This window comes from Bartonella callosciuri (assembly GCF_014203215.1).
In the GTDB taxonomy this organism is placed as follows: Bacteria; Pseudomonadota; Alphaproteobacteria; order Rhizobiales; family Rhizobiaceae; genus Bartonella; species Bartonella callosciuri.
On the sequence record NZ_JACHIM010000003.1, the window covers coordinates 143,425 to 201,095 of the forward strand.

The 57,671-nt window shown below is 38.4% G+C and carries 39 protein-coding genes and 2 pseudogenes (2 of these 41 only partly in view); 16 read left to right on the plus strand and 25 right to left on the minus strand.

What is annotated here, in order from left to right:
- The 10 genes from HNQ69_RS04085 to gyrB all read right to left on the minus strand — a co-directional run.
- On the minus strand, positions 1–1,989 hold the 5' portion of the coding sequence (locus HNQ69_RS04085; protein WP_183228806.1) for an ATP-binding protein. Its footprint begins 483 nt before the window's first position; 1,989 of the gene's 2,472 nt are visible here — the first part of the coding sequence; its start codon is at positions 1,987–1,989; its stop codon lies off the left edge, out of view.
- A 39-nt stretch (positions 1,990–2,028) separates the two neighbouring features.
- The gene (gene ahcY / locus HNQ69_RS04090) at positions 2,029–3,426 is read right to left on the minus strand and encodes an adenosylhomocysteinase (protein ID WP_183228807.1); all 1,398 of its coding nucleotides are present in this window, start codon (positions 3,424–3,426) and stop codon (positions 2,029–2,031) included.
- 790 nt (positions 3,427–4,216) lie between these two features.
- Positions 4,217–5,215: a complex I NDUFA9 subunit family protein gene (locus tag HNQ69_RS04095; RefSeq protein WP_183228808.1), complete on the minus strand. Its 999-nt coding sequence runs from the start codon at positions 5,213–5,215 to the stop codon at positions 4,217–4,219.
- 43 nt (positions 5,216–5,258) lie between these two features.
- Positions 5,259–6,578 carry a bifunctional folylpolyglutamate synthase/dihydrofolate synthase gene (locus tag HNQ69_RS04100; RefSeq protein ID WP_183228809.1) on the minus strand — a complete coding sequence of 440 codons (1,320 nt, stop codon included), beginning with the start codon at positions 6,576–6,578 and terminating at the stop codon, positions 5,259–5,261.
- 4 nt (positions 6,579–6,582) lie between these two features.
- Positions 6,583–7,503: an acetyl-CoA carboxylase, carboxyltransferase subunit beta gene (accD, locus tag HNQ69_RS04105; RefSeq protein WP_183228810.1), complete on the minus strand. Its 921-nt coding sequence runs from the start codon at positions 7,501–7,503 to the stop codon at positions 6,583–6,585.
- Between the two features lie 571 nt (positions 7,504–8,074).
- Positions 8,075–8,794, minus strand: a complete 720-nt coding sequence (locus tag HNQ69_RS04110) for a sulfate transporter family protein (RefSeq protein ID WP_183228811.1) — start codon at positions 8,792–8,794, stop codon at positions 8,075–8,077.
- A 729-nt stretch (positions 8,795–9,523) separates the two neighbouring features.
- The gene (gene coaBC, locus HNQ69_RS04115) at positions 9,524–10,921 is read right to left on the minus strand and encodes a bifunctional phosphopantothenoylcysteine decarboxylase/phosphopantothenate--cysteine ligase CoaBC (RefSeq protein WP_183228812.1); all 1,398 of its coding nucleotides are present in this window, start codon (positions 10,919–10,921) and stop codon (positions 9,524–9,526) included.
- 70 nt (positions 10,922–10,991) lie between these two features.
- Positions 10,992–12,578 carry a 2-polyprenylphenol 6-hydroxylase gene (gene ubiB, locus HNQ69_RS04120; RefSeq protein WP_183228813.1) on the minus strand — a complete coding sequence of 529 codons (1,587 nt, stop codon included), beginning with the start codon at positions 12,576–12,578 and terminating at the stop codon, positions 10,992–10,994.
- A gap of 2 nt (positions 12,579–12,580) precedes the next feature.
- Positions 12,581–13,363 (minus strand): bifunctional demethylmenaquinone methyltransferase/2-methoxy-6-polyprenyl-1,4-benzoquinol methylase UbiE, encoded by a 783-nt coding sequence (gene ubiE, locus HNQ69_RS04125; protein WP_183228814.1) that lies wholly within the window; start codon positions 13,361–13,363, stop codon positions 12,581–12,583.
- Between the two features lie 118 nt (positions 13,364–13,481).
- Positions 13,482–15,914 carry a DNA topoisomerase (ATP-hydrolyzing) subunit B gene (gyrB, locus tag HNQ69_RS04130; protein WP_183228815.1) on the minus strand — a complete coding sequence of 811 codons (2,433 nt, stop codon included), beginning with the start codon at positions 15,912–15,914 and terminating at the stop codon, positions 13,482–13,484.
- Positions 15,915–16,800: 886 nt separating this feature from the next.
- Between gyrB and HNQ69_RS04135 the strand changes: the two genes are divergently transcribed.
- Complete coding sequence (locus HNQ69_RS04135) at positions 16,801–17,685, plus strand: transporter substrate-binding domain-containing protein (RefSeq protein ID WP_183228816.1); 885 nt, start codon at positions 16,801–16,803, stop codon at positions 17,683–17,685.
- A 12-nt stretch (positions 17,686–17,697) separates the two neighbouring features.
- On the opposite strand, the gene HNQ69_RS04140 is transcribed toward HNQ69_RS04135, so the two are convergent.
- Positions 17,698–19,230, minus strand: a complete 1,533-nt coding sequence (locus tag HNQ69_RS04140) for a YifB family Mg chelatase-like AAA ATPase (RefSeq protein ID WP_183228908.1) — start codon at positions 19,228–19,230, stop codon at positions 17,698–17,700.
- A 406-nt stretch (positions 19,231–19,636) separates the two neighbouring features.
- On the opposite strand from HNQ69_RS04140, the gene HNQ69_RS04145 reads away from it, so the two are divergent.
- Both HNQ69_RS04145 and HNQ69_RS04150 read left to right on the plus strand, forming a co-directional pair.
- Complete coding sequence (locus HNQ69_RS04145; RefSeq protein ID WP_183228817.1) at positions 19,637–21,595, plus strand: autotransporter assembly complex protein TamA; 1,959 nt, start codon at positions 19,637–19,639, stop codon at positions 21,593–21,595.
- Positions 21,595–26,241 (plus strand): translocation/assembly module TamB domain-containing protein, encoded by a 4,647-nt coding sequence (locus HNQ69_RS04150; protein ID WP_183228818.1) that lies wholly within the window; start codon positions 21,595–21,597, stop codon positions 26,239–26,241. The genes HNQ69_RS04145 and HNQ69_RS04150 overlap by 1 nt, the downstream gene beginning before the upstream one ends.
- Before the next feature lie 1,298 nt (positions 26,242–27,539).
- Here the strand turns inward: HNQ69_RS04150 and HNQ69_RS04155 are convergent.
- Together HNQ69_RS04155 and infC are read right to left on the minus strand one after the other, a co-directional pair.
- Complete coding sequence (locus HNQ69_RS04155; RefSeq protein ID WP_183228819.1) at positions 27,540–29,306, minus strand: ABC transporter ATP-binding protein; 1,767 nt, start codon at positions 29,304–29,306, stop codon at positions 27,540–27,542.
- Between the two features lie 218 nt (positions 29,307–29,524).
- On the minus strand, positions 29,525–30,043 hold the full coding sequence (gene infC, locus HNQ69_RS04160) for a translation initiation factor IF-3 (protein WP_183228820.1): 519 nt from the start codon (positions 30,041–30,043) through the stop codon (positions 29,525–29,527).
- A gap of 191 nt (positions 30,044–30,234) precedes the next feature.
- Between infC and HNQ69_RS04165 the strand changes: the two genes are divergently transcribed.
- From HNQ69_RS04165 to dapE, 3 genes are all read left to right on the plus strand, one after another.
- On the plus strand, positions 30,235–31,014 hold the full coding sequence (locus HNQ69_RS04165) for an alpha/beta hydrolase (protein WP_183228821.1): 780 nt from the start codon (positions 30,235–30,237) through the stop codon (positions 31,012–31,014).
- Between the two features lie 33 nt (positions 31,015–31,047).
- Positions 31,048–31,794, plus strand: a complete 747-nt coding sequence (locus HNQ69_RS04170) for a M48 family metallopeptidase (RefSeq protein WP_183228822.1) — start codon at positions 31,048–31,050, stop codon at positions 31,792–31,794.
- A gap of 217 nt (positions 31,795–32,011) precedes the next feature.
- Entirely contained in the window at positions 32,012–33,184 is a 1,173-nt protein-coding gene (gene dapE, locus HNQ69_RS04175; protein WP_183228823.1) for a succinyl-diaminopimelate desuccinylase, read from the plus strand.
- Positions 33,185–33,285: 101 nt separating this feature from the next.
- On the opposite strand, the gene hemW is transcribed toward dapE, so the two are convergent.
- Complete coding sequence (hemW, locus tag HNQ69_RS04180) at positions 33,286–34,485, minus strand: radical SAM family heme chaperone HemW (protein ID WP_183228824.1); 1,200 nt, start codon at positions 34,483–34,485, stop codon at positions 33,286–33,288.
- Positions 34,482–35,129: an RdgB/HAM1 family non-canonical purine NTP pyrophosphatase gene (rdgB, locus tag HNQ69_RS04185; protein ID WP_183228825.1), complete on the minus strand. Its 648-nt coding sequence runs from the start codon at positions 35,127–35,129 to the stop codon at positions 34,482–34,484. Before rdgB ends, hemW begins: the two co-directional genes overlap by 4 nt.
- Before the next feature lie 316 nt (positions 35,130–35,445).
- Between rdgB and hrcA the strand changes: the two genes are divergently transcribed.
- Positions 35,446–36,516 carry a heat-inducible transcriptional repressor HrcA gene (hrcA, locus tag HNQ69_RS04190; RefSeq protein ID WP_183228826.1) on the plus strand — a complete coding sequence of 357 codons (1,071 nt, stop codon included), beginning with the start codon at positions 35,446–35,448 and terminating at the stop codon, positions 36,514–36,516.
- A gap of 124 nt (positions 36,517–36,640) precedes the next feature.
- Positions 36,641–37,309, plus strand: coding sequence for a nucleotide exchange factor GrpE (grpE, locus tag HNQ69_RS04195; protein WP_183228827.1), 669 nt, complete (start codon positions 36,641–36,643; stop codon positions 37,307–37,309).
- 106 nt (positions 37,310–37,415) lie between these two features.
- On the opposite strand, the gene thpR is transcribed toward grpE, so the two are convergent.
- The 6 genes from thpR to HNQ69_RS04225 form a co-directional block, all read right to left on the minus strand.
- The gene (gene thpR, locus HNQ69_RS04200) at positions 37,416–37,955 is read right to left on the minus strand and encodes an RNA 2',3'-cyclic phosphodiesterase (RefSeq protein WP_183228828.1); all 540 of its coding nucleotides are present in this window, start codon (positions 37,953–37,955) and stop codon (positions 37,416–37,418) included.
- Positions 37,956–38,588: 633 nt separating this feature from the next.
- Positions 38,589–38,885: an HPr family phosphocarrier protein gene (locus HNQ69_RS04205; RefSeq protein WP_183228829.1), complete on the minus strand. Its 297-nt coding sequence runs from the start codon at positions 38,883–38,885 to the stop codon at positions 38,589–38,591.
- Positions 38,886–38,910: 25 nt separating this feature from the next.
- A complete protein-coding gene (locus HNQ69_RS04210; protein WP_183228830.1) occupies positions 38,911–39,300 on the minus strand; it encodes a PTS sugar transporter subunit IIA in 390 nt (129 codons plus the stop codon).
- A gap of 139 nt (positions 39,301–39,439) precedes the next feature.
- The gene (locus HNQ69_RS04215; protein ID WP_183228831.1) at positions 39,440–39,904 is read right to left on the minus strand and encodes an HPr kinase/phosphatase C-terminal domain-containing protein; all 465 of its coding nucleotides are present in this window, start codon (positions 39,902–39,904) and stop codon (positions 39,440–39,442) included.
- Between the two features lie 23 nt (positions 39,905–39,927).
- Entirely contained in the window at positions 39,928–41,712 is a 1,785-nt protein-coding gene (locus HNQ69_RS04220; RefSeq protein ID WP_183228832.1) for a sensor histidine kinase, read from the minus strand.
- A 39-nt stretch (positions 41,713–41,751) separates the two neighbouring features.
- Entirely contained in the window at positions 41,752–42,474 is a 723-nt protein-coding gene (locus HNQ69_RS04225; protein WP_183228833.1) for a response regulator transcription factor, read from the minus strand.
- A gap of 374 nt (positions 42,475–42,848) precedes the next feature.
- On the opposite strand from HNQ69_RS04225, the pseudogene lysM reads away from it, so the two are divergent.
- A pseudogene (gene lysM / locus HNQ69_RS04230) lies at positions 42,849–43,308 on the plus strand (peptidoglycan-binding protein LysM).
- A gap of 136 nt (positions 43,309–43,444) precedes the next feature.
- On the opposite strand, the gene HNQ69_RS04235 reads toward lysM, so the two are convergent.
- Positions 43,445–43,996: a copper chaperone PCu(A)C gene (locus tag HNQ69_RS04235; protein ID WP_183228834.1), complete on the minus strand. Its 552-nt coding sequence runs from the start codon at positions 43,994–43,996 to the stop codon at positions 43,445–43,447.
- Between the two features lie 862 nt (positions 43,997–44,858).
- On the opposite strand from HNQ69_RS04235, the gene dnaK reads away from it, so the two are divergent.
- The 5 genes from dnaK to lepA all read left to right on the plus strand — a co-directional run bounded on the left by dnaK (position 44,859) and on the right by lepA (position 54,169).
- On the plus strand, positions 44,859–46,751 hold the full coding sequence (gene dnaK / locus HNQ69_RS04240) for a molecular chaperone DnaK (RefSeq protein WP_183228835.1): 1,893 nt from the start codon (positions 44,859–44,861) through the stop codon (positions 46,749–46,751).
- 158 nt (positions 46,752–46,909) lie between these two features.
- The gene (dnaJ, locus tag HNQ69_RS04245; protein WP_183228909.1) at positions 46,910–48,055 is read left to right on the plus strand and encodes a molecular chaperone DnaJ; all 1,146 of its coding nucleotides are present in this window, start codon (positions 46,910–46,912) and stop codon (positions 48,053–48,055) included.
- A 1,918-nt stretch (positions 48,056–49,973) separates the two neighbouring features.
- Positions 49,974–50,879, plus strand: coding sequence for an acetylglutamate kinase (gene argB, locus HNQ69_RS04250; protein WP_183228836.1), 906 nt, complete (start codon positions 49,974–49,976; stop codon positions 50,877–50,879).
- Between the two features lie 33 nt (positions 50,880–50,912).
- Positions 50,913–51,809: a DMT family transporter gene (locus HNQ69_RS04255; RefSeq protein WP_183228837.1), complete on the plus strand. Its 897-nt coding sequence runs from the start codon at positions 50,913–50,915 to the stop codon at positions 51,807–51,809.
- A gap of 554 nt (positions 51,810–52,363) precedes the next feature.
- On the plus strand, positions 52,364–54,169 hold the full coding sequence (lepA, locus tag HNQ69_RS04260; protein ID WP_183228838.1) for a translation elongation factor 4: 1,806 nt from the start codon (positions 52,364–52,366) through the stop codon (positions 54,167–54,169).
- Between the two features lie 77 nt (positions 54,170–54,246).
- Here the strand turns inward: lepA and dapD are convergent, their stop codons facing one another.
- Positions 54,247–55,095, minus strand: coding sequence for a 2,3,4,5-tetrahydropyridine-2,6-dicarboxylate N-succinyltransferase (gene dapD / locus HNQ69_RS04265; RefSeq protein WP_183228839.1), 849 nt, complete (start codon positions 55,093–55,095; stop codon positions 54,247–54,249).
- A 111-nt stretch (positions 55,096–55,206) separates the two neighbouring features.
- Here dapD and HNQ69_RS04270 point away from each other — a divergent pair, with 111 nt between their 5' ends.
- Both HNQ69_RS04270 and HNQ69_RS04275 read left to right on the plus strand, forming a co-directional pair.
- Complete coding sequence (locus HNQ69_RS04270) at positions 55,207–56,070, plus strand: LOG family protein (protein WP_183228840.1); 864 nt, start codon at positions 55,207–55,209, stop codon at positions 56,068–56,070.
- A gap of 35 nt (positions 56,071–56,105) precedes the next feature.
- Positions 56,106–56,472 (plus strand): annotated as a pseudogene (locus HNQ69_RS04275) (LOG family protein); the annotation flags it as partial.
- 32 nt (positions 56,473–56,504) lie between these two features.
- Here HNQ69_RS04275 and truA read toward each other — a convergent pair.
- Together truA and fmt are read right to left on the minus strand one after the other, a co-directional pair.
- A complete protein-coding gene (gene truA / locus HNQ69_RS04280) occupies positions 56,505–57,248 on the minus strand; it encodes a tRNA pseudouridine(38-40) synthase TruA (RefSeq protein WP_183228841.1) in 744 nt (247 codons plus the stop codon).
- Between the two features lies 1 nt (position 57,249).
- Positions 57,250–57,671 carry the final stretch of a methionyl-tRNA formyltransferase gene (gene fmt, locus HNQ69_RS04285; RefSeq protein ID WP_183228842.1) on the minus strand. It continues 508 nt past the right edge of the window, so 422 of the gene's 930 nt are visible here — the last part of the coding sequence; the start codon falls outside the window, past its right edge; its stop codon occupies positions 57,250–57,252.

Below are 57,671 nucleotides of genomic sequence, written 5' to 3' on the forward strand. Positions count from 1 at the left end.
GATGCCGGCATCAAGGGTTGCAAGGTCAAGAATATCATTAACAATATTTAAGAGAGTGCCTGATTCTGAATGAATGTGTCCAAGATATTCTTTTTGGCGTTCATTGATAGAGCCAAAAATTTGATCACGTAAAATATCAGAAAATCCAATAATATTGGTGAGAGGTGTACGCAATTCATAGGAAACATGTTGGACAAATTCATTACGCAAACGATCAGCACTTTCTAAGGCTTCATTTTTTTCTTGAAGAGCACGGGCAACATGGACTGTATCCGTAACATTAACGAAAGTAAGCATCGTTTGCCCATTGGGAAGCGGGACCAATGTATAGTCAATAATCATTCCATTTTTAAGATCCATACGACCTGAATATGTGTCACGTTTTTCAGCAAAACCTGTAATAAATTTAGTAAATTGATCCCATTCTTGGCTTAAGGTTAAGGTTGAACAATGGCTTTGTAATTGTGTAATATGTGTACCTTCTACCAATAAATTAGAGGGAAGAGACCATAACTTCGATAAGGCTGGATTGGATAAACGAAGACGCCCATCAGTGCCAAAAACCACTACACCTTCTGAAAGTTTATCAAGGGTTTCGCCTTGTATTTTAATAAGTGTATTATAGCGTCGCTCAAGATCAATTTTTTCTGTAAGATTTTCATAAAGCCAAGTGACACCTCCTTGTGGATGAGGGCTGGAGATAACACGTACTGTGCGCCCATCTGGAAGATTCCAAATTTGTTGATTTGATTCCGTTTGTCGATAGGCTTTAAAAAGTTCTTCTTTCCATGTCCGCCAATCAGGGTGTTCAGCAATAAGTGCTTTTTCACGTAAACGTTCAAGCAGCAATGTATGGCTTGGTTCACTTTCTAAAAAAGAACTCTCCAATGGCCATAAAACTTTAAAAGCGTGGTTGCAGAATTTCAATTTTTGGTTGGTATCAAAAACGGCTACAGCTGTTGAGATTTGGTCAAGTATTTCACAATGGCTTTGAAGAACGCGTTTTAGTTCATTGGCAAGATTTTCATATGCGCTGTCATCACGGGCAAAAGCTGCCATTCCTTCTTCTGTTGTAATTCGTGTGAGATGGAAATGGTACCGTTCTCCATCAATGACTGTGTGAACATGCTCTTGAAAAACCGTTTCTGTTCCATCTGTTTTGCATTGGGTTGTTTCATTGAAAAGGTCATCTACTTCATTGCTTCCTTCTCGAAAATTTGTCATTTCTCTAAAGGCGCGATTAACAAAACAAATGTTTCCTTCACAATCTCGTATCCATACAGGTTCTTGAATACGGTTTAGAAGATTTCGCTGCATTCTTAGTTCGGTGAGGATTCGGGCAAGATCTTTCTGTAAACGCGCGTTTTCACTCTGCTGTGTCGAGGTGTCTTGAAAGCGGGCAATGGCTACTGTTCCGGCAATGACTCCTGTAACTTGTAACAGTATATTGCTTGTTGTGGTGATGGAAAGTTCAAAAGGGTGAGATTTATAACGCAATTGCGTTAATGCGTAGTCAAGTTCCCGCAGAGAACTTTTTTCAAGCCAAAGCTCAAAATGCTGAAAATCTTGCTGCTTCATTCCTGTTTTTTGTAAAGCTGGAATATTACCAACCACACGGGGTGAGTTCGTTGGATTTTCCCAAATAAGAAGAAATTGTCCTGTTTCTTCCAGAAGCCATTCATAATATTTAATTTTTTCAGAAAAATCTGCTTGAATTGTTACTGTTCGCAGAAGTTTCCACGAAGCTTTTTTCGCACGCATAATAACTACCATACAGGTGAGGAGTGAGGCGCAAGAAATTCCTCCACAGAGTGCTAAAAGGAGCCATGGACCATCTGGTAAAGTGAAGATAAATGGTAGATGCGTTTCCAACGACTGAGCAACAACGCATGTCGGAAAAAAAAAGAAAAGAAGGCAGAAAATATGCGTACAGATTCGGGGCATTTTTTGAGCTTTTTCTTTGGGGGCATAGTCACCAAAGCTGGACACAGCGTCTTTTCCTTTTTTCTTTTAACCCAGGGAAACGTTTTAATAACGATAATGATTTGGTTTATAAGGTCCTTGTGGTGTAACGCCAATATAGGCAGCTTGTTCTTCTGATAAAATACTTAATTTTATTCCTAACCGATCAAGGTGAAGGCGCGCGACTTTTTCATCAAGTTGTTTAGGCAAAACAGCTACTTCATTTTTGTAGTGTTCTGCACGGGTGAAAAGTTCAATTTGCGCCAACACTTGATTGGTAAATGAGGCTGACATAACAAAAGATGGGTGACCCTTAGCGTTACCAAGGTTAAGTAAACGCCCCTCAGAGAGCAAAATTATGCGTTTTCCGTTGGGAAAGGTAATCATATCGACTTGTGGTTTAATATTCGTCCATGGCAGATTTCTAAGAGCTGATACTTGGATTTCATTATCAAAGTGGCCAATATTTCCAAGAATACACATATCTTTAACTTGGCGCATATGGTCTAAGCAAACAATATCTTTGTTACCGGTTGTTGTTATAATAATGTCAGCACAGGAAGCTGCATCATCTAAAGTAACGACTTCATAGCCGTCCATAGCGGCTTGAAGGGCACAAATTGGATCAATTTCTGTCACTTTAACGCGAGCTCCAGCACCTGAAAGAGAGGCTGCTGAACCTTTACCCACATTCCCATAACCACAGACAATGGCTGTTTTACCAGCTATCATAACATCTGTTGCGCGTCGGATACCATCTACTAATGATTCTCTACATCCATATTTATTATCAAATTTTGATTTTGTGACACTATCGTTGACATTAATGGCAGGAAAAGGCAAAAGCCCCTCTTTTTGTAATTGATAAAGGCGGTGTACGCCTGTTGTAGTTTCTTCGCTCACACCTTTGATTGCGGCACGTTGGCGTGTGAAAAAACCTGGTGTAGCATACATACGCTTTTGGATTTGTTTGAAAAAGAATTCTTCTTCGTCTGTTTTGGGATAAGACAGTATATCTTTATTTGCTTCCGCACGGCATCCCATCAAAATATAGTTTGTAGCATCGGCACCATCATCTAAGATAAGATTTGAAGGATTGCCATCAGGCCATTGGAAAATGGCATCTATATAAGCCCAATATTCTTCAAGTGTTTCACCTTTGACCGCGAAGACAGGGGTACCAGTGGCTGCAATAGCTGCTGCTGCGTGGTCTTGTGTAGAAAAAATATTGCTAGAGCTCCACCGTACATCAGCACCGATCACTTTCAATGTTTCAATCAAAACAGCTGTTTGAATCGTCATGTGCAATGAGCCAGAAATACGTGCTCCGCGCAAAGGTTGGCTGGAGGAAAACTCTTTACGGCAAGCCATTAATCCAGGCATTTCTGTTTCGGCGATATCAAGTTCCTTACGCCCGTAAGCAGCAAGAGTGATATCTTTGACAACATAATCTAGAGTTGCCATTCTTTATTCCTTTAAATGCATTTTTCCTGGACGGTAGGAGAAATTAAAAAAAAATGCAAGAGAATAGAAAAACTTCTTTGTATGAAAATTCTTTTCAAGTCTCTATAAATATTTACAACAAATATGCATTTATATATTGGGTGGTAATATGACTGATAAGGTAAAGAGTCTTATGATGAGTTCTATTATGTTAACAAAGCTTACCTATATTTGCTGATTTTAAAACTGTGAGGAAGGCAAAATAACAAAGAGACTGTATGAGTTCTCTGTTTTGAAAAAAGAGTAAGACATAGTTTCATTAAAATATTTACTTTTCCTTTTAGAGAGTAGAAATGAATTTGATCCTCAAGTAATATGTGTTCCCGAAAAACAATACGCGACTGTGCTACGCATCTGTAAAGTTGCTTTAAAGAAACATTTTTCCTAATTCTATCTTTGGTACTGCTTTTGAAGAATATAACGCAAGATCAACGTGGCACACTATACCTTTACGCTTATTAAACAACAGGCAGTGGCGTTATAATATTTCCAGTTTGCGATATTGCTCTCTTTCTCCTGCATGAAGATGGTTCAGAAGAGGTACATTGGGTTCATTTTTAAACGATTTTTCTCCATATGCCAATCCGTCCCTGTCCTATGATGTGTGAGTAAATGGTTCTTTGATCCTGAATGCGGAGGTTTGAAATGAGAAGATATACTCTATTCGGTACTCTCATTCCAATATGCAAATATGGATAAAGAAACAAATTATTATAAATCAATATCTGTCTAAGACTTTATAGAATAGGCACTAGGCTGATAAATTTTTAGAAAATTGGCCTTGTGGACGAAACCGCCAGAGATAACTTGGCAAGAAAGCAGCCATTGCTCTGGGGGTAATGCCTACACCCTCAAAAGTATATTCATTTTTTATAGCTTCTTGAGAAACAATATTATCCACTTGCAGAAAGCGTATCTGATTAGTTGTTACCAGTGTTGGCACGAAAGGCAACTTACCAAGAGTTCCGAAAAAACTTCCACTCAAGAGTCCAATAGAAAGAGGCATAGAGAGAATTGTTTTTTTGCGTTGAATGATTTTTAAGACTTTTTCAAGGGTATTTTGGAATGTAATAATCTGGGGTCCACCAAGATCATAACTTTTTCCAGGGATAACTTGTCCTTCTAAAGCACGCAGAATAAATTCAGCGATGTCACCAACATAGACGGGCTGCAATTTGCTTTGTCCACCGCCAAAAAGAGGCATGATCGGTAAAAGACACGACAAGTTTGCTAATGTATTAAAGAAACAATCTTCTGGTCCAAAGATAACGGATGGACGCATAATAATTGCTTGAGGATGCTTGTTCTGAACAATTTGCTCACTCATATATTTAACACGTGCATAAAGAAATGAAGCATTTTGATTGGCTACAAGCGCTGACATATAGATAAGAGGAATACCAGCTTCAGCTGTTAATTCAGAGACATTTTTTACACCATCAATTTGTGACTTTTTAAAGTTTGATTGATTCGCCTGTGCTAGGCTACCAGGAAGAAAGACTGCACCATCTGCTCCAAGCAATGCACGTGCAACAGAGGCACGATGCTTGACATTGGTTTTAACCATTTGGGTTTGCCCTACTTCTCCTATTTGGAGCATGTAATAAGCTTTTTGTGGACAACGAACAGCAATACGAACGCGATAACCTCGTTTGGTTAAAGCTTCAACAACATGGCGACCCACAAAACCAGAGCCACCAAAAACAGAAATAAGTTTAGGATGTTGATAAAGGGCATAATCCAGTTTCATGATTAAAAGATCTATCTTTCAAAGCTCTATGAATAACGGATTTCTAACATGGTAGCGTTTTATTGTCACGTAAAATATCACCAGCAAGGTAAAGGGAACCACCAATAAGGACAATAGCATCTTTATGCTCTGCATTGATTCTATGTAAAGTATCTTGTAGATGCGCTTGCGGGATGGCAAAAAGCCCTGCTTTTCGAGCAGATTCAGCTAAAATCATTGGGCAAATACCAGCAGTGTGATCGGTTAATGGGATGGTGTAGACTTTGTCTACGAGGTTTGCTAGAGGACGAAAATAACCAACAGCATCTTTGGTATTTAGCATACCAGCGATCATAATAAGAGGACGGTTTGATTTTTTCTTCCACCTAGTAAGTTCTGCCGCAACAACTTTTCCAGCAGCAGGATTATGACCACCATCTAACCATAAATCAATACCGGGAGATAGTTGATCGATCAAATATCCATGGGTTAAATGTTGCATCCGTGCCGGCCAGTAAATATTTTGCAAAGCGTGACTTATTGCTTGTTCTGAAAGTTGAAAACCTGCTTGATAAACTGCTTCAAGAGCAGCTCCAGCATTAGCAATTTGATGCGCTCCAATCAGGTTAGGGAGTGGAAGATCCATGAGACCTTGACTGTTTTGAAACACCATACGTCCATGTTCTGTATAGCTTTGATAATCCTGATCAAACAAGGAATAAGATGTTTTATTTTTATCTGCAAGGGTTGTTAAAAGTGAAAGAGCTTCATCATGATCTTGCTTACCAATCACCACTGGAACTGTTGGTTTGATAATTCCCCCTTTTTCAAAAGCAATTTGTGCAATTGTGTTTCCAAGAAAGGTCTCATGATCATGGTCAATAGGCATAATAAGAGATACAGCTGGTTTTTTAATCACATTAGTAGCATCAAAACGTCCTCCTAACCCAACTTCTAAAATCACGACATCGGCTGGATGAGTACTAAACAACATAAAGGCAGCAGCTGTGAAAATTTCAAAAACCGTAATCGGTTCTTGACGATTTACTCTTATGATTTCATGAATTACTTCAGTCAATTGGCTTTCTGTGACAAATTTGCCACTTCCCTTTTGACCTAGACGACAACGTTCATTCCAGTTGACGAGATGAGGTGAGCTGTAAACATGCACGCGGTAGCCTGCACTTTCCAAAAGAGCACGACAAATCGCACAAGCAGATCCTTTACCATTTGTTCCAGCAATGTGAATAACGGGTGCGAGCTTTAAGTGTGGATTACCAAGATGCTCTAGAAGTCGAAGAATACGCTCTAAAGAGAGATCAAATTTTTTCGGATAACTCTTCAGTAAATCATCTACCATCCTTTGTACTTGGTTTTTTTTCATGAAGTTAAGCTGCTTTTGTTGTAGAAAGCGATGCTGGAGAATCGGTTGGCGATGGATTGGAAGGATTAACAGCTGCAGGATATTTCATCATCAAGCGAAGAAGTCGTGCAATGGTTGTTTTCATTTCTAAACGCGATACAACCATATCAATCATGCCATGTTCAAGCAGATATTCACTACTTTGAAAACCTTCTGGCAAAGTTTCACGTATAGTTTGTTGAATCACACGTGGTCCAGCAAAACCAATCATAGCGCCGGGTTCGGCAATGTGAATATCACCGAGCATGGCATAAGAAGCAGTAACCCCCCCGGTGGTTGGATTGGTAAGAACAACAATATAAGGGAGTTTTGCTTCTTTCAGCATTTCAATAGCGACCGTTGTACGGGGCATTTGCATTAATGAGAGTGTTCCCTCTTGCATGCGTGCACCACCAGAAGCGGAAAAAAGAACCAAAGGGCATTTTTCCGCAATGGCAGTGTCAAAAGCTTTGATGATAGCTTCTCCTGAAGCCATACCAAGCGATCCACCCATAAAGGCAAAATCTTGAACAGTGGCTATGATAGGTAAACCCTCAATAGTACCGCGTGCACTTAAAATATTGTCATCAACTCCAAGTTTAGAACGATAGTCTTTTAACCGGTCAATATAGCGTTTTTCATCGCGAAACTTTAAAGGATCTGTTACGACTTTTGGATTTTCAAGAGGCGTATAAACACCATCATCAAAAAAATACATGAGACGATTTTTGGCGCTGATACGCATGTGATAACCAGAATTAGGGATTACATATTGATTCATCTCCAGATCTTTATGGAAAACCATTTCACCGCTGGTGGGATCTTTTACCCATAGATTATCTGGAATTTTGCGGCGTCCTAATATAGAGTTAATTTTAGGCCGAACATAACTTGTAATCCAGTTCATCTTTATAGCCTCTCTTTGAAATATTATACACTTTTTGCACGATTTTGAAGAATATAGAGCTTAAGTGGTTAGATTCGTTTTATCGGTTGAATGACTAAACCATTTTAATACTTTCAACAGTATACGTATAGCTCTAATTCCATTGTCCTTTATTCTTATCTTTCCAATGTTACAACAGTCATCTCCCTTAAGAGTATTCCTGACAACAAATTTCTTAGTATCTTTAATAAATTACGTTATTTGTTTTTTTGCTTTGACATAAAAATCTGTTCTCTGTGCTGATTGGCAAACTCCTCATTTGCTGTTGATGCAAAATTCAGTGATTTATAACGACAACGATGTAAGTGTTAAGCACAAAAATTTCCTAAGTGTAAACATCAATAAGGCTGTAATAATCCATAAAAACAATGAATACAGTAATGTTATGTTAACGAGACGCTAGCACTAGAGCAAGATTTTTTTCAAGGAGACTGGCTGATGAAAGGAAGAAGAGCGGACCTTTAAAGGAGCGAATTTGTTTTCAGTTCTCTTTTATTTATACACTTTATAAATTTTGAATGAATGAGTATCATTATTTTTGGGTAATACGTGCGGTGGTTTTTTGGGAAAGCATCTTATGTAAGTAAGTCATAAAGGCAGCTGCAAAAAGCGGTGTTGCTAAATTAAGAAGGGGAATTGAAACAAAAAATGCTATCAACAATCCAGCGCCGAAAACTGTTGCGTAATGAACGCGTAAAAAATCATGCGCTTCTTTTTCAGATCGAAAACGATAGGCGGCAAAGACAAAATATTCACGACCAAGCAAGTAACCATTAACAATATAAAAGGCGATCAAATTAATGCCTGGCACGAAAAACAAAATAAAGGCGATTCCATTACCCAAAAGGCTTAAAACAACAAACTTTAAGGAAAGAATAAGAGAGCGCCCAAATGATAAAGCCTGCCCAATAGGTTCGTTTGGATAATCCTCTTTTTCAATAATTTCAGCAGCAGAATCAATGAAAAAACCACCAATCATAGCGGTGATTGGGGCAATTAAAAAAGCCATCAGCAAAGCTAAACCAAGATTAAAAATGATAAGCATGCCCAATCCTAACCATCCTGCCCAACTCGGTAAACCGGGAAGAAAATGAGCAATCCAAGGCCAAAAATAGGATATAAAAAGTTGGCGTACACATAACCATATAATGGCGAGCACAAAAAAAGTAATCCCCAATGCTTTCAATATCATAGTGCGATATTGCGGAGTGATAAGACGTTGTAAAGCTTGATAGGCAGCAGTAAAAATCATAATAACAGTAAATAAGAAGAAAACAGTGAAAACAAGAGAGAGATTGAAGAGTGCTTTAAGTATGTACTTATTTCATAGATCTTATAATTTTGTTTACTAAGGGTAGATGGCCAAGAGATGGTGTTCTTTACCTGGAATACCGTAAAATAGTTTATTTTAGCACAGTTATATAAAGCACTGTATATTGAAAAATACAATTCTGTCTATGTCTGATTTCAGTTTTTTGTATCAACCAAATGTAGAAGTATAAAATTGAACAAAATTATTGAGTCCAAGATTTATCCAGAGAGCTTAAAAATGAATCACATAAGTGTTCAGCAGGTAAAATCTACTCGAGAAAAATCAATATGATAAAAGCTTGGTGGGAGTTAAGAATCTTCGTCCTTTACTGTGGGGAGGAGGTTAAGCATCGTAGAAAATCATGATAGGATTTTTCTATAACGCTCATGAAATGAAAGTATGCAGAAGTAGCAATAAAAACCATCGATGCTAGGAAAATCACTAAGGCAGCTATTTTATAAGTAGACTCAAATACATAAGAATTTTCCTCTCTTTCAAGAGTAGGGGATTGCTTTTTGTACAAAGGTGATCATCTTCTCAATAAGAAATCATCGTAATAAATAATTTTACGTGATTTTGTGGGTGAATCTTATTTTTATCTTGTATTGTTTTGAATATTCTAATGTCTAAAAAGTTTTTATTCTTCATTCAAAATAAGGCATCTTTCGCTTATTGATGAGCAGGGGGATGAGACGCGAAAAATGACACAATAATCTTTGCTAGTTTTTGTGCTACTTGCTGTTTGCTCATGGCTGGCCATTGTTCAACATTTTCTTTACTGACAAGACAAACTTGGTTTGTATCAGAGCCCATAACGCTTGTCCCATCACCATGAAGAGAAATGTCATTCGCAAGAATGAAGTTTGCACCTTTTTCGACACATTTTTTTTGTGCATTTTCAATGAGATTAGAGCTTTCAGCAGCGAAGCCAATCACTAGTGGAGGGCGGTTTGGAGCATGTCCAATTGTTGCCAAAATGTCAGGGTTCTCAACCATATGCAAAGAAGGTGGTATTTGAAGAGCGCTTTTTTTGATTTTGTGTAAAGATTGTGTTTGGCTGCGCCAATCACAAACGGCGGCAACAAAAACAGCTCCATCGGCAGGCAATTCGGCTTGAACGGCTTGTAACATTTGACACGCTGTTTCAACATGAATAGTTTTCACTTCCTGTGGATCAGCAAGATCAACCGGGCCACAAATAAGCGTTACTTTTGCGCCCAAATGGGCGAGAGCTATTGCAATAGCATGACCTTGTTTGCCCGAAGAACGATTAGCAAGATAACGCACAGGATCAATTGGTTCATGGGTAGGACCAGAAGTAACAATAAAATGGCGTCCAAAAAGTGGTTTTTCTTGCACACCTAAAAGAGTTTCTACTGCCGCCACAATGGTTAAGGGCTCACTCATGCGTCCATAACCTGTCTCATCACGCTCAGCCATTTTACCGGCTTCTGGACCTATTATATGCACGCCATTTGCGCGCAGTTGTGCAACATTGCGAACAGTTGCTGGATGTGCCCACATGGCTGGATTCATGGCTGGTGCAATTAAGAGTGGGCAGCGTGCTGCTAAAAGCACACAATCAGCCAGATCATCTCCTATGCCGTTGGCTATTTTTGCAATGCGATTGGCTGTAGCGGGAGCTAAAATAATGAGGTCAGCACCCTGTGCCAATCGAATGTGTCCGATATCATGTTCTTCTTCACGTGAGAATAAATCACTATACACGGTATGACCACTGAGAGCTTCAGCTGCTAAAGGTGTAATAAATTTTTGCGCTGCTTTTGTCATGATAATATTTAAATGCGCTCCACGTTCTTGTAAACGGCGAATTAGATCAAGCGCTTTATAAGCAGCAATACTCCCACCAATAATAAGAAGAAGTGATTTTGATTGCAATGATTGCAATTCAAGAGCACTTGCTTGAGAGGGAGGTATAGAGGGAGTATTGGGATTGCTTAAAAGACGGCGTGCTTCTTCTTCCATAGAAATGCCATTTTTTGCGGCACGTATGCGTAAAGCTTCTTTAATTTCAGGAGAGAGATTGCGAATGGTAAGACTGGCCATAAGATACATCCAAAAAATGAAATGATTGCAATGATTTCATCATTGATGTTTTTTTAACATATTGAGCAAATTATAAAAGATGAAAAAGATAAAAAGTGAGGCAAATACAACAAAATGCAATGATAAACAGACTATAACGACCATAACGATTGGTGCGACTCTGTTCGACAGCAAGTTTTTTAATGGTTGCGGGAGAAAGATTAAATCCAGTTTCTCTCATTTGGTTAAGGTCTTCTTCCATACGTTGGAAATTTTGTATCAATTGTGGTGTTTTACGAGCCAGCGAAAGAAGTGCTTGCGCTCCTTCACTAAAGTCTTTTGCGATCCCCACGGGGCCTAAATTTTTGCTAATCCATTCTTTGACGACGGGTTCAGAAGCTTTCCACATATTAAAATGAGGGTCCAATGTGCGGGCTACACCTTCAACAACGACCATAGTTTTTTGTAACAATAAAAGTTCAGGTCGTGTTTGCATGTCAAACAATTCAGTGACTTCAAACAACAAGGTGAGCAACTTAGCCATGGAAATGTTTTGCGCTGATTGTCCGTGAATTGGTTCACCAATGGCACGATTGGCTTGGGCAAAACTCTCAATATTATGATATGCAGGCACATATCCAGCTTCGAAATGAGCCCGTGCTACCCGATGGTAATCACGAGTAATAAAACCGTAAAGGATTTCAGCAAGGAAATGCTTTTCTTTTTTGCCAAGGCGCCCTGTAATTCCTAAATCAACAGCAACAATACATCCTTGTTGATCTACAAATAAATTACCAGGATGCATATCGGCATGAAAGAAGCCATCCCGTAAAGTATGACGAAGAAAAGATTGGATAAGCGTGATTGCTAGAGCTTTTAAATCAAAACCAGCCTCTTTGAGCGCGGAAATTTCGGATATTCTTATACCATCGATCCATTCCATTGTTAAAACATTGCGTCCTGTTCGCTCCCAATCAACTTGGGGAACCCGAAAGCCTGTATCATTTTGAATATTTTCAGCTATTTCTGATATGGCAGCTGCTTCTAGTCGTAGATCCATTTCAATACGTGTGGTTTGTGCTAAAGTGTCAACCACACAGACAGGGCGCAGCCGTCGAGAAGCTGGTATATAACGTTCTTGTAAATGGGCAACGAGATAAAAACCTCTAAGATCTTTAGCAAAACGTGTTCTGATATTGGGACGGATGACTTTAACAGCACATTTTTTTTTATGACCGGTTCCATCATCGTATTCAGCTGGATGAACTTGGGCAATAGAAGCGGCAGCAATAGGTGGATAAAAGTTTACGAATAAATCATTGATAGATCGACCAAGCGAATTTTCAATCTGTGCAATAGCTGCAGAACAGGAAAATGTTTGGACACGATCTTGTAGCTGTACCAAATCTTTTGCAATATCACGTCCAACAATATCGGGTCTGGTAGCAAGAAATTGACCAAGTTTTATGTAAGAAGGGCCGAGCCTATTAATGGCATAAGAAATATTTTCAGATCGTCGCGTCTTTTTCGTTTTACGTCGTGCGAGTACACCTGCAATACGATGACACATTGCCGGAAACCCTTGAAGACCATCGTTAGGCAGAGCACTTAAAACGCCTTCACGTGCTAAAACCCATCCTGCACGGATCAATTGAAAGTAAGTGGAAATCTGCACCATTTTTAAATTTTCCAACCTGAATGCAGTGCCGCGATAGCGCCCGTAAGATTGCGGTAGGATACTCGCGAAAAACCTGCAAGATTGATCATATGGGCAAAATCATTTTGCTTAGGAAATTTGCGAATAGATTCAACTAAATAACGATAAGCATTGCCATCATTTGCGATGATTTTTCCAAGTTTAGGGATGACATGAAAAGACCAAAGGTCATAAAGTTTGTCAAGTAGAGGCATTTCGACATTTGAAAATTCTAAACACAAGAAGCGTCCCCCCGGTTTTAAAACACGAAAAGCTTCTCTCAGAGCTTTGTCGATATGAGGCACATTGCGGATTCCAAAGGCAATAGTGTAGGCGTCAAAGCTTTGATCTTTAAAGGGGAGATATTCTGCATTGGCTTCGACAAAATCGATCAGCGGAGCAAAATCATTTTTTTGTGCACGCTTTTTACCGATACTGAGCATTGAGCCGTTAATATCAAGCACCGTAACATGAGCTTTTTGGCGTGAAGCATTAAGAATGCGGAAAGCGATATCACCGGTACCACCAGCCACGTCAAGAGCCTTCCAATTGGAACGTGCTGGGGGAGAAAGCCATGCAACCATAGAATTTTTCCACACCCGGTGCAGCCCTAACGATAAAATATCATTCATCTTATCATAGTTTTCAGCGACAGAGTGAAACACACCATCAACCATGGATTGTTTTTGCGCTTCATCAACTTTTGTAAAGCCAAAAGAGTGCTCCATACCACCTTCGGCTCCTACGCGCTTTGCTTCAGCTGTCATGTGCACGACCTTCCTTATTTTTATTTTATCGTAAATGAAGTATCGAGGGAATGTTCAAATACGAAAAAACGACCTATAAAGCTGCGACGTTTATACAGCTAGAAACAAAAGAGTACCTTTAGATATCAAGATTAGCAACGCTTAAAGCATTGTCTTGAATAAAAATTCGTCGAGGTTCAACTTCATCACCCATTAAGCGAGAAAAGAGTGAATCTGCATCGGTCGCATCATTGATTTTAACTTGTAAAAGAGAGCGTGCATCAGGATCAAGAGTTGTTTCCCAAAGTTGTTCAGCATTCATTTCCCCAAGACCTTTATAACGTTGAAGAGTAATGCCTTTTTTACCATTGGCAAAAATATTTTCTAAGAGACTTATAGGTCCAAAAATACGCTCTGATTTATCCTTGCGGTGTAGGAGGGGAGAAGGATTATATATTTCTATGAAACTTTTAGAGACACGATCAATTTGGCGTGCGTCAGCCGAATTAATAAGTCCTGCATCTAAGGTAATAACATCTTTAACTCCGCGTAAGATACGTTCAAAACATAAACTCCCATCTGATGTGTACTGACCACTCCAACCACGCTCTATATCATCGGCAATTAAATCAAGACGATTTGCTACTTTATCCGCTATTTTTTGCGCTTTTTCTGGTGTTGAAAGAGCTTCAGAACTAAAAACACCGGCAATTGCTGCTTGCTCAACAACTGTGCGGTCATAGCGTGTATGAAGACCATTTAAAAGTTGGCGTAACATACGTGCATCTTCAGCAAGTTGACGTAGATCAGCATCTGAACGAATTTCACCTGTTGACAATTCTAATGTTGCTTCTTCAAGTCCACTCTCAATGAGAAATTCTTCGAATGCTGCCTCATTTTTCATATATTGGAAAGATTTCCCTCGTGATACTTTATAAAGGGGAGGTTGAGCAATATAAAGGTGTCCACGTTCAATCAATTCAGGCATTTGTCTAAAAAAGAATGTAAGGAGTAGGGTGCGAATATGCGCACCATCAACATCTGCATCTGTCATAATGATGATTTTATGATAACGCAATTTATCTGGTGAAAATTCATCTTTACCAATAGAGGTTCCAAGAGCAGTGATAAGTGTTCCAATCATGTCAGATGAGAGCATTCGGTCAAACCGAGCCCGTTCAACATTGAGGATTTTACCGCGTAGGGGCAAAATTGCTTGATTTTGGCGAGAACGCCCACTTTTTGCGGAGCCACCAGCCGAATCTCCCTCGACGATGAAGATTTCTGATTTTGCTGGATCACGTTCTTGGCAATCGGCAAGTTTTCCCGGAAGAGAAGTAATATCAAGAGCTCCTTTTCGCCTTGTGAGCTCACGTGCTTTGCGCGCGGCTTCACGCGCAGTTGCAGCTTCTACCACTTTACTAATAAGAAGCTTTGCTTCATTAGGATGCTCTTCCAGCCATGCTGAAAGACCTTCATTTACCAAACTTTCAACAATAGGACGCACTTCAGACGAGACTAATTTATCTTTTGTCTGTGAAGAAAATTTGGGGTCAGGAACTTTGACAGAAAGAATAGCTGTGAGTCCTTCACGGCAATCATCACCAGTTAAGTTAACTTTTTCTTTTTTTGCAATACCGGAAGATTCAGCATAACCATTAATTTGCCGTGTTAAAGCACTTCGGAAGCCTACCAAGTGCGTTCCGCCATCACGTTGAGGAATATTATTTGTAAAACACAAGACTTTCTCATGATAGGAATCATTCCACCACAGAGCAACATCTACACTCATTCCATCCTTTTCGCTGGTAATGTAAATAGGAGCATCAAGCAGTGCTTTTTTCGTTTTGTCAATATATTTTACAAATTCAATCAATCCTCCTTCATAATGTAATTCAACGGATTGAATGTCAGCATGACGTTCATCAACAAGAAGAATATGTATGCCAGAATTTAAAAAAGCGAGTTCCCGCAAACGACGTTCTAGAGTTTCAAAATCAAATTCCACCATAGTAAAGGTTTCAGGGCTTGGTAAAAATCTGATTTCTGTTCCACTTTCCATATCACAATCGTCAACAATTTTTAGCGGAGAATCAGCAATCCCGTGAGTAAATGACATTTCATGAGCTTTACCATTGCGTTTGATTTGCAATTTGAGCCAAACTGATAACGCATTCACAACAGAAACACCAACGCCGTGTAATCCACCTGAAACTTTATAAGAGTTTTGATCAAATTTTCCACCTGCATGAAGCTGTGTCATGATAACTTCAGCTGCTGAAACACCTTCTGTCGGATGGATATCTGTTGGAATTCCGCGTCCATTATCACGAACAGAGCAAGAACCATCAGCATGGAGTGTGACGTTTACAAGAGTAGCATAACCGGCTAAAGCTTCGTCAATAGCATTGTCTACGACCTCATAGACCATATGGTGCAAACCTGAGCCATCATCTGTATCGCCGATGTACATGCCAGGACGTTTGCGTACAGCATCAAGGCCTTTGAGGACTTTGATGGAAGCAGCATCATAGCCATCATTCTGTGTGGGTGAGGTTATTTCATCACTCATAAGTTAATCCATTTCTGTCTTCAATTTGTGATATTTCATCAACTTTTCGAAACTTAACGTTTTGGTCAATCATTTATGGAATAACCACATTAAACATTTACTGTATATCAGATCTATATTCAACATCTGTCGATACATAATAATAGGGAAACGATACCCGTATTACACAATTACAGAGAATGATTTTTACATAGATGCACAATCTTGTGCTGTTGCATTGCATTTTGGATATAGAAAAAACGAACAGTTGATTTGATTTAAGTTGCCCCGCGGGTTGTTAATGGTTAATGTTTTAGGGGGGTGTAGTTATTTGAAATTTGTAATGACACGAAGAGCAAGCTGTCGTTGCTTTTTTTATGAGCATTCCTTGTATAATACATAATCAGAAACTTCATAAAACGTATGCTATTTATTTTTATTTACTCTTCATAATGTCTAAAAACGGATGACATCATTTGTGGTTTGTGTAAAAAAACTGCCTAGCGTTGTAAACGTATTACGACCTATTACTCATGGAATAAAAATTATAATGCATTTTCTTAAGATCAGAATTTTGTTTTTATTTAAAAGGAAAACACAAGAAGTATTTTTGATTCAATGAAGATATTGAGGAAAAAATAAAGCTGGTGAAAGTAGAGAACTTTATTCACAATTTATATTTAAAGAAACCGATTTTCCCACAAACGATTTTTTAGAGAGTTTGTGTGAGGGAGCATCAACATTCTGATATTCTTGGTATATTTTCAGAATCCTATAGGAACTATTCGGTTTTTTGACAATTTTTAGAGATTTCATTTGTTAAAGCAGCAGATATTTCAGTTAAGTGCATTAGATATTATAACTGAGAGAAATTGCATTTCAGCATTGAAAAATGGGGGAAAAGATTGTGAAAATAAGGAAATCTATAAATGGGTTCAATGCTCTTATTGGGGTTTTATTTGTAGTATGGAGATTGTTGTTTTCCTCTTTTTCAGAGGCTGAAACGGTTAGAAAGCTCCCTTCTTTTTTTGGTTCTCATGAATATTTGGTGCAACCTGATACGGCAGATGTAATTCGTTTGCGTTTTGTAACAACTTTTGATTTTCCTCCTTTTAACTTTCTTGACCAAACAGGACGTCTTGCAGGCTATAATATCGAGTTATTGCGTGCTATTTGCTCAAAATTAGATTTAGAAAAAGTCTGTGAGGTGGAGGTTGTTCCTTGGGAAGAGCTGGTAGACCATGTTAAAGATGGCAATGCGGAAGTTATTATTGCAGGTTTAAAAGAAACAGTAAAAACGCAACAAAATCTTGTTTTTACAAGGTCTTATTTGCGTTTTCCAGCTCGGTTCGTTACGTCTCGATTCATGGCGTCTCAACTTATAAACTTCGATGAACAAGTAAGCGATAAACTTACATATTTAAGTAGTGGATTATTATTCAATAGTGTTCATGAAAAGCTCTTTCATAGTTATTTTCCTGAAGCTAAATGGCAAGGCTTTAAAAGCAGAGCAGAGCTTTATAAAGCGCTAAATGAGCATAAAATTGATCTTATTTTTGATGATGGATTTGCTTTATCTTTATGGCTCAATGATCCAAAATCTGTTGATTGCTGCTGCTTTGTTGGAGGGGCGTATATGGCGCCACAATTATTGGGGCAAGGAATGCGGCTTGCTGTTGCAAAAAAGAATGAAAAGTTAATTGATATCCTCAATTATGCTCTGAAATCTCTGGAAGATGATGGCAAGCTTGCAGAACTTTATCTGCGTTATTTCCCTATTAGTTTTTATTGATAAATACTTTTCTTAGGGAATAGCTGTTAATCTTTCAGTGCCTAGTCGATAGGAAATAGCTTCCGCAAGATGATGACGTGAAAGAAGTTCTGATTCCTCAAGATCAGCAATGGTGCGTGCAACTTTGAGAATACGATGATAGGCACGTGCGGAGAGGTGCATTTTTTCACTCACATCCCGTAAGAGTTTGGCAGCGTTTTTGTCAGGAACGGCAATTTGTTCGATGATTTTGGCAGGACAATCGCCATTGGTACGAATATGGTCAAGACCCAGTGTTTTAAAACGTTTAGCTTGAATGGCACGACATCGTTCAACACGTTTGGCAACGTTGCAGCTTTTTTCTGATTGTTCTGGTTGCATAAGATCCATAGCTGTTAAAGCAGGGACATCGATTCGTAAATCAATTCGGTCGAGTAGAGGACCAGAAATACGAGACTGATAATCGATTTGACAGCGTATTCCTTTTGCGCAAACATAGTCTTTTTCACCTGCTATACCACATCGACAAGGGTTCATAGCGGCAATAAGTTGGATGCGGGCAGGATAGCTGATATGATGGTTTGCGCGGGCGATAACACATTCTCCACTTTCTAAAGGTTGACGAAGAGAATCGAGGACCTGTGGAGAAAATTCAGGCAATTCATCAAGAAATAAAATACCATTATGGGCAAGTGAGACTTCACCCGGCCGTCCTTTAAGTCCACCACCAATCATTGCTGCCATGGAAGCAGAATGATGCGGAGCACGAAAGGGACAGTGCAGTGAAATGGTATTATGAACTATTGCTCCTGTGAGAGAAGCAATCAAAGAAACCTCTAAAAGTTCACGACTATCAAGGGGCGGTAAAATAGAAGGTAGTCGTTGGGCTAACATAGATTTTCCTGCACCAGGAGGACCTACAAATAAAAGGTTATGCCGTCCAGCTGCACAAACTTCTAATGCACGTTTAGCGGTTTTTTGTCCTTTAATTTCGCAAAGATCTGGAAGTTCAGTCTGGACATTGTATTGGCGCGGTTGTGGACGTTTTTGAATTTGGATTCCTTTAAAGTGATTGACCATGGTGAGAAGAGTCTCAGGGGCAAGAATATTCATCTCTGCATTGGCCCATGCTGCTTCAGGTCCGCATGAGTGAGGACAAATGAGTCCTTTATCGAGTGATAAAGCTGTCATTGCAGCTGGTAAAACACCATTGACAGCTGTAATAGAACCATCCAATGATAATTCGCCTAAAATAATGTAATCTTGTGCGACTTCGGGAGGAAGAATTCCCATAGAAAGCATTAAGCCTACAGCAATTGGCAAATCATAATGTGAACCTTCTTTAGGTAAATCAGCTGGTGCAAGGTTAATAGTCACACGTTTATTAGGCATAGAAAGCCCACAAGCGTGAAGGGCTGCTTGCACGCGTTCACGGCTTTCTGCGATTGCCTTATCGGCTAATCCCACAATAGCCATTCCTATTTTACCGGAGGAGATCATAACCTGTACGTCGACAGGTACCGCTTCTAGACCGCGAAAAGCAACAGTTATAACACGCGCGATCATCATTTATTTCCCCTCTTTAATTTCGAAGAAACAATCATATCTGCACATAAAAATCAAGAAGTGTCTCTATGGTTTTTTGCATCGAGAGATCTATATAGTTACGCAAGCTTTATAGTGCAGTCATGGGGAGTAATTTGCACAAATTTAACCATCATGATACGCGGTTAAATAAAACATTTATAATGTGCTAAATGACTATGATAGGAAAGAAGGAACTAGGCTATTTGTATTGCACGGTAGTACAGGATTTTGTGAATATAAGTGGAAGAGATGTTAGTATCACAAAAAAGATTGTTATTTGATATAATCAAACATGTGAAATATCCAGAGTAGGCATATTTATCTTTCTTTTTTGATGTTATTGATAATACAAAGTGATGTAAATGTAGTGAAGGTATCTGATTTAATGATATACCAGATGGGAGTTTTTTTAAAATCAGAAACCATGCGCAGTTTATTTATATGTCTATGCTTTGTCTGCACTTTTCCACAGCCGCTTGCAGCATTTGAGCTTTTCGGCATCCCTCTTTTTGGTAAGAAGAAAACAAATTCACATAATATTAACAGTACAGAGAGGTTTTATAAAGTTGATGTCGTTACACCGCCAGGTGCACCATCAGAGGGTATTAAAATAGTTAAGGCTGTATCTTCTCTTGTTACCGATAAAGATAAAGTATCATCTAGTTCTTCAGGTTTGTTAGCTAAAGCCCGTTCAGATTATCGGGCAATTCTTTCTGCTCTTTATGCTGATGGGCGTTATGGTGGTGTTATTAGTATCAAGATTAATGGTTTAGAAGTCGCTGATTTAAGTCCTGTGACTCAACTCCCAGCACAATCTAATATTGTTATTACGATTGATGCTGGCCCACAATATGCTTTTAGTGCTGCAGATATCAATAAAGTTGCTCCATTCATACAATATAAGACCCATAGAATGCCTACAATTGAAGAATTGGGTTATAAGATTGGAATTGTTGCCAAATCTGAAACTATTCTGAAAGCAGAAAGGTGGGCAATTGAAGGATGGCGTCGACAAGGGTACGCTAAAGCTAAAGTTATGAAGAGTGAAGTCGTTGCTGATCATGCTGTACGACTTGTTGATGCGCAGATTGCTGTTGATCCTGGACAAAAGGCTTATTATGGTCCTTTAAATGTGCATAATGTTAGTAAGAAGCCACGTGTAGATTCAGCCTATATCGCGTGGATGACAGGATTGAAGGTAGGTCAAAGATACGATTCTGATGCATTGGCCAAGGCAAATGAAAGACTTACACGACTTAATGTTTTTCGTGCTTTGAATATACGTGAGGCTGATACAATTAACCCTGATGGTAGTTTACCGCTTACGCTTGTTTTAGAAGAACGTAAACCACGTCGTTTCGGTGCAGGTGCTAGCTATTCAACATTAGATGGTGCTGGTTTTGAAGCTTATTGGATGCATAATAACCTTTTTGGCCATGCGGAACAGCTTAAAATTGAGACGAAAATAAGCGGCATTGGCAGCAAAAAGCAGGAATCGTATAATCTGAAAAATTTTGATTATCTTTTCTGCAGCACATTTATAAAACCTGGCATATTCACTCCCGATACAGACTTTAGAACAGAACTGAAAATGCAGCAAGATGTCCTAGAAAATTACACAACAAACGCCATTAAAGGAAAGTTCGGTATCACGCACGTCTTTAGTGGTAATCTATTGGGACAGATTGCTGTAGAAATTTCTAATGGTTATTCGCGTGATATCTATTTTGGGAGCCGTAATTTTACAACAGTTGGGTTACCGAGTGGTTTGATTTACGACAGTCGTAATAATAAATTTAATGCAATAAAAGGTCTGTATGGTGAAGCGCTTATTGAACCTTTTTATGAAGCGCGCTCTAATAATTTTGTGGCAAAAATGACTGTGGAAGGTCGTTCTTATTGGATACTGGATGAAAAAGATCGTTTTATTCTTGCAGTGCGAGCAAAACTTGGCACAATTCTTGGAAGTGATTCAGCACAAGTACCTTTAGATACGCTTTTTTTTGCTGGTGGTGGTGGATCTGTTCGCGGTTATGCTTATCGCAATATTGGTATAAAAACAGACAATGATGCTGTTGTTGGTGGGCGAGCACTTGTTGAGGGAGCGGCAGAGTTACGTTTTTCTTTAAATGATAAGATAGGGTTTGTCAGTTTTCTTGATGGGGGGCTTGTAGGAGAAAAAGCAAGTTTTAATTTTTCTCAAAAAATTAAATGGGGAGCGGGTCTTGGAGGTCGCTATATGACAGGTCTTGGTCCTTTACGCGTTGATTTAGCTTTCCCTCTTAAGCGAGAAAAAGGTGATCCTCGCATTGGTTTTTACATAGGTATAGGGCAAGCGTTTTAATGAAAAAAACTGTGCGTTTATGGGTTTTCTTATTTGGACTTTCGTTTCTTTTGGTGTGTGCTATTATTTTTGTGCAGAAAAGCCGTCCATCCTCTAGCGAAGCGACAGCGGATAACCGTTCATGGCTTATCTCTTTGATTGAACGTAAACTTTCAGCTCCTAATCGCTACGTTCGGTTACATAATGTGCAAGGGGGACTGTCTTCTCACATGTCAATTGATACTATTACTGTAAGCGATAAAAAAGGTATGTGGCTGAAAATTACCAATGCTAAAATGGATTGGAATCGTCTAGCGCTGCTGAGAGGGCTTATGGATATTAATCAGCTCTCGGTGGAACAGGTTACATTTTTACGCAAACCGCAGGGCAACTCTTCTCTTATTTCTGCTCTTGAGGTAGGGAAGTTTTCTTTACCAAAATTGCCACTTTCTGTTTCTATCAAGACGCTTACGGCTCAACAGGTGGCATTTGAACAGGACCTTTTTGGTTTTTCTGCGGATGTGTCCTTAAAAGGAAATGTAGCCTTAGCAAGTGACAACTTTGATATTGATATAGCGGTTCATCGTTTGGATGCACGAGGATCTTTTTCTGTTTTAACGAAGATCTCTGAGAACAACCGTATGGTTAAGATTGATATTTCTGCTAATGAACCGCAAAACGGCATTTTGGCAAATGTTTTTAACATTGAAAATCGTCCCGCATTAAATTTTGCCATTAAAGGTGATGGGACTTTTGATGATTTGGTTGTCAAACTTTATGTGGAAGCTGACCGTCATCCTATTTTAGATGGCAATGTTGTTCTTGCAAGTGTCGCAGAAGGGCACAGTTTTTCCACTGAATTGGTGGGTACACTCGGTTCTTTAATGTCTCCTCAATATTATAATCTCTTCGAATCTGATGTAACGTTGAAAGCAGAGGCAAGAATAACAAAAGAAGGTATAACATACCTTGATCATATAGCACTTCAGAATAAAGCAATGAATGTTATAGCTAATGCCGAAATAACCAAAGATGGATTTTTGCGGCGGCTTTTTGTTGATGGCAAAATAGCTCTTGATAAGGAAAATGGGGCTGTACGTTTACAAGAATCAGAAGCGCCAATGCATGTGGATAATCTTGCTTTAAACATTGATTATGGCCGTGAAGGAAGACAATCTTGGAATGGGCGGCTTGTTTTACATCATTTGAGTAATAAAAATGTTTATATTCGCGATGCAATTTTCGATATGGGGGGAGTGAGTGAAAATCTTGATAATGCAGTTTCTCGTCATGTTGGTATTCAGGTTAAGGGAACACTTCGAGGAATTGAGAAAAATATAGGCACGTTAAGAGAAGATTTAGACCAGACGGTTCATGTTCATTTAGATACGGATATTTTTTCTAGAGAACCAGTTTTGATTCATGACTTTAGTATTACGGGTCAAGGGTTTTCTTATTGGTTAAAAGGGGAAATAGACCGTTTTGTTTTTAAAGGTGATCTTGGTTTAAAAACACAAACACTTGCTCCTTTTAGTCTGTTGAGTAAACAATCACTCTCTGGTAGCGCAGATATTAAAGCCAAAGGAACGATCGGTTTAATGAGTGGCATTTTTGATCTTGAGTTATCAGGGATGGCTGATAATATGAAAATAGGTGTGAAACCTTTTGACCGTTTTTTCAAAGGAAATTTTACCCTTTCAGGCGGTGCTGCTTACGATACGGAAAGTGTGATTTTGCGTCGTTTGAATTTGAAAAGTCAATACGCAAATATACAAGCTGATGGGTATTTTTCAAATAAGAGCGCTAAAATGAGTTTCTATACTCAAATATCTGATCTCGCTAGATTAGATCCGAGAATAAACGGTGCACTTACAATCCAAAGTACCGCAAGAGGACACAATAGCCTTATAAATCTTGATACACGTGTTAATATTGCTGAAGCATTTTTATTGGGGAAAAAACTTCACAATACAACACTTATGATGAAAACACGAGTGGATAATACATTATCGGTACCTTCTTTAACGGGCTCTGTGAAGGGTGAAGGGACTTTTGCTAAAAAGCCATTATATTTATCGGCTTCTTTTAAAGATTCTAATCGGATTCGAAAACTTGAAAATATCGATATTAGAGGGGGAAGCGCAAAAATAACAGGTGATCTTTCCCAAACGAAAGGTTTTGTTAAAGGTGCGTTGCATATTGATGCTGATGATATTTCAGTGCTTTCGGCGTTATTTTTGCAGGAAGGAAGTGGAAGAGTAAAAGGAGATTTTGTTTTTGACGAAAAAAATGGCAAACAAAAAGCTAATCTAAATGCACATGTTGACCGTTTAAGCTTTGCAAAGAATAAAATTAAAAAGTTAGAAGTCAAAGCGGACATATTTGATCCTTTTGGCATGACACAGTTTGAGGGTTTTATTAATGCAGAGCATATCCAAACGCCTTTGATGATGGTTAATCATTTGAGAGCTCGCGCTAATGGTAAAGATGGGCAAACAGTTTTTACTGTTCACGGGATGTTGCCCAATAATACAAACGCACAGCTTTCTGGCCGTATGGTTGCGGTAGAACTTTCAGAAGTTATAAAACGAGAAGTGCAGATTGAAACCATAGATATTAAACAACGCAATTTTCACGCAACATTGCCTAAAGTGGCTATGATTGTTTTTGATAAAGATGAAATAACAGTAAATGGATTAGAAATTGCGATTAATGAAGGGAGAGTTATACTTGCAGGAAATGTGCAAGATACTCTTAATTTGCATCTGATAATGAATGCAGTTCCCGCTGCTTTAGTTAATCTATGGAAGTCGGATCTTGGAGCTGCTGGTACTTTAACAGGGCAGGTTATGATTCGTGGTAGTTTACAAAAGCCTGATGTGACTTATGATATAAAAGGTGAGGGGCTGACAACCGTTGTTCTTCAAAATAAAAAAATAATGCCTTTTGTGCTTACTGCTACAGGTAAAACAGTAGACCAAAATCTTACTTTAAATGCAAATTTAACTGGGGAAGGGGTAGAGGCTCAAGCACAGGGGCGTATATCTTTAGATAAAAACAAGCTTGATTTTCATGTTAACTTGCAAGATTTGCCTATACGTTTGGTTAATGGTTTTATTGAAGGGGAAGCGCTTGGAGGAACGATTGTAGGGAAGGTCGATATTGGTGGAACAATAAAGGATCCATCTGGTTATTTTGAGCTTTCTAGTCAAAATTTTACCGCTATGACACATAAAGGGCCTATGTTGATCAATCTGAACACGCGTGGTTCTTACAAAAAATCAACTTTTCATATTGAGAAGATGGTGGCAACAGGAGATAAAGGATTAGATCTCTCCATGAATGGGCCTGTCTCCTTAAATAATTCAGAGATTAATTTAAGTGTTAAAGGAACAATGCCTCTTGCTTTTGTTGATCTATTTTTAGCTAAGCGCGGTGCGTATGTGACGGGTACAGCAAGAGTTGATACAACTCTAAAAGGTACATTATTCCAGCCAGAGTTGATAGGGGACTTTTCTATAGCGGATGGTAGCTTTTTTGATTCAAAAACAAATTTAGGATTGAATAGTATAACCATTGAAGGCAAATTAAATGGCGATCATATTCTTATAGAGAAGGCTTCAGCTTCTTCGTCTGAGGGGGGGATGGTTTCTGCTTCAGGCCGTATCTCTAATGATCTACAGCCGGATTTAGTTTTTCATCTTAACAATGCTAATTATAATGATGGCTCTATGATTCTTGCAACATTGTCAGGAAAGATGACAATGACAGGCCATTTTTCGGATAATCTTGTTATTGGTGGTGATATTACAGTTGAAAAAGCTGAAGTTTTTATTCCCGATCATTTTCAAAATGCAAAATTTCTTGATATTAAAAATAAGAATATAACCAAATCGATTCAAAAAACGCTTGAACGTGCTGAAGTTCAAAATACCAATACAAATCTTAATGCTTTTCAAGAATCTTCATCCGTTGTGCTGTCAAATATGCGGATTAGAGCGCACAATCAGTTTTTTGTCCGTGGACGTGGGGTAGATGCTGAACTGGGAGGACGCATTAATATAGCAGGTCCATTGAATAATGTGCATCCGGTTGGTGAGTTTCAGATGATTCGTGGACGTTTTGATATTCTTTCACAGCGTTTTAATTTTGATCAGGGACAAGCAAGTTTTAGCGGTAATCTTAATCCTACAGTTTATTTTGTGAGCAACAATAATAGTGGTGATATTCAGGTCACTGTAACTGTAAGTGGAACGATTGATAATATTGATGTTCATTTTTCTTCACAACCGAATTTACCACAGGATGAAATTTTAGCGCATTTGCTTTTTAAGCGCTCTCTTAATGAGTTATCACCATTTCAAATTGCCCAGCTTGTGGCAGCAGCAGCAGATCTTACAGGTGCTTCTAATACGTCTTTATTGAACACTCTACGAGCTAAAATTGGTCTTGATGATCTTGATGTTATTGTTGATGAAAAAGGGAATACTGGCTTACGGGTTGGAGGCTATATACACAATAACATTTATTTAGGTTTTGAAGCAGGGTCGGATGGAACAACGAAGGGAACAATTAATTTGGACATTTCGCGTAATCTCAAAGCTAAAGGTGCCATAGGAAATGAAAAGAATTCTAGTATTGGTCTATTTTATGAAAGAGATTATTAAGGATTAAAGTTCTGAAGTGCCAATTTCTTAGGTTTTATGCACTTAACGCTCTTGGACAGAGAAGGATTCAAGTATAGACGAGGAATCCGATAGAATAAAATTTTTTATCAAATGGCGAAAAGATATATCTGAAGTATGTGATTTTTTTGTTTAGCGCGTTCTTTAATAGAAACACACCCTTTATAAAAAACAGCATGCTGTTGTGCTGCATTCATGTACTCATTTTACCATCTCTCGTTACTCCCCATCTATCTTACGGCACTGTCTGTGAACGATATAACGCAAAATCTATAAAGCACCACCATCTTTGTGCAAAATACAAGCCCGCACCATCATTCTATTTACCAGCTCCCTAGCAACTGCTCTTGCTGAGACGGTTTATAAGGGATATTTACTCCTTTTTTAATAGTTTTTTATCCACACCTTCGTTCCTTTTGTGATGTACAAGCGAACAACTTTTTAATTCTGAGTGTGAAGGCTCGCAATATTTGCAATAAGAGAATCTTACGGCATTCGAGGTTTTTATTTAAATTGCAAAACCATTAATTGTCTTTATAAATCAATGCATCGTATTTCTTGAAGAAATCTCAATAAGACGGTATTCTTTGTAGAAATGCTCATCATAGTTATATGATGTTTTCCTATTTGAATGGTAAAGTATTATAGGAATACCGTTTTGTTTCCTCATCTGTTCGTTTAATGCATCTAAGTCATAATTTTAATAAGTTTAACAATAACCTGTGTATTTTAAAATCCTTTAAGGATTTGATATGCTTGAGTAATAGCAGTTCCAGTTCTCGGACATAAATAAAACGCAAGGTTTGTTTTCAAGCATTCTTCACAGCGTGAATTTTCTTGGTAAATCCTCCTTTGCTTTTTTATAACACTTTCTTCTCATGCTGACCTTATCTATAGTGCAGCGCAGGAATAAATACGGACCAAGATGGCATCGATTCTTATAGCTCCTGGCAAATTTTTTCAAAACTTGATGCCAGCTTCTTTTAAGCATAGCGGGATTCATAACATTTATGGATGCTACACTAATTGCTAGAAGAAAGAGGAAGCTCTCGCTATTGTTCTTCTATTTTTTAAAATAGAATAAACGCTTTCAAAGAAACGGCAAACAAGGTTTGCAGTTCTCACGCGAATCTCCTAAATTTATCTTCAGTAAACTGTGAATTGCTTGGCAATTGCTGTACTTAATGGAATATTTTTGAATGGCGACATTTCATTTTTTACAAACGGTATGCAATCACCTCTCCACCTCTTATCTTAAATCTTAATTAGATATATAGAAATTAGCACATGTGCTTTTTGAATTGGATATTATGAAGCTTTTTATAAAAACCATTTGCCTTTGACAGTAATTCTTTTTGAGTACCTTGTTCAATCAGTTGACCATTTTGTATGACAACAATTTTATCAGCGCGCGCAATCGTTGAAAGGCGATGGGCGATGATGATAGCGGTACGTCCTTTGATGAGATGATAAAGGGCTTCATTAATTTGTGCTTCAGTGTGTGAATCTAACGCACTTGTTGCTTCATCAAGAATTAAAATTTTACTATCATGAAGCATTGCTCTGGCAATGGCGAGCCGTTGTTTCTGTCCGCCTGAAAGATTACAGCTATTATCACCTATCTGTGTATTATAGCCATTTGGTAGCTTCATAATAAAGTCGTGAGCATTGGCTGTTTTTGCTGCTTTAGTAATATCATCGTCGCTGGCCCCTTCTTTTCCAAGTCCGATATTATATTTAACGGTTCCTTGAAAGAGAAAAGTATCCTGCCCTACGTAGGCTATCAGGTTTCTAAGGGAGCGAAATGTGGTGTAACGAATGTCTTGATCATTAATCAATATGCGTCCCTCTGTGGGGTCATAAAGGCGCATAATAAGGTTGATAAGGGTTGATTTTCCTGAACCTGATGGCCCCACCAACGCTGTCATTTTTCCAGGCTCTATTTCTAGATTGATATCCCTCAACACCATTTGATCATCTGTATATGCAAAAGAAACATGTTCAAAACGGATAACTCCTTGCGTTGTATCCAGATCTTTAGCTTTTTCATGTTCTATAACGGTAAGAGGATAGTCGAGAATTTCAAACATTGTACGGATATTAACCAAGCCAGATTCAATTTTGACACGTACATTGGCTAATCTTTTTGCAGGTTCGTAAGCAAGAAGTAAAGCGACAATAAAGGACATAAGTTCACCTTGAACGCCTGCACGTTGGGTTGCAAGGTAGCCGGAAAAACAGATAATACTTGCAATGGTGACACCAGCGAGTGTTTCCATAATCGGGTTTGTAATAGCTTGAAGTGTTGCAATAGTGTTTGCTTGTTTTTCAACATCACAAATGGCTTTATTCATACGTTTTTTCATGAGTTCTTCTAATGAAAAAGCTTTGATAACGCGAATACCAATAGTACTTTCTTGTACAATTTTGATAATTTCACCAAGTGAAAGGAGTTCTTTTTCTGCAAGGCTACGAACACGTTTTAAAGCCATTCGAACTCCTAAAAAAGCAAGTGGTCCTACTATTAAAGTAATGGCGATTAACATAAAGTTTTGAATAAACATGACAAGCAATAGGCCACTAACAGAAAGAAAATCACGCACAAAAGTTGTTATAATTGTATCAATAATATTACGTGCTTCTGTAGCATTGTGGGTTACACGGACAAGAAGATCAGATGAAGTATTCTTATGATAAAAAGAAACTCCCTGTTCCATAAGGCGTGCGTAAATTTTGCGTTGTTGTTCAGCAACGATGCTGTTTCCTGCTTTGCTCAAAAAGTAAGTTTGGGCAAAAGTTGCAATTCCTTTGAGAATAAAAATGAAGGCAATGATGCTGGAAATCAAAAGAATCAGACTAAAATTTTGCGCATCAATAATAGAATTGACAACGTCACGCATAACCCATGCGCTGGCTGCAGTTGTGCAGGAAATAATGATCATTGAAAAAATAGCTGCACTGTACCAATACGCGTGTTTATGAAAATTTTCTCGCAAAAGGCGGATTATAAGATATTTATCAAGCGTGGAAATTTGTTTTTTTATCATGAAGCGCTTCTATATTTTATCGTTGTTTTATGCAAGATTGAAGCGCTCTTATTAAGGATATTAGTCTTTAGATACAAAGAGTATTCTTTTTATGAAGCAGTTAGGGCATATTTACCGGTTATTTGAAAGCACCACAACATTCCTCTGTGGTGCTTTTAAGTCATATCCAATATACTTAACTCTATATAATTTGCAGACTATACATAATTTCAAAACAATTATTTAGCTGCTATTACCATCATCATTTGACGACCTTCGAGTTTTGGCTCAGATTCGATTTTAGCAATTTCACTTGTATCTTCTTTAACGCGCTGAAGAAGCTTTAGTCCAAGATCTTGGTGTGCCATTTCACGACCACGAAAACGCAAAGTGATCTTTACTTTATCACCATTACCGATAAAGCGATGAATAGCTTTGAGCTTTACGCCATAATCATGAACATCAACGTTTGGACGCATCTTAATTTCTTTAATTTCGATGACTTTTTGTTTTTTACGTGTCTCAGCCGCTTTTTTTTGGGTCTGATATTTCAATTTGCCCAAATCGATAATCTTACACACGGGTGGTTCAGCATTTGGTACAATTTCAACCAAATCAAGCCCTGCATCTACAGCCATAGCAAGCGCTTCTTGTATTGTAACAATCCCCTGATGTTGCCCCTCATCATTAATAAGTTGAACGCGAGGAACACGAATATCTTGATTTGAACGTGGTCCGTCCTTCTGGGTAGGTGTCATTTTAAACGGTTTGCGAATGGTTTATGCTCCTTAATTTGATTCATCTACAACATAATTTAATATACAATTATACACAGAAAAACAACTAGAATTCGAGCTTTTTTCATATTTGATTTATGATTTTGAGGTTTAATTTGGAGGGTAGAAATTTTTCTTTTATCATTAAAGATGTTTTATAAAGGAAAAGCATAATGGATCAAAATATTCCTCGCCAGTTTTTTTCGTTTGAAGATACTACTCTCGCAGTACGTTATCGCAAAGGCAGTCATTCCCCTGGTTTAGTTTGGCTTCATGGCTATCTATCCGATATGTTAGGGGATAAGGCGAAGTTGGTTGATAATTTTGCTAAGAAGAATGATTTATCCTGCTTACGTTTTGATTATTCTGGGCATGGAGAATCAGGGGGTGATTTTTTTAAAGGAACGGTTTCACGTTGGGTTCAGGAAAGTTTAGCAGTTTTTGAAACCTATTGTGAAGGGCCACAAATTTTGATTGGCACCTCTATGGGAGGATGGATTGCTTTAAGGCTTGCTATGTTGCTAGCACAGAAAAATAAGAGGCTTGCTGGCATGGTTTTAATTGCACCTGCTGCTGATTTTACACAAACATTGATAGAATCAGGGTTGGGTCGGAAGGAGTGGAAAATTTTAGAAGAAACAGAGCATAGTGACAGATCTGCCATTAGTTATACGGAGCCGGTTCCTTTTACAAAAGCATTTGTTGAAGATGGTAGAAACAATTGCGTCATGAAGGGGTGCATTGATGTTGGATGCCCAATCCATATTTTACAAGGGATGGAAGATGTGGAGATACCCTATCAGCATACATTGACTTTACTTAACCATTTACCCTTACATGATGTAACATTGACACTCGTTCGTGATGCAGACCATCAATTTTCGCGTCCGCAAGATTTGGAGTGCCTCGAAACAGTATTGAGATCATTGATTAATAGAATTAATGCAGGATAAAGGTCAAATTTATTGATGATAAAGTCATAATGTATGACCGTTTATGAACAGCCTTTTATTTTCTCTGATCGGGTTGTACCTCTACGGGTGAAGGAGCACAAGCATGCGCGTCGTCTCACATTACGTATTGATGCGAGCGGTCAGGGAATTTGTGTAACAACACCACCAGCGATAAGTTTCTATTCAGTTGAAGCTTTTATTGAAAAGCACCGATCCTGGATTGAGACACGCCTTGCTCGCATGCAAATTTCTCACGAGAATTCTTATCTCAAAGAGGGGATAACGATTCCTATACTAGGTGTTGCACATACCATAAGGCATAAAGCAGGACGCGGGATAACAGAAATCGTTACAGGGGATGTGGGGCAAGAGAATAAAATTATCGTTTATGGTCAATTAGAATATTTACCAAGGCGTATTGCTGATGTTTTAAAAAAACAGGCTGCACTCATTATAACGCCATTGGTGGCACATTATGCATATAAAGTAGAGCGTAAAGTAAAGTCAGTTTGTTATAAAGATACGAAAAGTCGTTGGGGTTCTTGTTCAGTCGATGGGCGTCTCTCTTTTTCTTGGCGTCTTGTTATGGCGCCAAGAGAAATTGTTGAATATGTTGTTGCGCATGAGGTTGCCCATCTGATCAAAATGAATCACGGACCTAAATTTTGGGCTCTTTGTGAAAAACTTTGTCCTGATAGTAAAACGTATCGCATTTGGTTGAAGGAAAATGGGCATATACTTCAAGCAATCAATTTTCATTCATATAAGTTAGAAATATGAAAAATACTTAAAATAGGATAATGTTCAACGGAACTTTTGATTTAACATTCCATTATGTATGTACTTCATCGCATGATGAGGAATTCATTGAAGCCTCAGCAATCTTGTTTTCCCTTGCTTAGTTTGCTGAGTGTCTTCAATGTTTTTACTTTATCTTTTTTGTATTTCAGCTTAATAACCTTTGATAACTCTTAAGTTTATGATTGGGAAAGCGCTTATGCCTGTCCTTACAGATCCTATACAGCTCTCACAGATGCTGATTCGTTGTCCTTCTGTTACACCTCATGAAGCGGGTGTTTTATCGACTTTGGAACAATTTTTAAAGAAGCTAGGGTTTTGTGTTGAGCGTCCTGTTTTTTCGGATAAAAATACAGAAGATGTTGAAAATCTTTATGCGAAGATGGGAAAAAAGGGACCGCATCTCATGTTTGGGGGTCATACTGATGTAGTGCCACCAGGTGAATTGGAAAACTGGACATATCCTCCTTTTGGGGGTGTGATAGATCAGGGGAAATTATATGGGCGAGGTGCGGTTGACATGAAGGGTGGAATCGCTTGTTTTATTGCGGCGCTTGCTCGGGTTCTTGAGAAACGGCCTATAAAAGGAATGGTAAGCCTTTTGATTACGGGTGATGAAGAAGGTCCTGCATTTAACGGTACAGTTAAACTTCTCAAATGGGCAGAACAAAAGGGTGAAAAATGGACGGCAGCTCTTGTAGGAGAACCGACAAGCGTAGAAGCTGTTGGTGATGTAATCAAGATTGGTCGTCGAGGATCACTTTCTGGTATTATTACAGTTAAAGGTTGCCAAGGTCATGTTGCTTTTCCTGAGCGGGCAGCTAATCCATTGCCTTTAGTAAGTAAGCTTATTGAGGCATTGATACAAAAGCCTTTAGATCAAGGCACAGAAAATTTTCAACCAAGTAATTTGGAATTAACAACTATTGATACGGGTAATTCTGCGGTGAATGTTATTCCAGCGCAGACGATGGTTCGTTTTAATATACGTTACAACGATCTTTGGACAAAAGAATCGCTTATGGCAGAAGTTGAAAAGCGTCTCTCTTTGGTACAGTCAAAAAACAAGTGTGATCAATACCCCTACTATCAGCTTAAATGGATGCCAAGTTTAGGTGATGTTTTTTTGACTAAAAATGATAAACTCATTAAAATTTTATCAAGTGCTATTGAAAGTGTGACAGGGAATATACCAGAATGTTCAACTTCGGGAGGCACTTCCGATGCACGGTTTATCAAGGATTATTGCCCGGTGGTTGAATTTGGTTTACCAGGGCAAACTATGCACATGGTGGATGAATATGTCACTCTTGATGCAATGGAAAGCCTCACTACTATTTATGAACATTTTATTGTTGGTTTTTTTGAGTAAAAAGGAAGCAATTGTTTTTTTTAAAACATTTTTACCACAAATTAAAAATTGTGCCCATTATATCACAATTGATGTTATGGTAGGTTAAAATCATAGAGGTTTTAACTTGCCAAGTGGCTAATGATGTGATCAAGAAGGATGCGTCCTTTGCTTGTCGCTTTTAAGTTCTGGTTTCCTAGCATTTCTACCAACCCTTGTTGTTGTAAATCTATCAGCTTTTCCATTGGTAAGCTTTTGGGGTTTAATATTTCATAACGCGAAAGATCCAAACCTTCGCAAAGACGCAAGCCCATGAGGAGCATTTCGTTTGCTTGTTGCTCTGTGGTCAAGTGTTCTGTCTCAATACAGCCATGCCCTGTAGTTTCGACCAATTTAAGCCAATGTTCGGGATATTTTTCATTTATTGTGACAAAACGTTCACGATGTTCAATGAGAGAGGAAGATACTTTTGAAGGGGCGGAGAATTGATTCGGTGAGTGCTCAATAAAGCGACCATGAGCCCCTGGACCAAAACCTGCATATTCATGATAACGCCAATAGAGAAGGTTGTGCGCTGATTCGGCCCCAAGGATTGCATGATTTGAGATTTCATAGGCTGGAAGTCCATGCATTGCGGTTATTTCTTGGGTAAGATGATAGAGGTCTGCTGCGAGTTCTGAATTAGGGAGGATAAGTCTTCCTGCGGTATGGAGCCGTTTAAAAGCTGTTCCTTCTTCGATCGTCAATTGGTAAAGAGAAAGATGATCTGCTGCGAGGTCAATGGCTTGAGAAAGTTCACATTTCCATTGTTCGAGTGTTTGTTCCGGGCGGGCATAAATTAAATCAAAGGATAAACGTGGAAAAATTTCCCGCGCTAAAGCAATAGCGTGAAGGGCTTGTTTCATATCATGAAGACGACCAAGTTGTCGCAGTGCTTTGTCATTGAGTGCTTGTACACCTAGGGACAAGCGGTTAACTCCTGCTGCACGATATCCGCGAAAGCGTTCTGCTTCCACACTTGATGGGTTGGCTTCCAGTGTGATTTCAACTTTATCATCGATTGTCCACTTTCTTGCAAGTGCTTGCAATAAAGCATCGACAGTCTGAGGCGTCATAAGAGAAGGTGTTCCTCCACCGATAAAAATACTCGTAATATGACGTGGGCCTATTTTATGGTACTGCGTTTCTATTTCGCGTTTAAAGGCGGTTACAAAACGTGGCTGATCAACGCTATGGACACGAACATGTGAATTAAAGTCACAATAAGGACATTTTGCAGTGCAGAAAGGCCAATGAATGTAAATGCCAAAAGATTCATTCATGAGAGTGTCAAAAATTTTTCTGCTAAAAGTTTGAAAGCCCGCGCGCGGTGCGAAAGAGGTGTTTTGTCCTTGAGCTTCCAGTCGTGTTTTTGTTCCGTTGACATTTCGCCAAAGGTATTTTCATATCCATCTGGTAAAAAAATGGGATCAAAGCCAAAACCTTTATCTCCACGTGGAGGCCAAATAAATGTACCTTCAACACACCCACGAAAATAATCTGCATGGGCATCAGGCCAGGCAATGCAAATAACTGATATAAAACGGCACTTTCTTTGATTTTTTTTATGTGCTCCTGTTTTTTGGAGTTCATCTTCTATTTTTTGCATAGCTTTTGAAAAGTCGCGTGTACCATCGGGTTGAAGAGCCCAGTCAGCTGTATAAACGCCCGGTGCTCCATCCAATGCATCTACTTCCAAGCCTGAATCATCAGAAAGAGCAGGAAGCCCTGTGTTTTTTGCTGCTGAAAGGGCTTTGATGTAGGCATTTTCTTCAAATGTTTTTCCCGTTTCTATTGGTTCAGGTAATCCGAGCTCCTTTGCGGATTGTATTGTTATACCGAAGGGAGCGACCAAAGAGGTAATTTCATGCAATTTACCAGTGTTATGTGTAGCAATAACGAGTTTTTTTGTTGCTATGCTTCTCAATGTATATTTCTCCAGAAATGAAAGGGAAAGATACCATTTTTATGCTGAAAACCAGTTTAAACACTCATGTAGACGAGTTCTACCAGATTTTATGTGATACAATTTTTTGCATATTTATTGATATTCCACCCAAATGAAATCTTTGATATTTTGTGAAGACAATGATTGAAAAGACATATAGCCGGTCCATTTTTTTGATGATAGTATTTTTTATAATAAAATATAATATGTTTTGCACTACTTTAAGATTATTTGACCAAACCTTGATAAAACTTATATAAAAGAGAAATGTTTTTTAAGTAGTGAATGAATTTTTATGAAGCACAAACCGATTGATGATGAACTAAAATATCTTGATGAGCGTTCGCGGGATATCTTTCGCCATATTGTGGAAGCTTACCTTAATGATGGTGAACCTGTAGGATCGCGAAATCTTTCAAAGCTTTTGCGACAGACATTATCACCCGCGACGATTCGCAATGTGATGAGTAATCTTGAACATCTCGGTTTGATTTATGCACCTCATGTATCTGCGGGGCGCATGCCGACACAATCGGGTTTACGATTTTTTGTCGATGCATTTATGGAAGCAGGTGATTTGCCAAATGAGGAGCGCGAAAATATTGAAATGCAAGTTAAAGAAGCTGGTCATGCACAATCAGTTGAACATTTTCTCGTCCAAGCGAGCCGCGTTCTTTCAGATCTTTCACGTGGGGCAGGGCTTGTTCTCGCAACAAAACATGAAGGAACATTAAAGCATATTGAATTTGTTCGTCTTGATGGCGAACACGCTCTTGCCGTTTTAGTAACGCAACAAGGTGGGATTGAAAATCGTATTGTTCATTTACCAGAAGGGGTTACCCATGCACAACTGACAGAAGCAACGAATTTTCTCAATGCGCATATTCAAGGGCGCACATTGCAGGAAGCTAAAGAAGAAATTGCACGTCTATGTTCAGAAACACGGGCTGCACTTAATCATTTGTCTCGTCATCTTGTTGAAACGGGATTAGCTCTTTGGGGAGGAGAAGATGCTAATCATAAAATACATCTTATTGTTCGCGGGCGGAGTAATTTGCTTGAAGATCTAAAGGCAGAAGAGGATTTAGAGCGTTTACGTCATCTTTTTGATGATTTAGAAACACGCGAAAGTATGGCGCAGCTTCTTGATTTAACGGATGAAGGTTCGGGGGTTCGTATCTTTATTGGTTCAGAGAATAAATTGTTTTCGCTTTCTGGTTCTTCTTTAGTGGTGGCACCTTATCGTGATTCACAACAAAGAGTTATTGGGGCCTTAGGGATTATTGGGCCTACACGGCTTAATTATGCAAGGATTGTACCTATGGTTGATTATACGGCTCAACTTGTATCACAACTGTTGCGTTAAAATGACTATATGAATATTTACACTATAGACGTTTGTTGTATTAAGATACGGAAATACCCCTTGATTTTTGTCTGTAAAGTTTCGATATCGAAAATAACAAATCTTATGAAGGAATGGAATTTTTATGTCTAATGAAAAAAACAAATTTACTGACGCTTCATTTGAAAATTGCGATTTAAAAAATCCAGTTGATCGCGATGCGCTTAAACACGCAGCTGATGAGTTTTTAAAAACGCGTGAAGCAGAGGCTCGCGCAGAGGTAGAGGTTGAAGAGGAAAAAAATGAGTTTGTTGATCCCTTGGCTGCTTTGCAAGACGAAAATAAAGAGCTGAAAGATCAACTTTTACGTCTTGCTGCAGATATGGAAAATCTTCGGCGCCGTACTGCACGTGATGTGGCAGATGCTAAGGCTTATTCAATTGCTAATTTTGCACGTGACATGTTATCTGTTTCTGATAACCTCAACCGTGCTTTGGAAGCAATTCCAGAAGGAGCAAAGGAGAATGATACTGGTTTGAAAACATTAGCAGAAGGCGTTGAAATGACTGAGCGTGCAATGATGGCAGCATTAGAACGGCATGGAGTGCAGAAAATTCATCCAGAGGGGCAAAAATTTGATCCTCACTTTCATCAAGCAATGTTTGAAATTCCTAATTCTGATGTTCCAGATAACACTGTTCAGCAAGTTGTTCAGGCAGGTTACATTATCGGTGAACGTGTTTTGCGTCCGGCTATAGTGGGTGTAGCCAAAGGAGGAACAAAAGAAGTGTCTGCTGAATCTGATTCGGCTTGAAACGTATCAGTGATAACGTCTCCAGCGCAAAATATGACATAAATAGAATCCCGCATTCGTAAAGCACTTTTATCAAAGAGAGTCTTAAAGGATGTTTTAACGCCCTTTATCCTTGAAGTTTCCACTTTCCTTTTACAATATACAGGGCATCGCTTAGAGGGGATGGCGATAAAAATAAAACAAAATGTTCAATCTCGAAGGGAGGAAACAAAAAATTACCTCGGGAAGACAGGTAAGAAGAAAGATCCTCGGGCTTAATATCACGTAGTCGTGCGAGCGTAATATGTGGAATAAATTTTTTTTCATCAGGTGTTAAGCTCAAGCTGTTTCGAATAGATTGCATTTTTTCGTGTAAAAGGTTGAGGGTCTCACAAGGCTTAATGTGCACAACAAGAGAATGTGGAGCGTTTTGCGAACCAAAAATTTCAAAATCCTTTGCTTGTAATACAAAAGGAGGGATTTTTATTGTGTCAAAGGCACGCATAAGTTTATCTGCTACGGTGCTTTCAATTTCACCAAAAAAAGATAAAGTAATATGAAAATTTTGCGGGTTTATCCACTGTGCGTTTGGTAAGCCATTTTGCAGTGATATGAGTGCTTGTGTTGTTTTTTGAGGAATCTGAAGTGCACTAAATAGACGAGGCATGATAACTCCTTATAGTGAAAAAGTGTTGCTTCAAACGCGATGGTGAATCAGTTGAAAGCAAAGCCCACTACTAAAAATAAGGCAAATGATGTAGAAAAATAATGTCTAAAAAATGTTTACCATAATGATGAAGTGAATTCACAAAACTTATTAATCTTAAGTGAAGTATTATAATTCCAACAAAAGTCGTATGTGCATAGATCTTATCACAAAATATGTTTTTGAGGGTTGCTTGTTGTTTTCATTATCAACGCCACAAATACAGTTAAAATAGAAATATAAACAGATTTTTGATTTTTAAGTCAGCTTTATATTTGTTAAAAAGAAACTCACAGTTGCTTTAGCGTATCCAGTAAAGTGTGAATGTTTCTCTTTCCTATAAATACTTAATCATGTATGTTAAGAGTTGTAACAGTCATAATATACACAACAAGCATTCAAGTTGGCCAAATATCATTAAGGAGAAAGCGAATAGAGATATCGTGCACAACACAATCTCTACAAGCATTTATGCTTATGATACTGTAATGTCAAATCTAGACAGATATGAACGGTGATACTTAAAAAACAAGAGAATTAATCAAATTCTTATTTCAAGGATGATCAACTATGTCTCTATTTTTGTGAGAAACTCTAGTTCTCCTCTCCAAATTTATTATTGATGAGTTTTTCAAGGGCATTGAGGGCGTCAGCTGCTTCTGGTCCTGAAACGCGTATAGTGAGGTTACAACCGGGAGAGGCTGCTAACATCATAAGTCCCATAATTGATGAACCACCAACGATTTTACCATCTTTTTCAACTTCAACAATGGCATTGAAATTGTCAACAGTTTGGACAAATTTTGCAGAAGCACGTGCATGCAACCCACGTTTATTACGAATATTGAAATGGCGGCTTAGTTTAGATGGAAGAGGGTCTTTGGAAAGCATCAGTGTTTAATTATCCGCTATAAAATTATACTGGTACATTAATATATTTACGTCCTGCTTCTTGCGCTATTCTTAAAGCTTCTGATAATGAAATATCAGGACATTGACGAATAGAAATCAGTTTAATGAGCATAGGGAGATTAACACCCGCAATCATTTCAACGCGTCCTTTTTCAATAGCAGGAATAGCTATATTTGATGGTGTTCCACCGAAAACATCTGTTAATATGATCACACCATGGTTTGTATCTGTAGAGGAAACTGCGGCTATAATATCGCCCCGGCGCTGATCTATGTCATCATCGGGATAGATGCATATTGTTGCAAACTTTTCTTGTGCTCCAACAACATGTTCCACAGCGTGTAGAAATTCAACAGCTAGCTCACCGTGCGTTACAAGCACGAGTCCAATCATTTACACACACTCCTGTTAACTAAAGATCCGACCATATTCTATATTGGTGGGAAGGATATTTTACAAGGCTTTGTCCTGCTGCCAAGAAAAATTTGCAAAAAAAAAGCAAAAATAACGATTTTTTATATTTTGAAAAAAATTAGACAGATTTACACCATATTTTTCTAAAAAAGAATGCTTCAATAGCCTGACAGATGGCTGTACAGTCGGCTTCACGAAGGCTAGGAAGTTTTAAAAGAGGAATGTGTAGATCTGCAAATTGAAAAGTTTGATTTGTGGAAAAGCGCTCATATTCAGGACCGAGAAGAATAACACAGTCGATGACTGTTTGTCTTTCAAACTCTATCGTATAGAGACCAACACCACGAATCTCAATACCGCCTTGTAAACCTTCTGGAGTATAGCCGTGGAGTTTTCCATTTTCTACACGGAGCATTGTATAGTCATCACTGATAAGTTTCGCTTCACGCTTTGACCACTCAGCACGGTCAAGCAAAGAAAGAGTAAGAGTTGATTTTCCCGATCCCGATGGGCCTATAATCAACAGGCCCTTTCCTCCTAGTTGAAGGCAGTTTGCGTGTAATAGTTCACTTTTTGTTTTCATACCTTTTACTTTGAATAAAAGATTTATTTAGCAAAGGGAAGCGTGATAATAAAGCGTGCACCAGTTTTACGATTTCCAAGTTTTGGGTCAAAAATATTTTCGGCTGTAATTGTCCCATTATGAGCCTCAATGATTTGCCGACTAATAGAAAGACCGAGGCCTGAATTTTGACCAAAAGCATCTTCGTTTGGTCGATCCGTATAGAAGCGTTCAAAAATACGTTCAATATTCTCTGAACGAATACCAGGGCCATTATCTTCAATAGTTAAAATGAGGCTTGAGGCATGACTTTTCATAGTTATAAAAATTTTACCACGGTCATAGGGAATAAAGGAACGTGCATTTTCAATAAGATTGGAAATAACTTGGCCTAAACGAAGTTCATGGCCCAACACAAGATAGGCTTTTCCATGAGGCCGTGGGGCAATATTAAGATTTATATCAATAGTTTGCGTATTCCGGTATACTTCTTGAACAGCATGAACAAGACTTTCCAATAACGGTACCATATCAACGATCTGTGCGGTTTCACGGGCAAGCTCTGCATCGAGCCGCGAGGCATCGGAAATATCAGTAATCAAACGATCAAGACGACGCACATCATGCTGAATAATTTCAAATAACTGTTCTTGCGCTTCTTCATTTTTAGCCAGTGGGAGTGTTTCAACAGCACTACGCAGTGAGGTAAGCGGGTTTTTTAATTCGTGGCTCACATCAGCAGCAAAGCGTTCAATGGCTTCAATACGCATATAAAGGGCATTGGTCATATCACGAATAGAGGTTGAAAGATGACCAATTTCATCTTCACGCATTGAAAAATCAGGAATTTCAACGCGCTTATTATTTCCATTGCGCACACGGTTAGCAGAGGCAGATAATTTACTCAGTGGATGTGCAATCGTGTGGGCTAAAAATAGAGAAAGTACCAGAAGCACGCTACCTACAACGACAAAAACTTTAAAAATAACCAGTCTTTCGCCTTTTACAATATTATCAATATCTGAACCGATTGTTGAAAGAAGAAGTGCACCCACTACTGCACGATAGCGTTGAACAGGTACAGCAACAGAAACGATTAATTGACCTTGTTTGTTACGCCGTTTGGCAGTGGCAAGAGACCCATTTAATGCTCGATACACTTCTGGGTAAGCGATACTACTGTTTTTCCCCCTTTCTCTATCAAGAGTGATACCACTGCTATAAAATTTATCTGAAAACCATGAAGTGAAACGTTCCCACATGTTTTGTTCAGTTTTAAGTGGGGGTAAGTCGTAGCTAAAAACTTCGCCACTAGAATAAAGCACACGCGAATCGAGAAGTAGAGTAGCATCACGATCGTAGATACGTGCCCTCGTTGTTTTAGGAGTGATGAGACGTCGTAATAGAGGGGCAACTTGTTCAGGGTTAATAGGAAAGTCCCAAGAATCGGTTGATTGAGGTGCGGGTGTAACGCTTTCTCCAGCTTGTAACTCTAAAAGTTTTTTGGGATCAATAAGAATAGAATTTGTATCTACCGTTGCAGAAGCAGCAATGGCTCCAGCGATAATTTTTCCTTGTATGCATAAACTTTTGATTTTTGCTTCAATTAAACCATCACGAAATTGATTAAGGTACAAAATACCTGTAACCAAAACAGCAAGAGCAGCAATATTTAAAATAACAATGCGGCGTGTAAGACTGGAAAAAAGCAATTGTCTGAGGAGACGTTGTATCTGAAGATGGAAATGAACAAACATCGGAAATAGTGTCGAAAATATTCCGTTTGGCGCCGTTTTTTGTAAAGTTTCCACTTGAGTATCTTTTGTCATCGATTTGATCGCCGTTCAGACTTTTGCGACAAAATAGTTTTATACTTCGTGGAAACGATATCCTACACCATAAAGTGTTTCAATCATTGCAAAGTCATCATCCACTTGTTTAAACTTTTTACGCAAACGTTTAATGTGACTATCAATGGTGCGGTCATCGACATAAACTTGATCGCTATAGGCAGCATCCATCAAAGCATCACGACTTTTTACAACTCCTGGTCTTTGTGCTAAAGTCTGCAGAATCAAAAATTCTGTAACAGTTAGGATAACAGGTTTATCTTTCCATGTACAGGTATGACGCTCTTGATCCATTACAAGATCTCCACGTTTAAGAGAAGAGGTAGGAGAAGCTCCTGTTACAAGCGGTTGGTTGCGTGTATTTGATCGGCGCAGAATAGCTTTCACGCGTTCAATAAGAAGACGTTGAGAGAAAGGTTTGGTAATAAAATCGTCAGCTCCCATTTTAAGACCAAATAGTTCATCAATTTCATCATCCTTAGAGGTAAGAAAGATAACAGGAATATCGGATTTTTGACGCAATCGGCGCAAGAGTTCCATTCCATCCATTCGGGGCATTTTAATATCAAAAATAGCTAAATGTGGGGGATGGAGTGTTAAACCTTTAAGTGCAGATGCTCCATCCGTATAACTTTCAACCCGATAGCCTTCTGTCTCAAGCGCAAAAGATAAAGATGTCAAAATATTGCGGTCATCATCAACAAGTACAATCGTTTGCGTGATTGTTGGTGTATCCTTCATGGTTTCTTAGACCTTTCTATTGCCGTGGTAGCAAACTATCCACGCTATTTATATGGGAGTTCACATTTTTTTTGCAAAACAAATGTGATACAAACTATAGCAGATTAAAACCCCTTACATTTTTACAGTAAAAGCTTGTTTTATCTTTGCAATTTTATAATGATTTTGTACGTGTTAAGATCCCTTCCCTTGAGAGAAAATTTTAAGAGAGATTTTTTTTTATCAAATTTTATTGTTATTTTTGTTTCAGAATTGAACAGGTTTGTTTTTGATTGTTAAAGTTTAGAAAATTCGCCTATCTTTTTTAAGAGCAAAGAAAACAGTATAGTGATATATGCGCAAAAAGTTTGCTTTCACTCTGTGGAAAGGAGGGCATAACGGGATTTTTTAATTTTATTAAAACGGTTGGTGAAAAGCTGGGCATTGGAAATCATGAGCCAGAAGAAAAGGACTTTAAAGCTGCATTTGCTAATTTTCAATTTGGCACCGAAAAAATGAATATTCGAGTTGAAGATGGTAGAGCTATTTTAAGTGGTGAGGTTCCAGATAGGGAAACATTTGAAAAAGCAGTTTTGGTTGTTGGCAATTCGCAGGGTATCTCTGCTATTGATCTTAATCAATTAAAGATTTCAGATACTTCACCTATGAAGGCTTCTCGCTTTTATGAAGTTAAATCTGGTGATACTCTTTGGAAAATTGCTGAAGAAGTTTATGGACCAGGTCAAGGTGATAAAAATACATTTTTTTGAAGTCAATAAGTCAATGCTAAAATCTCCCGATAAGATTTATCCTGGGCAAGTTTTACACATTCCTGAAATTAGTAGCCGTGCTTAATTAACACAGAGGATCAGTTTTTATTTCTTTACAGTATGTTTTATTGCGGTAAACAATAATAATAAGGAGTGTGGAAAAAATTTTCACACTCCTTATTATTATACTGAAATTATTGACTGAATAGCGATGCAAGAACTTAATGAGCATGAGCTGATTTAGAAGGTGATCCGTCTATAGCATTTACAGAGAAATCAATTTTAATTGTTCCTGCTTTTTCAAACATCAATTTTGCGCTGATTTTGTCACCTGGCTCGAATGGTTGTGAAAGTCCTATAAACATAATATGATTACCACCGGGCTTAAGGGTAATTTCGCCATTACCCGGAATTTCAATTCCATTATGCATGTGTTCCATTTTCATAATGTCGTTGACAACGGCCATAGAGTGGATTTCTGTTGTTTGTACTCCTTCTGTTGAAACAGAGATCAGACGATCAGGGGTATTGCTATGATTAATGATGTAGAGATAACCGTTGCCAACTTTTATACCCTTAGGTGTTGCGCGCGTCCAAGGATTAAGAATTTCTATGTCTCCAACTTTATATTGCTGAGCGGTTGCGGGTAGGGCTATACAAGAAAAGAGAAAAGCCCACATGAAATTTGTTATAATCTTTTTGACTGGATATTTTGCGTAAGTTGTATATTTAGATACGAGACTTTTTGTTTTTTTGGCGATAAATATTATCATTGATTTACCCTCCTTCATTAGATTCATTTTTGAATGCTTCTTTCTATTTTTAGCAGAGTTTTTGTGCAAAATAAAAGAAAGAATTGCCAGAATGATACGAACGAGGATAGAGTGCACAGATTCTTTGGTTTTGGGGGAAGGCGATAAAGTTTAAAGTGATGGTGCACTTAGATGCGAAAGTGCCTTCTTACTATATTTGCAAATTTAAATGTAGGTAAAGAGAAAGTCATATCAGGCGGATCAAAGCATAGCTTTTAAATAGTGGTAAATAATGAGGTGGTTAGAAGTAGAGCTATTGAACATTGATGGACAGCGCAACTATGGGCATTTGGCAATATGATATTTCTTATGCTACCTATCTATAGCATTAAATCCCATGTTTATTGATTGCATGATTTGACGGCTATTATAGAGTTTTTTCAGGGAAATTGTGCTATTCGTAACATAAATTACGCGTATTTGAGCGGTATTCCAGAAAATTTTACGTGAGAATCTCATTTATTTATGAAGGATCGAAGAAGAATGCGTAGACATTATCTTTATCTTTTTTATAGGTTGATATGTTTATCAGAATCGTTGGAAAGATATGCTACAATATCTGCATTATTGGTCAAGAGAGTATTTTCGCATAAGTAGAATGCCTATTTTAAAAGAAAAGTTTTATTTTGGGAATGTTTCTCTCATTGTTCTCTTGTAGCGATAAAAGCCTGTTCTTATATACGAAGCAGAAAGGCTTGTTGCAACTTGTAGTTTATAGTTTGTGTAACTTGAAGTGCAGTACGGGCTTTAAGTGTTATGAGGAGCTGTCTTAGAAAGATGCTTGATGAAGGTTGAGGTAGCTTGCTGAAATGGAGATTATAATATGGCAAAAGTAATTGGTATTGATTTGGGGACGACTAACTCTTGTATCGCTGTTATGGATGGCAAAAGTGCAAAGGTTATTGAAAATTCAGAAGGAGCGCGGACAACGCCTTCTGTTGTTGCCTTTACTGATGGGGGAGAACGGCTTGTTGGGCAGCCTGCTAAACGGCAGGCGGTTACGAATCCTGAAGGAACGATTTTTGCAGTTAAACGTCTGATTGGGCGCCGTTTTGATGATCCCATGGTTGAAAAAGATAAAGTACTTGTGCCTTATAAAATTGTTAAAGGCGATAATGGTGATGCGTGGGTTGAAGAAGCTGGTAAGAAATACTCGCCGTCACAAATTTCAGCTATGATTTTGCAAAAAATGAAAGAAACTGCAGAATCTTATCTTGGTGAAAAAGTTGAGCAGGCAGTTATTACTGTTCCTGCTTATTTCAATGATGCACAACGTCAGGCTACCAAAGATGCAGGTAAAATTGCTGGGCTTGAGGTTTTGCGGATTATCAATGAGCCAACAGCTGCTGCTTTAGCATATGGTTTGGATAAAAAAGACGGAAAAACGATTGCTGTTTACGACCTTGGCGGGGGCACATTTGACATTTCTGTACTTGAAATTGGAGATGGCGTTTTTGAAGTTAAATCGACCAATGGAGATACTTTTTTAGGCGGTGAAGATTTTGACATGCGCTTGGTCGGTTATTTTGCTGATGAATTTAAAAAAGAACAAGGGATTGACCTGAAAAATGATAAACTGGCATTGCAGCGTCTAAAAGAAGCAGCAGAAAAAGCAAAGATTGAACTTTCTTCTTCACAACAGACAGAAATCAATTTGCCATTTATTACAGCAGATCAATCTGGTCCCAAGCACTTAACAATGAAATTAACTCGGGCGAAATTTGAATCTCTCGTTGATGATTTAGTGCAGCGCACTATCGAGCCTTGTAAATCTGCGCTAAAAGATGCAGGGTTGAAAGCTGGTGAGATTGACGAAGTTGTTTTGGTGGGGGGTATGACGCGTATGCCCAAGATACAGGAAGTTGTACAAAGCTTCTTTGGTAAGGATCCACATAAAGGCGTTAATCCCGATGAAGTTGTGGCGATGGGGGCTGCCATTCAAGGGGGGGTATTGCAGGGTGATGTAAAAGACGTGTTACTTTTGGATGTAACACCTTTGTCTTTGGGTATCGAGACGTTGGGTGGGGTTTTTACACGTCTCATTGAACGCAATACCACGATCCCAACTAAAAAGTCACAAGTCTTTTCGACTGCTGATGATAATCAAAATGCTGTGACAATTCGTGTTTTCCAAGGCGAGCGCGAAATGGCTAACGATAACAAGTTACTCGCTCAATTTGACCTTGTTGGTATTCCACCAGCACCGCGTGGTGTGCCTCAGATTGAGGTTACTTTTGATATTGATGCGAATGGTATTGTCAATGTTTCAGCCAAAGATAAAGGAACTGGTAAAGAGCATCAAATTCGTATTCAAGCATCAGGTGGTTTAAGTGATGCTGACATTGAAAAAATGGTAAAAGATGCAGAAGAGCATGCAGCTGAGGACAAAAAGCGCCGTGAAGGTGTTGAAACCAAGAATCAAGCGGAAGCTCTTATCCATTCAACGGAAAAATCGCTTAAGGAATATGGTGATAAAGTCTCTTCTGAAGAGAAAGAACAGATTGAAACTGCAATAGCTGATTTGAAGTCTGCACTTGATGGTACTGATATGGAAGCTGTAACAGCAAAAATGCAGAAATTAGCAGAAGTCAGTATGAAGCTCGGACAGGCTATGTATGAAGCGTCACAAGCAGCAACAGCTGACGCTGAAATAGAGACAAAGGATGATGATGTTGTCGATGCTGATTTTGAAGAAATTAATGATAAGAAGAAATAGTGTAAGCAAATGCATTGATCAATTAACAAACCCGGCCTTTGAAATATAAGGCTGGGCTTTGTTATTTGAGATGAGTTGCAACATTATTACAAAGAATATAAATTGAAAACAAATGTTATCCATGAAGATGGATGAAAAAGAATTATCAGGAATACATGATGAAGGCTGATTATTATGAAATTCTTGGCGTGACTCGCGAATGTGATGATAAAAAGTTGAAGTCTGCTTTTCGTAAGCTAGCAATGCAATATCATCCTGATCGCAACGCGGGGGATAAAGAAGCAGAGCGGAAATTTAAAGAAATTGGCGAAGCTTATGAGGTTCTTAAAGATCCTCAAAAGCGTGCCGCTTATGATCGCTTTGGTCATGCGGCTTTTGAAAATAATGGGCGTGAGAGAACAAATCCCTTTGGTGGTTTTGCTGCCGGTGGTGGATTTGCTGATATTTTTGAAGATTTTTTTGGCGAAATGATGGGAGGGATGCATCGCAAGCGCAATGATGGCCGCGAGCGTGGTGCTGATCTGAGTTATAATATGGAAATAACTTTGGAAGAGGCATTTTCAGGAAAAACTGCGCAAATTAATATCCCGAGCTCCGTTATTTGTGATGCCTGTGAAGGATCAGGCGCGAAAAAGGGCTCTAAACCACAAGTTTGCGGAACTTGTCATGGAGCTGGTCGTGTGCGTGCAGCACAAGGTTTCTTCTCTATCGAGCGCACATGCCCTGCATGTCATGGACGTGGTGAAACTATTACAGATCCATGTCCCAAATGTCAGGGAACAAGACGGGTAGAAAAAAAACGTTCATTGAGTGTGAATATTCCAGCTGGTATTGAAGATGGTACTCGTATTCGTCTCTCTGGAGAAGGAGATGCTGGTATTCGCGGTGGCCCTAGCGGTGATCTTTATATTTTTCTTTCCATTAAACCCCATGAATTTTTTCAGCGAGAGGAGGCAGATCTTCACTGTCGCGTTCCCATTTCAATGGTTACAGCTGCTTTAGGAGGTGAGTTTGAGGTTTCTAACCTTGATGGTGTCAAAGCACGTGTTAAGATTCCAGAGGGTACACAAAATGGACGTCAATTCCGTCTTAGGGGCAAGGGTATGCCCATGTTGCGTCGTCAACAAGCAAGGGGTGATCTTTATATCCATATAACTATTGAAACACCGCAGAAGTTAACACAGGAGCAGCGCGAATTGTTGCAAAAGTTTGAGAAGCTTTCAAATCATGAAAACTCACCACAATCACACGGTTTTTTTTCACGTATGAAAGAATTTTTTGAAAATATCTCGGGACAGAATTAATGAGTTTGCACCAGAGTTCATTGTGAGAAGAGGATGTTTGAGAGATTAATTTTAATTAAGGTTTCTATTGTACTGAAATCTCTGGAAGGATGAAAACTCTTCTTTCTTGAAGAAAGAAGGGGAGTGTAAATAAGTTTCCTCGATAGAAAAGAGGGTCCTGTACAGTATATACACAACAAGTTCTATGATAAATCTCACAAACTTGTAGCTTGAAGCCCTTTTGTGCCTTCGATTTTTATTGGCCGTTTTTTAGGATACGTTTCTATTTCAGGTCTGGGCTCTCCGTTTTATTTCATAGTTTTATGAATGAGCTTTTTGGGTATCTATGAAATTTGAACAACAGCTCATCTTCGTAACAATTCATTGAATACACAGACAATATTTCCAGCTTCAGTTTAGCAAGATTTTAATACATGCATAATTTTTATCTTTCTTTTTTGTAATTTTTCTTAAGTTTGTCATCCAAACATTTCATTGGAATGTGCATGCTACAATTGCTTTGTTAACGACAACACTTTATAGAATTGTAAAAACACAGAGCGAGCACATATCTTAGAGTTTGAGTAGAATGCTTTAAGGTGCTTTCAAAAATTATCTGTATAGATAATTTTGGAGACACTTTTCATTCAAACTTCCGAGTATATTCTTATATATTTAAGGGTGTTTGAATAAAGAAAAAGTGATTGAAACTTTTTCTTTTTTCTCCATAACGCTTAATTCTGTTATATCTGTTATATCGAGGAGTATAAATGATACCAATGCTTTGCAGTTGTAGGGTTGTGACAATATTTCAAAGGCTTCCTTTGCTATCTTTTTGACCTATAAATACGCAATTAATTAACGAATTATGTATGCTCTTGTAAGCAAACAGAAATAGTAACTTTCTTTTGGATATTTTTCTCTGAAAGAGTCATTGTTATAGCTCATTCTTATCTTTTACTGAATCGTAAGTGGTGAAGAGGTTATGGGTAGAGTTTTAGTGGCCATTTATGAAAGAAAACTGCTACTTCTCAAATGAGAAGAGGGTTTATGAACAAAGAAAAAAATTGAAATTAGCGGCATAGATCAGATTTTATTAATTTAAGCTGAAGATACTGATTTTGTTGATTTTGTAGATGAATAAATAAAGAAGGATACCTTTCTCATAAAAAGCAAAGAAAAATTCAATTTTATTCTTGATGAATTTAAAAAATGGTTTTCTGTTGTTCTCTGTAGAAGTCTTCAATCATTATAAGGATAACGAACATACAGAAAAATTGAATTACTTAAGAATCTCTTCAAGAGAGTTTATATGGTCTGAGAAGAGTGCAATGCTGGATTATACTACAGGTTTTCCAGTGTGATACTATACAAATCAGTGTTATCATTCATTCGCTAGCTCCAGGTGTGTTGCGGTTACTTTTGCTTGAGACGATTCAAAAGAGATATTTTTAGTCCTTTTTTAACGGTTTTATCTACACGTCAATACTACTTTTTAATATGAACGCCAAAAGTTTTTATTGATACTTCATAACAAGGATTGGAAATGAGGAGAACATTCCTCTATATTAGAAACTCTCATTCAAGTTGCAAACGATAAATTATCATTATAAACTCAGTAGTTGTGTATATTCATTGTTAAAGATCTATAGGATAAAGTAGATGAATTGAGTGTCAGCGTGGCTTAAAAATTCTTTTAGATTCTGCTTCCATTTTCTATATAAGGTCGTAAAACAATGACATTTTGTACATCCGTTTTGTTTAATTTTTAGATGCCAATTTTTTAAAGGAAGCTGCCTTTGTTTCACCTTTGTTATTACGCTGGTGGTAATCTAAAGAAAAATTGAAGATTTTCAGGGGACAGATAGAACAAAACTTATTGAGGATTTGTTTTCACTTTTTCTAAGAGAGGGTAAAAAGTGATAAGGAGACTCTTTTGATGGATGATGTTGAAAACGACATTGCAGATGTTTTTGAAAAACAAGCAGCATTTTTATCATCTGCTTTGCCTTATATGCAAAAATATGAAAATGAAACGGTTGTTGTAAAATATGGCGGTCATGCTATGGGTGATGCTGTTTTGGGGCGAGCATTTGCACGTGATATTGCTCTGTTGAAGCAATCAGGAATTAACCCTGTTGTTGTTCATGGTGGAGGTCCTCAAATTGCAGAAATTTTGATGAAAATGGGGATTGAATCACGGTTTGAAAACGGTTTACGCGTAACCGATGAGCGGATTGTTGAAGTAGTTGAAATGGTTTTGGCTGGTTCCATAAATAAGGAAATTGTTGCTCTTATCAACGCTGAAGGTGAATGGGCAATAGGGCTATGTGGCAAGGATGGCAATATGGTTTTTGCCGAAAAGGCTTATAAAACTGTCATTGATCCCGATTCGCATATTGAACGTGTTTTAGACTTAGGATTTGTTGGTGAACCTGTCGAAGTTGATCGCACGTTGTTGGATCTTTTGGCATGCTCTGAAATGATTCCAGTTCTTGCGCCGGTAGCTCCAGGTCGCGATGGCAAAACCTATAATATTAATGCTGATATTTTTGCTGGAGCAATTGCCGGTGCATTAGAAGCCAAACGTCTTTTGTTTTTGACCGATGTTCCTGGTGTCTTAGATAAAAAGGGTAAACTTTTAAAGGAGCTAGCAATTTCTGAAGCTAAAAGCCTCATAAAAAATGGAACAATTTCGGGGGGTATGATTCCAAAAGTAGAGACCTGTATAAAGGCCCTTCAAAATGGGGTGGAAGGTGTTGCCATTTTAAATGGTAAAACCCCCCATTCTGTCTTGCTAGAGTTGTTTACCGAACAGGGAGCTGGAACGCTTATTGTTTCATAAGAGTATGGGATAAATTGGAGGATAGAACCTTTCATGGTTAATATAAAACAGTTGAAATGTCCTTTATTAAGTCGCCAAGAATTGGCATTATTTTTTGCAACAATATTGTGGGGCATTACATTTTTAGTGATTCACATTGCAGTACGTTATAGTGGTCCTCTCTTTTTTGTTGGATTTCGTTTTATCACTGCATCGCTCATATGTTGTGCAATTTTTGGGCGTTCTATGAAAGGTATAACCATTTATGAGTTGTTTGCTGGGATGGCCATTGGTTTAGGAATGTTTTTTGGTTATGCTTTGCAAGCTGCAGGGCTTCAAACTATTATGAGTAGTCAATCGGCTTTTATCACAGCGCTTTATGTTCCGATGGTTCCAATATTACAATGGATTGTTTTTAAAAAGCTTCCTCGTTTAGCGAGTTGGGTTGGTATTATTTTTGCTTTTATTGGTCTTATACTTGTTTCTGGACAAAAGTTGGGAGGCTTTGATTTTTCAAGAGGTGAAATTCTCACTTTGTTAGGTGCTTTAGCAATTGCTGGAGAGGTTATACTCATCGGAATTTTTGCTAACAAGGTTGATAGTCGGCGTGTGACGATTGTACAGTTATTTTTTAGTGGTCTTTTTTCATTTTTTTGTATGCCTTTTATGGGTGAGAGTATTCCTGAATTTTCATGGATATGGTTTAGTATCGGTATAGGATTAGCATTGATGAGTGCCATCATTCAGTTGGCGATGAATTGGGCACAAAAATCTATTTCACCTACGCGTGCAACACTTATTTATGCAGGCGAATCTGTATGGGCTTGTATTGTTGGACGTTTGGCTGGTGAGCGGTTAGCACCTTTAGCTTTATTGGGGGGAGCCCTCATTATGATTGGGATCGTGGTGGCTGAATTACAACCTTCACAATGGCGTAAAAAAATAAAGTAATTAAAAAAATTGATTAGTTTTTCCTTTTTTCTTTCACAATATTCTTATTTAAAGGGATTTATTTTTTGTTTTTCAATGAAATTAAGTAGGTTTTTGATATTTTTTACCTTTAAAGGAAGAAAAGAAGGAATCTTTTAGAGGATTATACGCTTTTTCAAAAGATATTACAGATATTACACAAGAGAGTATATTTCTGAAGTTTTGACAGTTGAGAAAACCATCTGCTTCGGTATTAAGTGTTTTATAATTGGACACAAAATAAAAAAAGCGAGCTATTGTGTACAAATAGCCAACGACACTTCTTGCGAGGTCGAAAGCTTGGGTAGATTATATACGCATTTCTAGTAATATACGAGTATGTGAATGATAAGATTAACCAATATCAAAAAGTTAAATGCTTTCAACTATTTGTATAGATTAGCAAACAAAAGCCTCATTTTTTAAGTTATGAAGCGTTGTGTTTTGAGAAGCTCTTTTCATTTATATTTTTTAAAGGTTCTCAAAGGGCATAATTGGTCTTTGCGTTTTGTGTTATTCTTTGCTAAATCGCCCGTATGACATTAGATCGTAATTATATCCGTAATTTTTCCATCGTGGCGCACATTGATCATGGAAAGTCAACTTTAGCTGATCGTTTGATTCAAATGACAGGAGGACTTGAGACACGTGAGATGAAAGAGCAAGTGCTCGATTCCATGGATATTGAGCGCGAACGTGGGATTACGATTAAAGCACAAACCGTACGTTTACACTATAAGGCAAAGAATGGTGAGACCTATATTTTGAATCTGATTGATACACCTGGTCATGTCGATTTTGCTTATGAGGTTTCACGCTCATTGGCAGCTTGTGAAGGTTCGCTTCTGGTGGTAGATGCGAGCCAAGGTGTAGAGGCACAGACGTTGGCAAATGTTTATCAAGCTATTGATAATTCTCATGAGTTAGTTGTTGTGCTCAATAAGGTTGATCTTCCAGCAGCAGAACCTGAGCGTGTAAAAGAACAAATTGAAGATGTAATAGGTATCGATACATCTGAGGCAGTAGAAATATCAGCAAAAACAGGCTTAGGTATTTCTGATGTTTTAGAAGCAATTGTTACACAATTGCCACCTCCGCGCACTGGCGATCGTAGCAAACCCTTAAAGGCAATGTTGGTTGATAGTTGGTATGATACATATCTTGGTGTCATCGTTTTGGTGCGTGTGATTGATGGTGTGTTGAAAAAAGGTCAAATCATTCGCATGATGGGAACTGGAGCAAAATATCCAGTTGAACGGGTTGGGGTCTTTACTCCAAAAATGATTCAGGTGGATGAATTAGGTCCTGGGGAGATTGGCTTTATAACTGCTTCTATCAAAGAAGTTGCTGATACGCGGGTTGGCGATACCATTACGGAAGAGCGCCGTCCTTGTGAAGAGGCATTACCCGGATTTAAACCGGCGCAACCGGTTGTCTTTTGTGGACTTTTTCCAGTTGATGCAGCTGATTTTGACGATTTGCGTGCAGCCATGGGCAAATTGCGCTTAAATGATGCAAGCTTTTCCTTTGAAATGGAAACATCAGCGGCTTTGGGATTTGGTTTTCGTTGTGGCTTTTTAGGGCTTCTTCATCTTGAAATTATTCAAGAGCGGTTAGAGCGCGAATTTAATTTGGATTTAATTGCGACCGCACCTTCGGTTGTTTATCGCATGAATATGAATGATGGGTCTGTTAAGGAACTCCATAATCCAGCAGATATGCCTGATCTTGTTAAGATTTCTTCTATTGAAGAACCATGGATTCGGGCTACAATAATGACTCCTGATAACTATCTTGGATCAGTTTTAGAACTTTGCCAAGAACGACGAGGGATACAGGTTAATTTGTCCTATGTCGGGACGCGTGCCATGGTGACATACGATTTGCCTTTGAATGAAGTCGTTTTTGATTTTTATGATCGTTTAAAATCAATTTCAAAGGGGTATGCTTCTTTTGATTATCAAATGACGAATTATGCAGAGGGTGACTTAGTTAAAATGTCTATTTTGGTCAATGGAGAATCTATTGATGCATTATCGATGCTTGTGCACCGTACTATTGCAGAAAAACGCGGGCGTTCACTGTGTGAAAAACTAAAAGATCTTATTCCTCAGCATATGTTTCAGATTCCGGTACAGGCTGCGATTGGTGGTAAAATCATTGCGCGCGAGACAATTCGTGCTTTACGTAAAGATGTAACAGCTAAATGTTATGGGGGCGATGTCACGCGTAAGCGCAAACTTTTAGAAAAGCAAAAAGAAGGTAAAAAGCGTATGCGTCAATTTGGAAAAGTAGAAATTCCACAGTCGGCGTTTATTGAAGCACTTAAAATGAGTAAATAATCAAAAAGAAAGTATTCTCCTTTATTGATTGTGTTCTTATCTTTTGTTGATTGGCTAAGATTCTTGAAAAATATTTTTTAATCACGCAAAAGATCATTAATTGATGTTTTCTCTCGTGTTTGTTGATCAACGCGCTTTACTATCACAGCACAATAAAGGTTCGGACTTGCTTCACCATTTGATAATGGTTTTCCGGGAAGAGAGCCTGGAACAACAACAGAATAGGCTGGTACTTCGCCTATAAAAACTTCACCTGTTGCCCGATCAATAATTTTTGTGGATTTTCCAATAAAGACTCCCATTCCTAAAACAGAACCTTCACGGATAATGCAACCTTCAACGATTTCAGATCGCGCACCGATAAAACAGTGATCTTCAATAATCGTTGGGTTGGCTTGCAGTGGTTCTAAAACTCCGCCAATTCCAACGCCACCAGAAAGATGAACATGTTTCCCAATTTGTGCACAAGAACCAACGGTGGTCCATGTATCAACCATTGTCCCTTCATCGACAAAAGCGCCGAGATTCACAAAAGATGGCATCAAAATGACGTTAGGTGCAATGTAGGCAGAATGGCGTACAATTGCTCCAGGAACTGAACGGAAATCAGCTTTTTTAAAATCAGCTTCTTGCCAACCGGAAAATTTCGAAGGAACTTTATCCCACCAATGCGATTCACCCGGACCACCAGAAATGATGTGCATGGGGTGAAGACGAAAGGACAAAAGAACAGCTTTTTTCAACCATTGATGAACATGCCATTGTCCATTTTTTTGACGTTCTGCAACACGGATTTCGCCTTTATCGAGAAGGTTTAATGCATGTTCAACACCCTCACGAATTTCACCCTTTGTGGTGGTGTTGATAGAATTTCGGTCGTCAAATGCTTTTTCAATAATCATTTCAAGTTGTGTGAGATGAGTCATGATAAGAGTTCCGTTAAACAAGTTGAAAGCTTCAAGATTTATTCTTTATGACCTACGCGAAGAAATGTATTCAGTCAATAAAACGATAATTAACGGAAGCAGGATAGGTGTATGAAAAAATGCTATAAAGAAAAAAATGAAGAAGAGCAAAAAAATTGGGTGCCACTTCCCCATATGAAGGATTCTCTACAAAAGGTAAAAAAAGTTTCTGATTCAGCACAAATGCATTCTCCTACTTATCGTTTGGCTTATCTCGACAAGGATTTTATGATGCGTCCTGAACTACGTTCACAACGTATTAGTCTTGAATTTTTAAAGCCAGAAATCACGCTTCAAGAATGTGATATTCAATCAACAGTTGTGTTATTTGGTGGGGCGCGTATTCCTGAACCTGGGCAAGAAGTGTGGGCAGCCAAAAATGAAACGCAAAAGAAGAATTTATATTCTATGTCGCATTATTACGATGAAGCAAGGGAATTTGCGCGTTTATGTTCACGCTATTCTGCTACGACCGAGTACCGTGAATTTGTGATTGTTACAGGGGGAGGGCCAGGGATAATGGAAGCGGGAAATCGCGGTGCTGTTGATGTTGGTGCACCAACGATTGGCTTGAATGTTTTTTTACCACATGAGCAGGAGCCTAATCCTTATGTGACTCCGCATTTATGTTTTAATTTTCATTATTTAGCGATGCGCAAAGTGCACTTTTTAATGCGAGCGAAAGCCTTAGCCGTTTTTCCTGGAGGTTTTGGTACTCTGGATGAATTGTTTGAAACTTTAACTTTAATGCAGACGGGACGAATGAAAAAGGTTCCGATTCTACTATTTGGTAAAGAATTTTGGGACAATGTTATCAATTTAGCTTATTTATCAGCGCAAGGTACAATTTCTTCTTCCGATGTTAATTTGGTAAAATTTGTCAGTACAGCAGAAGAAGCTTTTAAAGAAATTCGTGCTTTTTATAAGCTTCCTTAATTGCAATTGATGTTGGTGCTACCAACGGTTGACTTTTGAATGTTGTTTTACCGCATATGAGCAGAAGCCTAAACCTTATATGATATCGCATTTATGTTTTAATTTTCATTATTTAGCGATGCGCAAAGTGCACTTTTTAATGCGAGCGAAAGCCTTAGCCGTTTTTCCTGGAGGTTTTGGTACTCTGGATGAATTGTTTGAAACTTTAACTTTAATGCAGACGGGACGAATGAAAAAGGTTCCGATTCTACTATTTGGTAAAGAATTTTGGGACAACGTTATCAATTTAGCTTATTTATCCGTGCAAGGTACAATTTTCCTTTCGATATCAATTTTATAAAAATTACCACTCCAGTGGTGTCAGCTTTTGGAGAAGCTCGTGATTTTTATCCGTCGCCTTAACTGCTTTTAAGAAAGTAACTTTTGCAGAGATATTAATACTCAACTTTGGTCAAATAAAGTCCTGAAGGTGGTGCGACAACACCACAGCGTGTACGATCTTTAGCATGAAGAGCTGCTTCAAGATCGCGTATTGTCCAGCGTCCAATACCAACTTCCATAAGACTTCCTGCAAATGAACGGATTTGATGATGCAGAAAAGAGCGCGCTTGTGCATAGAGGAAAATTTCTTCCCCTTCTCTTTGAACATCAAGACGTTCAAGGGTGCGAATAGGACTTTTGGCTTGGCAATGTACTGAGCGAAAAGTGGTAAAATCATGTTTTCCTACAAGTTTTTGAGCAGCTTCATGCATGGCTTCAGCATTGAGGGGTTTTGGCAACCACCACACGCGTTTGACATTTAAGGCTGGGGGTGAACGACGATTGAGAATTTTAAAAAGATAATGGCGTTTGATTGCAGAAAATCGTGCATCAAAGCTATCGGGGACGTTTTGTACATTCAAGATCGAAATAACTTCCCCTTGTTTTTGCAAATGAGCATTAAGCGCATCGCGTACAGTATGTGTGCTCCAGTTTTTTTCAAAGTCAACATGTGCAACTTGTCCTGTAGCATGTACACCTGCATCTGTTCTCCCAGCTGTTGTGATGGTCACTAGTTGACCGCTAAAGTGAAAAATGGCCTGTTCAAGGGCACCCTGTATGGTATGAAGTTTAGCTTGACGTTGCCAGCCAGCATAATTTGAGCCATCATATTCAAGAGTGATTTTAAAACGTGGCATATCAAAAAACAGCGGAAATATGAGCGCCTCGCAAAAATGTTGCGCACTCAAGAATTTTACCACCAGATCTTTGGAGATGCGTTATTTCAATACGTCCTTGTCCGCAATGAATAATCAAAGAGTCTGGTTCTATTCGACCAATTTCAAGAGAAGAACCCGTTGTTAAGCGGCTTCCAAGAATTTTTACACGTTCTTCTCTGTCACCGATAATCATGTTACACCAGCAACCAGGAGAGGGAGAAAGTGCGCGAATATACCTATGAATAAGTTCTGCAGGCTTTGTCCAATCAATTCGGGTCTCTTCCTTTTTGATTTTGGATGCATAGGTTATGTTTTTATCTGATTGTGGAGTAAGTTTAAGCTTTCCTTTTTCAAGAGCTGACAAAGTTTCTATCATAAGGTCTGCACCTGTGTGTGAAAGCT

What these genes read in the sequence shown, in the direction of transcription:
- ahcY (WP_183228807.1), bottom strand. Translation starts at nt 3,426, where the DNA reads ATGGCAACTCTAGATTATGTTGTCAAAGATATCACTCTTGCTGCTTAC.
- HNQ69_RS04095 (WP_183228808.1), bottom strand. Translation starts at nt 5,215, where the DNA reads ATGAAACTGGATTATGCCCTTTATCAACATCCTAAACTTATTTCTGTT.
- HNQ69_RS04100 (WP_183228809.1), bottom strand. Translation starts at nt 6,578, where the DNA reads ATGAAAAAAAACCAAGTACAAAGGATGGTAGATGATTTACTGAAGAGT.
- accD (WP_183228810.1), bottom strand. Translation starts at nt 7,503, where the DNA reads ATGAACTGGATTACAAGTTATGTTCGGCCTAAAATTAACTCTATATTA.
- HNQ69_RS04110 (WP_183228811.1), bottom strand. Translation starts at nt 8,794, where the DNA reads ATGATTTTTACTGCTGCCTATCAAGCTTTACAACGTCTTATCACTCCG.
- coaBC (WP_183228812.1), bottom strand. Translation starts at nt 10,921, where the DNA reads ATGGCCAGTCTTACCATTCGCAATCTCTCTCCTGAAATTAAAGAAGCT.
- ubiB (WP_183228813.1), bottom strand. Translation starts at nt 12,578, where the DNA reads ATGGTGCAGATTTCCACTTACTTTCAATTGATCCGTGCAGGATGGGTT.
- ubiE (WP_183228814.1), bottom strand. Translation starts at nt 13,363, where the DNA reads ATGACAGCTGAAGCAAAGCGCGTAGGAGCCGAAGGTGGTATGGAGCAC.
- gyrB (WP_183228815.1), bottom strand. Translation starts at nt 15,914, where the DNA reads ATGAGTGATGAAATAACCTCACCCACACAGAATGATGGCTATGATGCT.
- HNQ69_RS04140 (WP_183228908.1), bottom strand. Translation starts at nt 19,230, where the DNA reads ATGATCGCGCGTGTTATAACTGTTGCTTTTCGCGGTCTAGAAGCGGTA.
- HNQ69_RS04145 (WP_183228817.1), top strand. Translation starts at nt 19,637, where the DNA reads ATGATATACCAGATGGGAGTTTTTTTAAAATCAGAAACCATGCGCAGT.
- HNQ69_RS04150 (WP_183228818.1), top strand. Translation starts at nt 21,595, where the DNA reads ATGAAAAAAACTGTGCGTTTATGGGTTTTCTTATTTGGACTTTCGTTT.
- HNQ69_RS04155 (WP_183228819.1), bottom strand. Translation starts at nt 29,306, where the DNA reads ATGATAAAAAAACAAATTTCCACGCTTGATAAATATCTTATAATCCGC.
- infC (WP_183228820.1), bottom strand. Translation starts at nt 30,043, where the DNA reads ATGACACCTACCCAGAAGGACGGACCACGTTCAAATCAAGATATTCGT.
- HNQ69_RS04165 (WP_183228821.1), top strand. Translation starts at nt 30,235, where the DNA reads ATGGATCAAAATATTCCTCGCCAGTTTTTTTCGTTTGAAGATACTACT.
- HNQ69_RS04170 (WP_183228822.1), top strand. Translation starts at nt 31,048, where the DNA reads ATGACCGTTTATGAACAGCCTTTTATTTTCTCTGATCGGGTTGTACCT.
- dapE (WP_183228823.1), top strand. Translation starts at nt 32,012, where the DNA reads ATGCCTGTCCTTACAGATCCTATACAGCTCTCACAGATGCTGATTCGT.
- hemW (WP_183228824.1), bottom strand. Translation starts at nt 34,485, where the DNA reads ATGAATGAATCTTTTGGCATTTACATTCATTGGCCTTTCTGCACTGCA.
- hrcA (WP_183228826.1), top strand. Translation starts at nt 35,446, where the DNA reads ATGAAGCACAAACCGATTGATGATGAACTAAAATATCTTGATGAGCGT.
- grpE (WP_183228827.1), top strand. Translation starts at nt 36,641, where the DNA reads ATGTCTAATGAAAAAAACAAATTTACTGACGCTTCATTTGAAAATTGC.
- thpR (WP_183228828.1), bottom strand. Translation starts at nt 37,955, where the DNA reads ATGCCTCGTCTATTTAGTGCACTTCAGATTCCTCAAAAAACAACACAA.
- HNQ69_RS04205 (WP_183228829.1), bottom strand. Translation starts at nt 38,885, where the DNA reads ATGCTTTCCAAAGACCCTCTTCCATCTAAACTAAGCCGCCATTTCAAT.
- HNQ69_RS04210 (WP_183228830.1), bottom strand. Translation starts at nt 39,300, where the DNA reads ATGATTGGACTCGTGCTTGTAACGCACGGTGAGCTAGCTGTTGAATTT.
- HNQ69_RS04215 (WP_183228831.1), bottom strand. Translation starts at nt 39,904, where the DNA reads ATGAAAACAAAAAGTGAACTATTACACGCAAACTGCCTTCAACTAGGA.
- HNQ69_RS04220 (WP_183228832.1), bottom strand. Translation starts at nt 41,712, where the DNA reads ATGACAAAAGATACTCAAGTGGAAACTTTACAAAAAACGGCGCCAAAC.
- HNQ69_RS04225 (WP_183228833.1), bottom strand. Translation starts at nt 42,474, where the DNA reads ATGAAGGATACACCAACAATCACGCAAACGATTGTACTTGTTGATGAT.
- HNQ69_RS04235 (WP_183228834.1), bottom strand. Translation starts at nt 43,996, where the DNA reads ATGATAATATTTATCGCCAAAAAAACAAAAAGTCTCGTATCTAAATAT.
- dnaK (WP_183228835.1), top strand. Translation starts at nt 44,859, where the DNA reads ATGGCAAAAGTAATTGGTATTGATTTGGGGACGACTAACTCTTGTATC.
- dnaJ (WP_183228909.1), top strand. Translation starts at nt 46,910, where the DNA reads ATGAAGGCTGATTATTATGAAATTCTTGGCGTGACTCGCGAATGTGAT.
- argB (WP_183228836.1), top strand. Translation starts at nt 49,974, where the DNA reads ATGGATGATGTTGAAAACGACATTGCAGATGTTTTTGAAAAACAAGCA.
- HNQ69_RS04255 (WP_183228837.1), top strand. Translation starts at nt 50,913, where the DNA reads ATGGTTAATATAAAACAGTTGAAATGTCCTTTATTAAGTCGCCAAGAA.
- lepA (WP_183228838.1), top strand. Translation starts at nt 52,364, where the DNA reads ATGACATTAGATCGTAATTATATCCGTAATTTTTCCATCGTGGCGCAC.
- dapD (WP_183228839.1), bottom strand. Translation starts at nt 55,095, where the DNA reads ATGACTCATCTCACACAACTTGAAATGATTATTGAAAAAGCATTTGAC.
- HNQ69_RS04270 (WP_183228840.1), top strand. Translation starts at nt 55,207, where the DNA reads ATGAAAAAATGCTATAAAGAAAAAAATGAAGAAGAGCAAAAAAATTGG.
- truA (WP_183228841.1), bottom strand. Translation starts at nt 57,248, where the DNA reads ATGCCACGTTTTAAAATCACTCTTGAATATGATGGCTCAAATTATGCT.